Genomic DNA, 57,671 nt, shown 5'->3' with positions numbered 1-57,671 from the left:
GCGCACACCCGGGATCGTCGTGCCGTCTTCGGTCTGAAGATCGATGCGCATGCCGCGCGCCTTGATCTGCGGATCGTCGAACATTTCGGCGATCGAGTTGATCGGTCCGGCGGGTACGGCATTCTCGCCGCAGGCGGCCAGGAGATCGGCCTTCGTCCACTTGGCCGTCTCGCCGATCACCAGTGCACGAACCTCGGCGCGGCGCGCGAGGCGCGCCTTGTTGGTGGCGTAACGTTCATCTTCCGCCACGCCGTCCAAACCGAGGACCTTGCACAGACGCGCGAACTGGCCGTCATTGCCGACCGCAAGGATCAGGTGGCCGTCGGCGGTCGGGATTACCTCGTAGGGGCTGATGTTCGGATGGGCATTGCCAAGCCGCACGGGGGAGACGCCGGAGACCAGATAGTTCATGTTCTGGTTGGCCATCACGGCAGACATGACATCGAACAGCGCCATGTCGATGTGCTGGCCTTCGCCGGTCTTCATCACATGGATCAGCGCCGCCTGGATGGCGGTGACCGCATAAACGCCGGTGAAGAGATCGGCAACCGCTGTGCCCGCCTTCATCGGTTCGCCATCCATGGCGCCCGTGACGGACATGAAACCGGACATGCCCTGGACGATGTAATCGTAACCGGCGAGATCGGCATAGGGACCGTCCTGGCCGAAACCGGTGATGGAGCAGTAGACAAGCCGCGGATTGATCGCCTTCAGGCTGGCATAGTCCAGCCCGTATTTGGCAAGCCCGCCGCGCTTGAAGTTCTCGATGACGACATCGGCATCCTTCACCAGCTGGCGGATGATCTCCTGGCCTTCGGGTTTGGAGAAATCCACCGTGACCGATCGTTTGCCACGGTTGGTTGCGTGGTAATAGGCGGCAGACAGGTTTTCGCCGTTCGATCCGGTCACGAAGGGCGGGCCCCAGGTACGGGTATCATCACCGCCGTTCGGGTTTTCCACCTTGATGACGTCCGCGCCGAAATCGGCCAGCACCTGACCTGCCCAGGGGCCTGCCAGGATGCGCGCGAGTTCGATCACACGGATGCCCTGAAGGGGCGGTTTCTTGGGGCTTTCGCTCTGCATGTCTCCTCGCCGGTCTTCTTGCATCCGCTGCCGTGTCGAAATTGATCCGTCAACAGCAGACAGTTTACCTGTAGCCCCTCATCCGCCCCTTGGGCACCTTCTCCCCGAGGGAGAAGGGATCTGCCGTGCCGCTTGCGGTTCTCCTCTTCCTTGGGGGAGAGGTCCGCCGAGCGAAGCGGAGGCGGGGTGAGGGGGCTACCGGCATCAGGTGGTCATCTCCACCTTCTCATAGCCCGCGCTGATCAGTGCGGCACTTGATTTCTAGTCATGACATCATTCCGGCCGCGGCCTTGACCTTCGCCAGGCTGTCTTCGGCCCAGGTGGCAAACTCGGCCATGGCCTCCTCCCGGCCGATCTCGTTCAGCGTCTCGTGGCGCATCTCGGGATAGATACGCTTCGTCACCTGCGAAAAACCGGCAGACGCCAGGCGATGCGAGAGCCAGGCGGTGGCTTTGGCGCCTTCGGTTGCCGGATCCTTGCCGCCGCCGACGAGGTGGATCGGCAGATCCTTCTTCAGGCGGGAAAGGAGTGTGGGCTCCGTGCCGCGGAAGGTGAGGGCGAACACATCGAGCCACATCGACACGCTGATGTCGAAACCGCAGAGGGGATCTGCTTCATAGGCTTCGACTTCCGCGCGGTCGCGGCTCAGCCAGTCCGCCTGGCTTTTGTAGTTCGGCATGGACCGCCCCCAGGTGTCGAAGGTGAGCCGCGGCAGGATCGTGCTCGGCACATCCGAACCCTTCAGCGCCCGCTCCGTCTTCAGCACCACCTCAGCCACGCGTCCGAGAAAACCAACGGCGAAATTCGAGTTCCAGACGGCAAGGGCTGCATAGGTGCGGGGATGGCTGAGCGCGGTGTTGAGCGCAATCAGCCCGCCCATCGAATGGCCGAAGAGAAGCACCGGCAGCCCCGGATGGGCAGCGAGTGCGTGATCGGTGACTGCCTTCACATCGGCGATCACCTTGTCCACGCCGCCCGCCTCAGCAAACCGTCCCTGAACGGCATCGGGTGCCGTGGTCAGGCCGTGGCCGCGATGGTCATGCGCATAAACTGCAAAACCACGGGCGGCCATGAATTCGGCAAAACGCCGGTAGCGGCCGGAATGTTCGCCGAGGCCGTGGCAGATCTGCAGGATTGCTTTTGTCTCGCCATGTGCGGGTTCATGCCGCAGCGAAAGCGCGGCTCCGGTGGGGCTGGCGAGCCGTGATGGCGTTGCAAACATTGGTTTTCTCCTCAGCCCGGTCGTGTGGCTCTTCCCGATGGAGTTGTGACCGCGGACGGCGAAATATGCAACGGTCTGTTGGCCATGCCGTCTCGGGGGTTAACGCTTTTGCAGTCTCGCCGTTCTAGCGTGTCCCGGCGGGAAAAGGGAGCGGTAGGCACAACTGTGGATCGATTACAGGACAGCAGGGTCAAGATTGGTGAAGAGCGCGTGTCTCTGGTCCAGCCGACACTGGCACGCCTGCTCGCGGCGGCGCTGGCAATCTCCGTCTTTCTTGTCGGCTTCGATATCATTTACGGCCGGTTCTTCTATCGGGATATCGACGACATCCTGCGGGGCATCCAGATCCGGCAGTTTCTCGATTATGGCGGATGGTATGATCTGACCATTCGCGGAATCGACATGCCAGGTCCCTATGTGTCTCCCTGGTCGCGGCTGATCGATCTTCCCTACGTCGCCATTGCCCGTGTGCTGCAACTCGCGCTCGCCCCGGAAGATGCCATCGCATGGGCCTTCCGGCTGTGGCAGCCCGTTCTGCTCCTCGCCTTTTGTCTTCTCTGGATCGGCTCCGTCCTCAATCTGTCCCGCCCACGGGTGGAGATCGAGCCCTTGCATATCGTGGCGGCCTTCGCACTCATGCCGCTGACCCTTTGGGAGTTCACGCCGGGTCGGATCGATCATCACAATGTGCAGATCGTGATGCTGATGGTTGCCGTCTACGGCATATCGTGCTGGTCCTATTCCGGCGGACTGATCGCCGGTCTCGGCGTCGTCTTGTCCTTCCTCGTCGGCCTGGAACTCGCACCCGTTCTCGCGGTGCTGCTGCTCGGACCCTGCCTGGCCTTCGTCTTCGGCGTGAAGGGCGGACGACGGCTGCTGGCCGGGCTGGCAACCTCCGCCATTGTGGTATCGCTTCTCGCGGGCCTGATCTTTCTCGGGCCTCACCGGATGATGGCGACAGAATGCGATGCCTTCTCGGCACCCTATATCAGCGCCTTGCTCGGCTTTTCCGTCGTCATTCTTCCCGCGGCGCTTTTTCTGGGGCGGGCAGGCCGATGGGCGCGGCTCATTTATCTTGCCGTTGCGGCAATGTTGCTCATCGGCGCTCTCGCGCTCGTCTTTCCGTCATGCCTTGCCGGTCCCTATGCCTTCATCGAACCGATGGTGCGGTCGCTCTGGCTCGATCGTGTGCAGCAGGAGCGGTCAGTTCTGGATTTCTACCGTGAAGGGGAGTTCATTAAGGTTGCCTGCATTGCAGGTTTGGCCGTCGTCGCGCTGGCCGTTCTTCCCTCGATGAGGCGCCAGATGCGGGCGGCGCATGCGCCCTTCGTCATCGTGTTCGCCACCGGTGTCGCGCTTTTGCTGCTCACCCTGATCCAGACCCGCTTCATGCGGTTTCCCGCAGCTCTCGTCCTGCTGGTCCTCCCCACCGTCTGGAGCGGCGTCAAGGAGCGTTGGCCAGGCGCACGGACGGCACTTGTCGCGTCTGCTGGCGGGTGCCTGGTCTGTGTGGTTTCCCTCTGGCTCGCGGTCCCGCAGCGCAAGCCGGTTCTTGAACTGCTGGACTACATGACCGTCGATCTATGCACCAATATCGATCCGAGCCCGCTTCGGGGCCTGCCACCCGGTCGCATCGTCGCCCCGAGTTCACTCGGTCTTTTCCTGCTCGATCGACTGCCGCCGGGCATGACGATCAATTCCATTTCGTTTCACAGAGCCGCGCCCGGCATGCGCGCCATGTTCGACGTGTTTCTCTCGATGGATAGCGAGACGCGCAAGAGGGCTGCTGCCCCCTTCGATTATCTTGCCGTGTGCCGTTATGACGTCGCGCCCTACATCGAAAACGACACGTTGTTTGCCAGGCTGATGCGTGGCGGCGAATGGCCCGGCCTTACGCTGATCCATGACGGCCCGCCCGGCTCGCCGCGCTTCTTCCGGATCGACCACGCACGGTTCGAATAGCGGCGGAAAAGCCGCTGCTATCCCGGCAATGGGGATCTCGCGCATTGCTCCCGGGCGTCGATTCGCCTAGATAGCGTCCAAACCCCAAAAGAGACGCCGGAGCGATCATCCTTATGGCACGTCAATTCATCTATCACATGGCCGGGCTGAACAAGGCCTACGGCAACAAGAAGATCCTCGAAAACATCCATCTGTCCTTCTACCCCGATGCCAAGATCGGTATCCTCGGCCCGAACGGCGCCGGTAAGTCGACCGTGCTCAAGATCATGGCCGGCCTCGACAAGGAATGGACCGGCGAGGCCTGGCTCGCGGATGGCGCGACGCTTGGTTACCTGCCGCAGGAGCCGCAGCTCGATCCGTCGAAGACGGTGCTCGAAAACGTCATGGAAGGGGTGGCCGACAAGAAGGCGATCCTCGACCGTTACAACGAGCTGATGATGAACTATTCCGACGAGACGGCGGAAGAGGGCGCGAAACTCCAGGACGTCATCGACAGCCAGAACCTCTGGGATCTGGAAAGCCAGGTCGAGATGGCGATGGATGCCCTGCGCTGCCCGCCGGGTGATGCCGCCGTCGACAACCTGTCCGGTGGTGAGCGTCGCCGCGTGGCGCTCTGCCAGCTGCTGCTGCGCCAGCCCGATCTGCTTCTGCTCGACGAACCGACCAACCACCTCGACGCCGAGACGATCGCTTGGCTGGAAAAGCATCTGCGCGAATATCCGGGCGCCATCCTGATGGTCACCCACGACCGTTACTTCCTCGACAATGTCACCGGCTGGATCCTCGAACTCGACCGCGGCCGCGGCATTCCTTACGAAGGCAACTACTCGGCTTACCTCAATGCGAAGGCGAAGCGTCTCGCCCAGGAAGAGCGGGAAGAGGGCAGCCGCCAGAAGGCGCTGTCGCGCGAACAGGAATGGATCGCCTCCTCGCCGAAGGCGCGTCAGGCCAAGTCGAAGGCGCGTATCCGGGCCTATGACGAACTGGTGGCAGCAGCCGAGAACCGTCGTCCGGGTGAAGCGCAGATCATCATCCCGGTCGGCGAGCGCCTCGGTCAGGTGGTCATCGAGGCGGAAAACATCACCAAGGCCTATGAAGGCCGCGTGCTGTTCGAAAATCTTACCTTCAAGCTGCCGCCGGGCGGCATCGTTGGCGTCATCGGTCCGAACGGTGCCGGTAAATCGACCCTTTTCCGCATCATCACCGGCCAGGAGCAGCCCGACAGCGGCGAGATCCGCATCGGCGATACCGTGCATCTCGGCTATGTCGACCAGAGTCGCGACTCGCTTGATGGTTCGAAGAACGTCTGGGAGGAGATCTCCGGCGGCAACGACATCATCAAGCTCGGCAAATACGAGATGAATTCGCGCGCCTATTGCGGTGCCTTCAACTTCAAGGGCGGCGACCAGCAGCAGAAGGTCGGCAACCTGTCCGGTGGCCAGCGCAACCGTGTGCACCTTGCCAAGATGCTGAAGGCCGGCGGCAATGTGCTGCTGCTCGACGAACCGACCAACGACCTCGACACTGAAACGCTGGGAGCGCTCGAAGACGCGCTGGAAAACTTTGCCGGTTGCGCCGTCATCATCAGCCACGATCGCATGTTCCTCGACCGCCTGGCCACCCATATCCTCGCCTTCGAAGGCGACAGCCATGTGGAATGGTTCGAAGGCAACTTCGAAGACTACGAAAAGGACAAGATCCGTCGCCTCGGCCCGGACTCGGTCAATCCGAAGCGGGTCACCTACAAGCGCCTGACGCGCTGATGGCACAACGTCCCGCGCCAGGGACGATCATGCGTGAAAAAAAAAGCCCCGGCCGCCATGCCGGGGCTTTTGCATCTGCCCAGCTTGCGGTTTTGCCGCTGTGGTAGATTGAGACAGAATTTCGCAGCGCTGCGAAGAACGATTCACGATCTTTCGAATCATCCGATTTTTTTGCTGCAGCGCGATATTATGGGGCAGAATCCGGCTTTTATTGTAACTTTTCGTTTGCTTTCTCCGGTCTATCCATAGTGCATTGCAATAGGATGAGACCGCTATGGCCATTTCCCTGAAAACGATATTGATCGGAATTTTCACAGCGCTGAGCGCGCTTGTTTGCGTTCTGGTCGGTTCCGCGTTTGTCTCCTCGGTTGGAGATTACCGCCGCTATTCCGAGATTTCCGATCTCGCCGTGCTGGACAAGGCTCTTTTCAATACCTTGCTGGCTTTCCGCAACGAACGGGGCGACGGCCCGCCTGCGCTTGTTTTGCCGATCGAAAAGGCCGATGGCGCAATCGCACAGCTCCGCAAGGACCGTTCGGATACGATCACGGCAATGACCGATGTGCGTCATGCAACACCGTCCGTGTCTGACAGCGTGGTCAGCGGTTCGATGCGGCAGGTCATGGATCAATACGGCATGGTCGAAAGCTTCCGCCAGCGGCTGGACGATACACTCGCGCAGCCCCTGGCGCGTCGCGATGCAAGTTTCAGCGATCAGTGGATGTCGGAGACGCAGAAATTCCTGAATTCGCTTGGCGATGCATCCGAGCGTATCGGCGAGGGTATCCGCGCGCTGGATCCGAGTCTGGTTCCCGTCAGCCAGATCGGCTCGACTGCCTGGAGCGCGCGTGTGGCGGCGGGCGAGGTCTCGCTGGTCCTCAACCCACTGGTGGCATCGGCCAAACGGATGAACGAAGAGCAGTATGCGAAGGTCATCGTTGGCGAGGCCCGCATCAATGCGCTGTGGCAGATCGTCGGTGCCCTGGTGGCGCATCCGGCGACCGAGCCCGTCTTGCGGCAGGCCTATGCGCGCGGCCAGCAGGACTTTTTCACCAGCAGCTTTGCCCAGCGCCGGCAGGAGTTGATCACCGCCCTTCATACGGAAAAACCGCTGCCGATGAATACGGATGAGTGGCGGGCTGGCAACAAGACCGCTCTTGGCTCGGTTGCCGAAGTCGCTCTCGTGGCGAAGGCCGTTCTTGTGGAACGTGCGCAGACCGCACTCAGCGGAGCATTCCATTCCATGCTGATCTATGGCGGGATCTTTCTGGCCACGATCGGTTTTGCCGGCGCCGCGCTGATGGTGATCATCCGCCGTGTTACCCGCCCAATCGAGCGCCTGACCAGCTGCATGAACGAGTTGGCGCAGGGCAATCGGGGCATCGACGTCCCGGATCTCGACCGCGCGGATGAAATTGGCGGTATGGCACGTTCCGTCGAGGTGTTCCGGCAGGCCGCGATCCGTAATGCAGATTTGGAGCTTGAGGCAGAGGAAGCGCGCGGACGGCGTGAGGCCGAGCGCCTGGCCTTCCAGCGCCAAACGGAAGCCGAAGCGCAGGAACGTCTCGATGCGGCGACCGGCGCACTTGCCACCGGCCTGCGCCGTCTCGCATCCGGCGACCTGCTCTGCGAGATCGAGGAGCAATTTGCACCGCAATTCGAACCGTTGCGGCACGATTTCAACAGCTCGGTCGAACAGTTGCGCAAGACGCTGATTTCGGTCGGCAATACGGTGTTCATGGTCCGCGGCGGTAGCGGCGAGATTGCGGCTGCCTCTGCAGATCTTTCCCAGCGGACGGAAGGGCAGGCGGCAACGCTGGAACAGTCGGCCGCCGCTCTGGAAGAGATCACCTCAAACGTCATGTCCACCTCCTCGCGCAGCGCAGAGGCACGTGATCTCGTGCGGGCGGCCAGCGGCCAGGCGGAGCAGTCGAGCGTCATCGTCAATAATGCCGTCCTTGCCATGGGCCGCATCGAAACGGCGTCGCGTCAGATCGGTCAGATCATCGGTGTCATCGACGAAATCGCCTTCCAGACCAACCTGCTTGCGCTGAATGCCGGCGTGGAAGCCGCCCGTGCCGGTGAGGCGGGCAAGGGGTTTGCGGTGGTGGCGCAGGAAGTGCGCGAACTTGCGCAACGCTCCGCCAATGCCGCCAAGGAGATCAAGAACCTGATCGGCAATTCGGAACAGGCTGTGGCCGAAGGAGTGAAACTCGTCAGCGCCACCGGCGACGGGCTGAGTGCGATTGCCGGCATGGTGGAATCGATCAACCGGCACATGGACGCCATCGCAACCGCGGCGCAGGAACAGTCGACGGGGCTTCGCGAGGTCAACGGTTCCATCAATCACATGGACCAGGCAACACAGCAGAACGCCGCCATGGTGGAGCAGCTGAGCGCCGGCAGTTCCAGCCTTGCCCGCGAGGCCGCGCAACTCGCCGCCATGCTGGATGCATTCCGGATCGGGGTCGTCTTCGAGGAGGCTCCGGAGCGTGCCTCCACCACAAAGCCTGCGACCGCTGCGGCGCGTCGTGCGGCGTGAGAAACGCCGCTCGCTCAGCGCTTACATGATCCGTCTTCGGTCGGAAATCACGAGAGGCCGGCAGCATTGCCGGCCTCTCTGCCTTCTCAAGGCTGCCGCGTGGTCCATGCAAAGTCTGGCTTTTTGTTTGCCGCTGCCGCTCACTTTCTCCTTTTAAATATAAGCAGTTCCCGGTCGAGTATGTCCGGTGGAAATATTTTCACGTCACGCGTGTTGGTGGAGGCGTATTACTTCTCCCGTTTATTTGAAACTTATCATCAACCAATTCATGGCAATTCTTCTCAAGGGCTGCATCGGCGGCCAAATCAAACACGCCGCTGGCCTTGTGGTTGAGGCGGGCGGCAGGAGGAGATATCCGTTGTTGTCGCTTGCAATGCTTCCCTTTCGCCGGGCGCTCTCGCTTCTGACCTTTGTACCATTGACTGCTGTTGTTGGGCTCGGTGCCGTTGTCGGCTGGTCGAGCTATGAACATTATGACAGTCTTGGTCGCGCTGAACTGATGGCGAAGCTCTCGCATGCCGGCGGCGAGATGATGATGAACATGCCCATGGAGGGCGCAGTTCCGCCGGCGGACCGCGCGCGGGTGCGCGCCTTGTCCGATCAGCTCTACAAGGACATGATCGATCAGCTCGATGCGCTGGTCGGACTGGGCTATGACGATGCGCTGACGCGATCGCTGCGCGGCGATCTTGAAAAGACATATTCCAAGGTTGGCGAGTTTCGCCAGAAGGTGGACAGCGGCGACACCGATCCGTTGATGCCCTTGCGCTATGCGCAGCCGATCGCCTCGGCGGCCCTCGCCCTTGCCTCGCGCGCCGGCGGTCTGACCGACGACGTTGCGCTTGCCCGCGACATTCGCGGTTATCACGCCTGGATGAAGGTCAATGAAGGATATCTGGTGCTCAACCGCATGGGCCAGGTGTTCATTCAGAAGGGAACGCTCGGAAAGCCCGAGCAGGCTCGGTTCGACAGCGCGATCGCCCAGATCCGCAACAATGACACGGCGTTCCGCGAATTCGTGTCTCCGGCTCTCGTTGCGCGGTATGATGCCTTTTTTACAACGCCGGACGGCAAGATCATTACCGATCTGCTGAAGGCGATGGAAAGCCTCCAAGATTTTACCGGCAAACCTGACGAGCTGGGGCCCTTCTCCAAGGCCATGGGGAGCCGCCGCGATTATGTTGCCAATCTGCTGCGCGAAAACGGCGAGAAACTTCTCTCCGCAGCCGATGCGCGCCTGGATGCGGCCTGGACCTCAATGGTGACGATCGTGTCGGCTCTGATGGGTTTCGTCCTGCTCGTTGTCGTGCTGAGCACCAGCATTACCCGGACGTTGTCGGGATCGATCCGCCGGATCACCCGATCGATGACCGGGCTTGCCGACGGCGATACGTCGAGCGCTATCCCCTATACGGACCGCACCGACGAGATTGGCGATATGGCGCAGTCGGTCGAGATTTTCCGCCAGGCGGCGATCCGCAATGCGGAACTGGAGGCGGAAACCGCCGCCGGCCGCAGCCGTGCGGAAGCCGAACGGGCCGAAATGCAGGCGCGCGCCGAGGCCGAAGCAGAAGAACGACTGACCCAGGCAACCCGCACCTTCGCCACCAATCTGCGCCGCCTGGCGCAGGGCGACATGCTGTGCGAGATCGACACGCCACTCACGGCACAGTTCGAGGCGCTGCGGGCCGACTTCAACACCTCGGTGCGTCAGCTACGTGAGACGCTGCTGTCGGTCGGAGGATCTGTTTCCACCGTCACCGGTGGCTCGAAGGAAATCTCCGACGCCTCCGACAACCTTGCCAAACGCACCGAACAACAGGCGGCCTCGCTGGAGGAAACGGCAGCCGCGCTGGAAGAGATCACCGCCAATGTGGTGGCAACCTCGAAGCGGACATCGGAAGCCCGCGACGTGGTGCGCGATGCCCGCATGCGTGCCGACCAGTCCGGTGCGGTAGTCCGCAATGCCGTGACCGCCATGCACCGCATCGAAGAGGCCTCACGGCAGATCAACCAGATCATCTCGGTGATCGACGAGATCGCGTTCCAGACCAACCTGCTGGCGCTGAACGCCGGTGTGGAAGCGGCGCGTGCCGGCGAGGCGGGCAAGGGTTTTGCCGTCGTTGCGCAGGAAGTGCGTGAACTTGCCCAGCGCTCGGCCAATGCGGCCAAGGAGATCAAGGGTTTGATCAACAATTCGACGGTTGCGGTCTCGGAAGGCGTCAAGCTGGTCAGTGATACCGGCGAGGGGCTGACGGCGATCGAGCAGCTGGTGCAGGTGATCAACGCCCATATGGACGCCATTGCCACGGCGGCCCACGAACAGTCCTCGGGTCTGGCGGAGGTCAACACCGCCGTCAACCATATGGACCAGGCGACACAACAGAACGCGGCCATGGTCGAGGAGATGAATGCCGCCGGAGCGGGACTTGCGCAGGAAAGCCACAAGCTGAGCGAACTTCTGTCGCACTTCCAGCTCGGCTCGGCGGCGCAGCAACTCAGGCAGGTCGGCGACCGTATGCGGGCGCCGGCAGCCTCGCCCGTCTCGACTTCGGCATCCGGAATGTCATCGCGCGGCCTCGCCCGCCCGGTCTCCTCGTCGCGGCCTGTTGCCGCCTCGGCGGGGCGCGCACAAGGCGGTGCGGCGCTCGCGGCCAGCAACGACTGGGAAGAGTTTTAAGCTCCGTCGTGATGCAGGCTTGAATGAACATGGGACGATCCGTGTTCGGTGTCGACAATAGGTCCCGGACGATGCCTTCAGCGCATCGCCCGGCGACGGTTTCCAGCAGCCCTCATTCCTAGCAGAGGCAAAGCCATGCGATCGCTGTCGTTGAAAAGTCTTCTTTATCTCATCGCGACGGCGCCGCTGATCGCCTTTCTCTGGGCCAGTGGTCAGTCGACCTATGACACCTATCGTGCCTATGCGACGCTTGAGCACCAGCTGGTGGTGCAGCGGTTGGCCAATGCCGGTGGGGCGCTCGCCCTGACCTTGCCGGCGGAGGGGTTTGCGACCCCCGAGCAGCGTCGTGACCGCCGACAGGCGAGCGACATGGCGTTCAGTCGCGTCAAGACAGCCTATGACGCCTGGAAAGCCGACGGCAACAGTGATGCCTCGATCGAAAAGTCGATCGGCTTCATCATGGACCGGCTGCAGCAGGTTGCCGCCTACCGGGCGGCGGTGGATGCCGGCGGCGAAACCTCAAAAATGGCGCTGTCGACGTTGCAGCCAGCCTCGGCCGCCGGCCTTGATCTGGTTCGTCGTTCCGCCGCCACCATCAACGATCTGTCGCTGGCCCGTTTCATTGACGGTTATCATGCTCTGATGCAGGTCAACGACGCTGGTTTGATCGAAATCCGCGGTGGCGAATCCTATCTGAAGACCGGCAAATTCACACCCTTGGAGTACACCTTCCTGCTGCATGCGAAGGGATTGCGCGAGCGTTACACGCCGCAGCTGCGCGAATTCCTGCCCGCAGGGATCGTCCAGGAATTCGATGCCTTCGTGCAAGGTGAGGGCCGCGTGCTGGCAGACCTGCGCAAGCGTATGTATGCCAATGATGCGCAGGGACCCGATCTGGAAAACCTGCCCAAATGGACTGCCGCAAGTTTGGCGCAGGCGAAGCTGATGGGCGGTCTCGTCGCCCGTGCCGGCGCGGAACTTGACCAGTCGGCGATCCGGCAACTGGCCAGCCTGAAGTCCAATTTCCTCTGGGGCGCTGCCACATCGCTGGTCGTCTGCGTGCTGGTGCTCTGCCTCTGCTTTGCCGTCGTGCGCCAGGTTTCAAACACGATACGGGCGATCAAGCTGCGGATGACCGCGCTTGCCGAGGGAGATACCGCAAGCGCCATTCCTTATACGGACCGCACCGACGAACTCGGCGACATGGCACAATCCGTCGAGATCTTCCGCCAGGCGGCGATCCGCAATGCGGAACTGGAAGCGGAAACCGCAGCCAGCCGCAGCCGTGCGGAAGCCGAACGGGCCGAGATGCAGGCGCGCGCCGAGGCGGAAGCCGAGGAGCGGCTGACCCAGGCAACCCGCACCTTCGCATCCAATCTGCACCGTCTGGCGTCCGGCGACATGCTTTGCGAAATCGATACGCCGCTTTCCGCCCAGTTCGAGACGCTGCGGGCTGACTTCAACACCTCCGTGCGACAGCTGCGTGAGACGCTGCTGTCGGTCGGAGGATCGGTCGCGACCGTTACCGGTGGGTCGAAAGAAATCTCCGATGCCTCGGACAATCTTGCCAAACGCACCGAACAGCAGGCGGCCTCGCTGGAGGAAACGGCAGCCGCGCTGGAAGAGATCACCGCCAATGTGGTGGCAACCTCCAAACGGACATCGGAAGCCCGCGACGTCGCACGCGATGCCCGCACACGTGCCGATCAGTCCGGTGCTGTGGTGCGCAATGCCGTATCCGCCATGCAACGCATCGAAGAGGCCTCACGGCAGATCAATCAGATCATCTCGGTGATCGATGAAATCGCTTTCCAGACCAACCTGCTGGCGCTGAATGCCGGTGTGGAAGCGGCGCGTGCCGGCGAGGCGGGCAAGGGGTTTGCCGTCGTCGCGCAGGAAGTGCGTGAACTTGCCCAGCGCTCGGCCACTGCCGCCAAGGAGATCAAGGGCTTGATCAACAACTCGACGGTTGCGGTCTCGGAAGGCGTCAAGCTGGTCAGTGATACCGGCGAGGGGCTGACGGTGATCGAACAATTGGTGCAAACGATCAATACGCATATGGAAGCGATTGCGACGGCGGCCCACGAACAGTCCTCGGGTCTGGCGGAGGTGAATACCGCCGTCAACCACATGGACCAGGCGACACAACAGAATGCGGCCATGGTCGAGGAGATGAATGCCGCCGGTGCGGGACTTGCGCAGGAAAGCTACAAGCTGAGCGAGCTTCTGTCGCACTTCCAGCTCGGTTCGACGGCGCAGCAGTCACGCCAGCCGGCAGAGCGCATGGCGGCGACTGTTCCATCGCGCGCCCAGCCTGTGGTTGCATCGCGTGCGGCAGCGTCCGCGCCACTGCGCACACAGGGCAATGCCGCTCTTGCCGCCCGGAACGACTGGGAAGAATTCTAAACACCCTCTGCCTGGGGCAGGCATGGTGGACGATTGGACGCGATCAGTCTGCGTCTGTGATGTTGAAAATCCGGGGTCGCCTCAGGCGGTCCCGGATTTTTGTTTGAGTAATATGTGTTGGAATAAAATATAGTCTCTTAATATAATGAATTAGAGACGGTTTATACTAATCTATGCTGGGTGTTGCATGCCTATAATTAGCACGCTCTGGTAGTTTTTTGGTAAATATTGGGTTTTAATCAATTGCCCATGTCTTCGACATTCCTGCTGGGCTCATGATCTGAGTTTGTGCTGTTCATGATTACATGATGAAGGGCAGATGTATCCGGGTTGCCTTCGCGCATCTCGATCCCCTCATCTGGCCTCACCGCAGCAGTGTTTGCCGTATTGGCAGGTTTCATCTTGGAAACTCGCTTTTGGAAGCCAGTTATCCCGTTGCGTGGGGGAATGAATGCATCTCTTTTTCAGGGTCTTTCGGTTTCGGACTTTATTGACGCTGCTGGCGGCGGTTCCGCTGTCCGCAACACTTATTCTTGGCGCCGTCATGGCCATGCATGCCTATGAACGGTTTGTTATGATGCGGGAGGCCGTCGTCCTGGTGCGGCTTGCCGGGGCAGGTGGTGCGCTTCTGCGTTCCATGCCGGCCGAAGCCGCGGCCAAGCCTGAGCAAAGGGCGATTTCCCGCAGCGCGACCGACCGGGATATCGATGCTGTTGTCGCCGCCTTTGACGCTGCCTTCCCGACAGGACAGGCGGAGGACCCTTACCTGAAGGATCTGGTCGCCAAGCTCGTCGCAGGAAAAGCGCAAGTGGCGGAATATCGCCAAAAGGTCGATGCGGGTGTCGAAGATAACACTCTGGCGCTTCGCTACTTCGCACCAATCTCTGCCTTGGGTCTCGACATTGCCGGTCGAGCCGGTGCCTTGATCGATGACAGTGCATTGTCGCGTGCCGTCATGGGGTATTATGCCTTCCTCGAGGTGGATCATGGTTATCTCATGATGCTCTCGGCGGGGCGAAAATATGCGCAAAAGGGCAGTCTGGACTTCGCCGATATGCGCAACTTCCTGGTGGCCCGCAATCTGATCGCGACCAATTTCAAGACAATGCAGCAATTCGTGCCGGCACCCATCCTGAACGAATACAGGGTGTACTGGCAGTCGCCCGTCGGCCAATATGCGCAAAAGATGATCAATCAGATGGGTGACAATGTTTCCTTCACGCCGGCTGCGGACGAGTTGGCGACATGGAGCAGCGCCATGGATGTGCGCAAGGCTGCGTCCTTGCCGCTTCTCATCAAAACGGCGGAAAACCTTGAGCGTGTCGCGGATGGGGAGATCGAGGCTGCCGAGCAGCAGATGATCCTCATTGCCGCTTCGCTCGGTGTGCTGATCGTCCTGGCACTCGTCCTGTGCTTCTGCATCTTGACGATGCTTTCCTCGGCCATCCGTTCGGTCTCGCGTCGCATGGCAACACTTGCCGACGGCGATACGTCGAGCGCTATCCCCTATACGGACCGCACCGACGAGATTGGCGATATGGCGCAGTCGGTCGAGATCTTCCGCCAGGCGGCGATCCGCAATGCGGAACTGGAGGCGGAAACCGCCGCCGGCCGCAGCCGTGCGGAAGCCGAACGGGCCGAAATGCAGGCGCGCGCCGAGGCCGAAGCAGAAGAACGACTGACCCAGGCAACCCGCACCTTCGCCACCAATCTGCGCCGCCTGGCGCAGGGCGACATGCTGTGCGAGATCGACACGCCACTCACGGCACAGTTCGAGGCGCTGCGGGCCGACTTCAACACCTCGGTGCGTCAGCTACGTGAGACGCTGCTGTCGGTCGGAGGATCTGTTTCCACCGTCACCGGTGGCTCGAAGGAAATCTCCGACGCCTCCGACAACCTTGCCAAACGCACCGAACAACAGGCGGCCTCGCTGGAGGAAACGGCAGCCGCGCTGGAAGAGATCACCGCCAATGTGGTGGCAACCTCGAAGCGGACATCGGAAGCCCGCGACGTGGTGCGCGATGCCCGCATGCGTGCCGACCAGTCCGGTGCGGTAGTCCGCAATGCCGTGACCGCCATGCACCGCATCGAGGAGGCCTCACGGCAGATCAACCAGATCATCTCGGTGATCGACGAGATCGCGTTCCAGACCAACCTGCTCGCGTTGAACGCCGGTGTGGAAGCAGCGCGTGCCGGTGAGGCGGGCAAGGGTTTTGCGGTCGTTGCGCAGGAAGTGCGTGAACTTGCCCAGCGCTCGGCCAATGCGGCCAAGGAGATCAAAGGTTTGATCAACAATTCCACGGTTGCGGTCTCGGAAGGCGTCAAGCTGGTCAGTGATACCGGCGAGGGGCTGACGGCGATCGAGCAGCTTGTCCAGGTGATCAACGCGCATATGGACGCCATTGCCACGGCGGCCCACGAACAGTCCTCGGGTCTGGCGGAGGTCAACACCGCCGTCAACCACATGGACCAGGCGACACAACAGAACGCCGCAATGGTCGAGGAGATGACCGCAGCCGGTGCAGCACTTGCACGGGAAAGCAGCCAGCTGAGCGAGCTTCTGTCGCACTTCCAGCTCGGGACCCCGATACAACAGTTGCGTCCGGCGGGGACCCGGACGCCGACGCCCGCGCCCGCCGCGGCTCCGGTGCGGACGCCCGCGCTGTCGCGTGCCGCAGCCACACCGTCGCGTGCCGCAGCCGCGCCGCTGCGCACGCAGGGCAATGCTGCGCTCGCTCCCAGTGAGTGGGAAGAGTTTTAACACGCGGCAACATCTCTCCTGCTAAAGACAAGGCGGTCGAAAGGCCGCCTTGTCCGTTTCGGCGGCAAAAGGGCTTGCAGTGGCTGACGCCATCATATAAAGATATCTTTATATCTTGATTGTGATGGAATGTAGGATGGCCCTGGGTCTCGATAAACTGGTGGACGTGCTGAAGACAGCGGGCGAGCCGACCCGTTTTCGTCTGCTGGCATTGCTGTCGGCCGGCGACCTGACCGTCAGTGATCTGACAGAAATCCTGGGTCAGTCGCAACCTCGTATCTCGCGCCACCTGAAGCTTCTCTCCGAAGAGGGGCTGGTCGAGCGCTACCAGGAGGGCGCCTGGGCCTATTTCCGTCTGAAACAGGACGGTGCGGTCTCGCCTCTGGCGCGGCTTCTCCTGGAGGCTGCGGGGTCGCAGGATCCGGTCCTGCTCAGGGACGGCGAACGGCTGGCCGAGGTGAAGCGCGTGCGTGCCGAACGGGCCCAGGCCTATTTCAGTCGCAATGCCGCCGAATGGGACGAATTGCGCCGCCTGCATGTCAGCGATACGGCCGTCGAGGAAGCGCTGCTGCGGCTGGTCGGTCCCGAGCCGATCGATGCGCTGCTCGATCTTGGCACCGGCACCGGGCTGATCCTGCAGCTTTTCGAAAACCTCTACCGCCGTGCGGTCGGCATCGATGCGAGCCGTGACATGCTGGCGGTCGCCCGCGCCAACCTGGACCGCACCGGCATCATGAAGGCCTCCGTACGCCAGGGCGACATCTTCAATCTGCCGGTGGAAGCCGGTGACTTCGACCTCGTCACCATCCATCAGGTTCTGCATTTCCTTGATCAGCCGGAACGGGCGATCGCCGAAGCGGCCAAGGTCGTGCGGCCGAATGGACGCCTGATCATCGTCGACCTGGCGCCGCATGCGCTCGACTACCTCCGGGAAGAACATGCCCATCTGCGTCTCGGCTTCTCGCACCAGACCGTGACCGAATGGCTGGAAAAGCTTGGCCTGACGGTAGAGCAGGTGATCGACCTTCAACCGGGCGCCAAGGCGGAAGCGCCGGCGCTGACCGTCACGATCTGGCTTGCCCGCGCGGCAGCCGTACCGGCTGGAGCGGAGATGTCTGCTCCGCGGAAATCCCTTGTATCGGAAGTAGCCCCATGACCTCATCTGCCCCCACCCAGGACCGCTTTCGCATTTCCTTCGAATTCTTTCCGCCGAAATCGGCGGAAATGGAGGGTCAGCTTTGGGAGGCCGCACGCGATCTGAAGCGCTACAATCCGGATTTCGTTTCGGTGACCTACGGCGCCGGCGGCACCACCAAGGCACCCACCTTTGCCGCCGTCGACAAGATGATTTCAGAGGTCGGCCTGTCGACTGCCTCCCACCTGACGTGTGTTGATGCCGATCGGCAGGAAACCCATCAGGTGATCGAGGACCTGCGCGCGCTTGGCGTGCGCCACATCGTGGCACTGCGCGGTGATCCGTCGAGTGGCATCGGTACGGCCTATGTGCCGCATCCGGATGGTTACGCCAATGCGGCCGAACTGGTGTCCGTGCTGAAGGCCGACGGCGGCTTCGAAATCTCGGTCTCCGCCTATCCGGAAAAACACCCCGAAAGCGCGGATGTGGCGGCTGATGTCGCAATGCTGAAGCTGAAGGCGGACAACGGTGCCGACCGGGCGCTCACCCAGTTCTTTTTCGACAATGACGTGTTCGAACGTTACCTGAACGCGGTGCACAGGGCGGGCATCAAGATCCCGGTCATTCCCGGCATCATGCCGATCCAGAACCTGACGCAGTTGAAGCGTTTTGCCGGCCGCTGCGGTTCGAGCGTTCCGTCCTTCCTCGATGCGCGGTTTGCTGGGTATGACGATAAGCCGGAAGAGCGGGCCAAGGTGGCAGCCGATGTCGCTGCCGAGCAGGTCGAGGATCTGATCCGCCGCGGCATTCACGAATTCCACTTCTACACGATGAACCGTGCACCGCTGACCGCTGCCGTGCTCGAAAATCTCGGCCGGCTGCCCAACGAAAAGGCCCAGGCCGGGGCGGCGGCCTGAGCCTGTTGTTGCGGGGGAGGGCGGTTCAATCCGCCCGACCTCGTTCATGAAACTGCTGGCTTGTTCATCGGGCCAATCGGTTGGCTAGGCCTATGGCGTCCCTTGCGGCTCAGACAAAGAGCATTGACGCGACGAAAACGAACGCTGCACCGAAGATGAGGAGATTGAAGGAATAGGTACGTCCCATGTCTGTCTCCCTTGCGTTAACAGTTGAAATCTAAGGGCAAGCGACAGGCTTTGCAAAGTGAATAATGTGCTGCACTGCCGCAGAGGATGCGTCCGAGTGCTGCTCATATTTTGTGTATCTATTTGAATTTTATCACGAATATTCGTTTATGAAACTGGCTAACAAACTGTGAAAAAACTTCTGCAGGCTGTTAAGAAGCGTTACATTTCGTGATGTTTTGCTGCGCTGCAGCCAGAATTCGGGTCGCCGTGTCGCCATCGGCGGGGCCGTCCCGGCGTCTTCCGGCAACCGGGGCTGGGTGACGGAGGGTCAAAGCGTGTGCCGGGGGTGAGCCGGGGTCCAGTTGTCACAGAACCCCGGTCCCTGATCAAAGCGCGTTGAGAAGCGCCAGTGTCGGCCAACCATCGGCCGGCATGCCGAGCCGTTGCTGCTCGCGCTGTACGGCCCGGCGGGTACCGGATCCCAGAATGCCGTCGATCTCGCCGACGTCGTGGCTCTTGGCATCAAGCTTTGCCTGCAGCGCCTTCATCTGGTCAACGTCGAGGCCCGGCTCCGGATTGCCCTTCAGATAGGTCGGTGCGCCGGAGAGGCGGGTGGCGAAATAGGCGGCCGAGGTCGTGTAGATGAAGGACTTGTTCCATTCGAGATAGATGGCGAAGTTCGGATAGGTCAGGAAGGCGGGGCCTTTGCGACCCTGCGGCAGCACGAGTGCCGCCGGCAGCGAACCGAACTCGGTCTTGCCGTCACGCGGTTTTACGCCGAGCTTGAACCATTCGGACGCCGGGATCTCGTTGCCGAGGCCGGATTTTTCCCAGGGCAGGTTTTCCGGCAGCTCGACTTCCTGGATCCACGGTTCGCCGGCGCGGAAACCAAGGCTCTTGATGAAGGAGGCGGCAGTGAGGATTGCGTCCGGGGCGCTGGTCTTCACGTTCACATGGCCGTCGCCGTCACCGTCGATGCCGTGGGCAATGATATCCTTCGGCAGCATCTGCACCTGGCCGATTTCGCCCGCCCAGGCACCCGTATTGGTCTGCGGGTCGAGATCGCCGTGCTGGACCATTTGGGTCAACGCCAGCAGCTGCGGGCGGAAAAGCTCCGGCCGGCGGCAGTCATGTGCCAATGTCACCAGTGCGTTGCGTGTATTGAAATCGCCCTGGACGGCGCCGAAATCGGTCTCCATCGCCCAGAAGGCGGCAATCACGCCCGGAGCGACGCCGAATTCCTTCTCCGCGCGGGAAAAGACGCCCGACAGATCCTGCAGTTTCTTGCGACCGATGTCGAGGCGTGCCTGGCTGACGGTTCGCTGTGAAAATTCGAGGAAGGTCTGGCGGAAGACGCCTTGTGCGCGGTCACGCGACAGAACCTTCTGGTCGATCTGGGCACCGGCGAGCGCCTTGTCGGCGGCTTCGGCCGGGACCCCCAGGGAGATGGCCTCAGACTTCACGCCCTGCAGGAAGCTCGCAACATCGCCGCCGCAGGGTGCGGCAGGCGTTTGGGCGAGCGCCGGAGACAGCGCGCAGGTGGACACGAGAAGAGCCAGAGACAGGCGGCGGCAGAAGACGGCATACGATATCCTCGGTGGGACGGTGGCTTCATTTCGGCAAGATTTGTGACAGAAGAGAGGCATCAGCCTGAAGAAACGCAAACCTTTGCGGGAAAGGCAAGCAAAACACTGGATGGTCAAGTCTTGCCCGCATAAGCCAGCCAACGTTGCCAGTGCTCGCGCGTTCCACTGAAGACATTGATATCTGCTTCCCCCTCGATACCCGGCACAATGCCGGTGGAGGTGTATTGCCAGAATGCCCAGGCCCTGTCGCCATAGATGTCTCGCGGATGGGCCGCGACCGAGCGAACCCAGAAGTGATAGTTGCGGAAATGCCCGACGAGATTGTCGCGGTGGAAATCGACCGACGTGTAGATGATCGGTCGTTTGCCGTAATGGGCTTCGATCCGATCGAGGAAACGGCTCATCGCGGCGCGCACCGTCGCAGGATCGGGTCTTGTGCGGCAGGTGGGCGAGGCTGGGTTCCACTCGACATCGAGTACCGGCGGCAGGCTGACGGCACTCTTCGGTACGTTTTGAATGAACCAGTCCGCCTGCGCATCCGGCTCGCCGCAGAAATAATAGAAATGGTAGGGGGCATACGGAATTCCCGCCCGTGCGGCACCGCGCCAGTTGGCCTCGAAACTCGGATCGATACGGTCTGCGCCTTCGGTTGCCTTGACGAAGACGAAGTCGATGCCGGACGCCTTGACCTTCGGCCAGTCGACCGCGCCGTTCCACTTGGAGACGTCCGTGCCGTGGATATCGTGCCGATGCGGATGGCGCGCACCGAAATCCTGTGGATCATTGTCCTTGAACTTCGGCTGGGGTGTCAGGCCGAACGTCAGCGCATCCGGGCCTGCGGCCGTACATCCGGCGAGCGCCAGTCCCGCGAAAAGGACCAGGAAGGGAATGCGCACGATCTGGCTCCGCGATTGAAGTGTCGGGGCGGGCAGCCGGAGGTTGCCACCGGATGATTCGCCCATCATCGCCTCATATCGCTGCAGCATGCGCCATCAGGCAAGGCAAAACATCACTGCAAGACCGGCCCCGACGGTTCGATCTCCGTGCTGAAGCGCGGGGTCAGCCGCGGCGGCGCACCACCGCCTGCCAGGCGTAACCGCGAAACAGCGGCTGGAAGATCATGTCGGCATCAGCGCCGTCGAGAGAGCGTTCGAGCGCTTCGGCAAGATCGGCGCGCGGCGTCACGTGGAAGCGGGTGAGCCAGTTCTGCAGGCCACGCCGGAACCATGGCGGCAGCTGCTCCTGCTGGCCGAAATCGACGATGTGCAGGGAACCGCCGGGCTTAACCGCCTGCAGCGCGGTGCGGATGGCGGCCTCCCAGTCCGGGATCATCGACAGCGCATAGGAGATCATCACCCGGTCGAAGCCGGCAACTCCGAAATCGGCGGGCGAAAACGTCGTGGCGTCGGCGACCTGCAACACCGGCTGAACCGCCTTGCCGCGGAAATTCGCCCGCGTCGTCGAGAGCATCTCGGCGGAAATGTCGAGCCCGTAGAGTTTTGCCGTCGGATAGAGCTTGTGGGCAAGCATCAGGTTGCGGCCTGTGCCGCAGCCGACTTCCAGAAGCGTACCCTTCTGCGGCACCTGCAGTTCGCGGATCGTACGGTCCCGCCCGAGCAGGTAATATTTGCGCGTGATATCGTAGATGTGCCGCTGGTAACGATACATCCGGTCCATGCGGTCGGCGTGTTCGGCGTCCATCACGGGAGAAGTCGTGTTCACCGCGCTCAGGCCTTCTTCACGTAGATGTGGAAACCGCCATAGATTGCGGAGCGGTCCTGCAGGTTGAGTTCCTGCGAGCGGGCGTCGAGGTAGGTCCACTGGTCGCGGATCGTCGGCGACAGGCGTCCCTCGATGATGCTCCGCTCGGCGGCGGTGCGGAAGATCACCCGTGCGCCGGCGCTGGCGGTGCGGGAAATCTCGGCCCAGAGCTCGTTCAGCTGCCGGTCGTTCATCCAGTCCTGCGCGTCGAGCAGCACATAGCGGTCGACGGTGCCGGCATCCTTGCCGGAAAGAAGCTCTGTGAAGGTAGCGTGGTGCACGGCGACACGCCCAGCATTGTCGCGGATGGCGCGATAAAGCTCCGGCTTCAGGTAGGTCGGCAAGGTGCCTTCGTGCGGCTGCGGATACCGGCGGGCAAAAGCCTGCCAGGCGAAATAGTTGTCGCGCAGCGGGAAATGGCAGGCGAGCTTTTCGAGACGCTGGCGCAGGACCGGGGCGATCGAACCTTCATCGGCCAGGCTTGCCAGTTCGTCATACTGCTGCGGCGGGATGCCAAGGCCGAAGAGCGAGCTCTTGCGGTTGGTGAGCCAGCGGATGAACGGCTTGTCGAACAGCGGCGCGATGCGGTCCTCGAAGAACTGGCGCTGTTCGCGCAACGAGCGGGTCTTCGCCATCTCGGTCAGATCCACACCATGCAGACGGGCGATCAGATGGCCGACGGCGATGAAACGACCGAGCAGGCCGGTGCGGTAGATGTTGCGGTCGAAGACGCTGATGCGGCGGCGGCAGTTCAGCGTGCGCTTCTGCCAGTAGCCGCGGGTGCCTGCGTCGAGCGCCGGCGCGACGAAGGTGTCAAAGGCCTGCGAATTGCTGTTGCGCCCTTCGGCCGCCAGAAGACGGACGACGTCCGCATGGGCAGGCAGGCTCTGGAAGGCGGCAAGCTTCAGTTTGTTGAGTGCGATGTGATGCGGATTGAGGTCCACCACATCGATCGAGGCCGGATTACGCGACAGGTATGCCAGCATGTTGCAGCCGCCGGAGCCGATGGTGACAATGCGATGGCCCTCTGAAAGTTCCATGCCCGCCATGTCGACATCCGGGTCTTCCCAGATCTGCGGGTAAACCAGGCCCGAGAACAGCAGACCGAACAGCCGCTCGGAGAAGCCGCTTCTGGACAGCGCCTTGTGTTGCAGGAGTGCAGTCTTCAGTTTTCCGTTCTTCAGAAAACTGGCTTCCGGTGCAATGTCGGCCATTCCCGATTCCCCGCCTCGTCATGAGCTTTTCAAAAGCCTCTAGTCGCGGCGTGTTTCAGTTTCATGACGCAGAACCTGTGCCAGAGCCCGCAATTCGTGACTTTTCATTGTCACGGAAACCTGTTTGCATGCCGGCCCGAGCGAAGCGGAGAAGTGTATGCGCCCCGTCAAAAGACTGTTGAAACGTCTCGCCAAGATCCTCCTTGCCTTGTTTCTACTGGCCGTGTGCGCCGGCCTTGTCTGGCTCTACACCATGCCGCCGGATCTGCTGCGGGTCGGCAGCGGTTATGCCGCCAAGATCGTCTGCTCCAACGTGTTTCTCGCCGGGCGGGACGAGAACGAGGTGCTGGCCGATGACGTGCAGGCGCCGGGCCATCCGCTGCTGCGGCTGATGCGGGTGTCCGTCGATCGGCAGGCTCAACGGGTCTCGGCTGCCCTCCTTGGTCAGATTGCACCAAGCTCTGCCGTCTACCGGGCTGGTCTCGGCTGTGCTGTCGTTCCGCAGGGGGCGGAGGCGGCAGAACTTGGCACGATCGCGATGGCACCGCCATCCGGCGCGCAGGCGAATGCCGCTTGGCCGTTTGGTAACGAGGTTCAGCCGCAGGCTGCCGCCGCGGCCCTTCTGGAACGTGATGATCTGGTCGGACCCGGGTTTCGCGCTGTTGTCGTCGTCAAGAACGGCGCGATCGTCGCAGAACGCTATCGACCGGGCTTTACTGCAAATACGCCACTGCTTGGCTGGTCGATGACAAAGACGGTGAATGCCGCGCTGATCGGCCGGTTGCTGGCTGAGGGTCGGATGAAGCTCGACGACCGCAATCTGATGCGGCAATGGGCGGGTGATGCGAGACGCGAGATCACGCTTGCCCAACTTCTCGCCATGGAAAGCGGCCTGGCATTCAACGAGGACTATGGCACCGTGGCGGATGTCACGCGCATGCTTTACCTCGAGCCGGACATGGCGGCCTTTACCGCCTCTCTGCCCCTCGATGGCAAGCCGGGCGAGCGCTTCAACTATTCCTCCGGAACGGCGGTGCTCTTGTCGCGCATCTGGATGGACCGCCTCGGGGATCGTTCAACGGCGCTTGCCTTCCCGAAGGATGCGCTGTTCGGACCGCTCGGCATGAGAAGTGCGGTGATGGAGGCGGATGCGTCCGGCACCTTCGTCGGAAGTTCCTATCTTTACGCCAATGCGCGCGACTGGGCCCGATTCGGCCTGCTTCTGGCGCAGGATGGCGTGTGGAATGGGGAGCGGCTGTTGCCGGAGGGGTTCGTTGCGGCGATGTCGCAGCCGACGACGGCATCGGGCGGACGGTATTCGAGGATGCAGACCTGGCTGCCGCGCCCGTCGGACAGGGCAGAGCTGCCGGCCGATACGTTCAACCTGCAAGGCCATGACGGCCAGTCGGTGACCGTCATTCCGTCCGAAGGGATTGTGATCGTTCGCCTTGGACTGTCGCCATGGTGGACGGGTTATTCCCCGTCTGCTCTGTCAAAGGAAGTCGTCAAAACGCTGCGGTGAGGCAAAGGGCGTCAGGCTCGCCCTTTGCCTTCGGCTTCACTCGAGGACGTGCAGCATGTCCTTGCGTTTGGCGTCGTAATAATAACCGCGCGCATAGAGCTTGATCGCGTCATCCGGATCATTGTCGGCCACCAGCCAGGCGCCGCGCAGGTATTTGATGGCGTATTTCAGGTTCGTTTCGGCATCGAGCAGACCGTCCGGCGTTCCCTGGTAACCCATGGATTTTGCCGTGGCGTATTTGATCTGCATGAGGCCCCAGAAGCCGCGTTTGTTGTACGCCTTGGGATCATACTTGCTTTCGCGGTGCACGACCCGGTGTACCAGCGATTCCGGCACGCCATACATGCCGGCGTAACGGTGGATCAGCTTGCTCAGCGTCTCGTTGCTGGCATCTGCCGTCGGCGGCAGCGGGTCGCCCGGTGCGGGCGGGAAAAAGTCCGTCGACATGGCCGAAAGCGGCTGGCGCGTGCCGGCATAGGCAACCATCGAAGAGGGTGACGCACGTTCGATTCGCGGACGCGGGGTCGGGATTGCGACAAACTGGCCGGTGACGTCCGCGGGAAGGGCCGCAGCCATGACAGGCGCGGCAAGCGGTGCCGAGGGTGTGCCGGGTTTGGCCGGAACGCTCAGCGCGGTCGGTGCCGTCAGCGGCTTGGTGATCGCCTGCCCGGCGGTCGCCATGTCGATCGCCTGAAGGCCACCCGTCTGGCTGACCGCGGTGGAAGCGACGGCAAGCGCCGGCACCGGCACGGGCTGCGTGTTCTGGGCGATGGAATTGGCGGCCGTCTCGGCAGCGCGCTGCATCGGATCGGTGGACTGGGAAATGAGCGTGACGCGTCCCACCTTCTGTGCGGCGCGATTGGTGGCGGATGCCATATCAAGCGGCACTGCGCCGGCAACGGCTGCGGGCGTGGTCGTGGCGGCGGTCGTTGTTTCACCCGGAAGACGGTCGGTCTTCGCAGCGGCATGCGAAACATCTGCGGTCGTTGCCTGGGCGACGGCCGTTCCTGCATCTGGAACCGTTGCCGCTGCGACATCGGTCTTGGCTGCCTGGCTGTTCGAAGCCGACTGCACGCTGGAGCAGCCGGATACGGCCCCACAAATCGCCACTGCCACAATCGTGTTGCAGCCGATAATTCGGGTTATCGCCATCGTCTCACTTTCATGAAGATGAATCTTCTCGTCCCGCCGGTATCAGACCGTTAATACATTCCATTAACGCATGACAGGCCTGTCATCAAGACAGGGCAGGTCATGCAGCAATCCGGCGGTAGCCAGCGCTGACCGCACGGCTGGCGATAAATCGCGTGCGGGGCTTGCGCGAGGCTGGATTAAGCTGTCGCGCGCGGGTGATCTTGCGGGCAGACGGTTCCGCGATCAGCAACTGGATGAAGGGGGCAAGAAGGGCTGCAATGCCATAGGCGGCAAATCCCCGTGCCGCGGATTCGCCGGAACTGCCGAGCGAATCGGACATCTGGAAAAAGAGGCTGGCGACAACGATGATCAGCCCCGGCCGCACGCAAGTCGCGAGCATGGCCAGAAGCGCGAGACCCGGCTTGCGGGCAGGGATGTTGTCGTTGTCAGCGAGCCGCTGGACCAGCCGTCTCTGTTGCGAGCGCAGCAGGTAAAGCCCAAGAACGGCAACGCCGAGCCAGGCAAACGGGCGCTCCATGGCCGGCGCCAGCGAATGGATGGAAAGATAAAGCGCGCCGGCAAGGGCGCCGGCGGTCAGGTAACCGAGCCAGAGCGCCGGGATCAGCAGGCAGGCCCGTGCGCGACCCTGAGCCAGGCCATAATCGCGCAGAAGCTTGCCTTGGGCGGATGGAAGCAGAAGGACGAGCAGGGAGGTGGCGGCAAATGCCAGCAGTGTCTCGATGCTCATTCACTCCTCCCTGGTGGATGGAAGGTTGTCTCCCATCCATCCCTGTCCGTCAATTCCGATCGTTTATGCCGCCCGCCAAGGCTGGCCGATGAAGTCCATGACCTCACCGAACCACGGCGTCGACAGATCGAAATGCTTGCCCCCCTTGATACGCGGGAATTCGATCGTGCGCAATTTCCCATTCTGGTCCTCGTCATGACCGGTGACGCCGGAAACGCCGTTCAGCGCGCTTTCGACAGCCAGGTCCACCATGCTCTGGATCAGGCGAAGGTCGTCGCCATTGGCTGGCGCCGACCGGGCATAGTAACCCGACTTCTGAACCATCGAACGTTCGGCATCCAGAAGGGTTGCAAAGTGTTTTTGGAACCAGGAGCCGACGTTGATGGTGTCGAGCTTCACATGGCCGAAGGCGTCACGTTTGATCGCCTCGCCCGCTGCCTCGCGTTCGGCAACGATCGTGTCGAGACCGGCGCCTTCCGAGACGAAAAGCGTCACAAAGCCGCAGGTGTCCATGATCTTGCGCAGGCGGTCCGCTTCGCCTTCCAGATCGAAGTGCATCTCGGGCAAATAGAGCCCGTCGATGTTCTTCATCTGGGTGTTCATCATCAGGCCCTCGACATATTCATTGTGCCGGGTGTCCTGGATGTAGGCGCGGGCGGTGGCGGCGGTCAGCCAGCCGCAATTGCGGCCCATCACCTCGTGGATGACGAGGGTGCGCGGCGCCGCGCTCTGCTCGTTGCTGACATGGTCGAAGAAATGCGCACCGACTTCGGCCGCCGTCCAGGCGCCAAGCGTCTGGCGAATCGGGAAAACGTCGTTATCGACGGTCTTCGGCAGGCCGACGACGGTCAGGTCATAACCGTTGGCGCCGAGATAGGCGGCAAGATCCGCCGCGGTCGTATTGGTGTCGTCGCCGCCGATCGTGTGGAGGATCCTGATGCCGTCGGCGGCCAGACGGTCGGCCGCGACCTTCAGCGGGTTCTCGCCTTCCTTTACCAGGCCGCGCTTCACGCAGTCGGCGACATTGGTCAGCTTGACGCGGCTGTTGCCGATCGGCGAGCCGCCATAACGGTGCAGGAGATGTGCACGCTCACGCATGTTCGGCGTGATCTCGATTCGGTCGCCAAGCAGCAGGCCCTGGTAACCGGAGCGATAGGCCACCAGTTCCAGTTCGGGCGCGATGTCGGTGTAGCGCTCGATCAGTCCGCCGACCGCCGATGACAGACAGGGCGCAAGCCCGCCCGCGGTCAGCAATCCCACTTTCTTCTTGGCCATCGAACCTCCTTCGCGCATACCCTGCGCCTTGCCAACAAAACCGGCAAATGGATGCGACAGCCCGTCGCGGCTGTAAAGTGAATTTCTCAAGAAAATCCGGTATTTCGCGGAAATTCTGGAACGCCTGACGTTTCAATCGGTTCAAATTCGAAGGACGCTCGAAAGCGATGGCAAAGCCGGGTCGCCGGCCTGTGGACAGTGACCATCCCGGCGGAAGGCCGGCTGCGTCAGAATGACCGGCTGCCAATCCGCGGTTACCAATCGTGCGTAACATGACGAAAGATTAATCGTCCTCCGGTTCCCTGGTTCTTGCCATCGGTCCGAGAATTTGGTCAGGTGCAGCATGATTTTAGATTTCGCCTGTCTTCACCTGAGTTCGTTCTGGGAGCGGCTGCTCGGCAGCGTCGGCGACGCGGCCAACAATGCCCTGTCGCGGGTGATCGAAGCGATCCGCACGTTGTTCGAAGGTGATCCGGAAACCCGCCGCCAGGTATCGTTTTCGGTTGCGATCATCGCGCTCTCGGCGAAGATGGCCAAGGCGGATGGTGCCGTCGTCGCCTCCGAGGTCGATGCCTTCCGGCAGATCTTCGATTTTCCCGAGGAAGAAGCGAAAAACGTCGCGCGGCTCTACAATCTCGCCCGCCAGGATGTCGCGGGTTACGAGGCCTATGCGGAAAAGCTCGCCAATCTGTGCGGCTCCGGCGAACACAATTGCCCGATGCTCGAAAGCGTGATCGACGGCCTGTTCCATATCGCGAAAGCCGATGGAATGGTGCATGAGAAGGAACTCGCCTTCCTGCTGCGCATCGCCGAGATCTTCCGCATCGATGAAGCGCATTTCCGCCGCATCATGGCGCGTCACGTGCACATCGAAGGCATCGACCCCTATCTGGTGCTCGGCGTTTCGCCGTCCGATGATTTTGCCGAGATCCGCAAACGGTATCGCCGGCTGGTCGCGGAACATCATCCGGACAAACTGATTGCGCGCGGTGTTCCGGCAGCGTTGCATGCCGCCGCCAACGAGCGTATGGCCGCGCTCAACGCCGCCTATGCGGCGATTGCCAAGGAACGCAAGGCCGCATGAAACTCATTCCCGATTATGCCGGTGCGAGAGTCGATCCCTCGCCGAATCACGGCGAACGCGTGGGCGTCGATGCCCCGGACATGATCATTCTCCATTACACCGGCATGCCGGACCATGGGCAGGCGCTCTCCTGGCTGAAGAACATCGAAAGCCAGGTCTCGTCGCATTATTTCGTCTGGCCGGACGGACGTATCGTGCAGATGGTGCCGGAGGTGCGTCGCGCCTGGCATGCGGGCAAGAGCGTCTGGGCCGGCGAGACCGACATAAACTCCCGCTCGATCGGCATCGAGATCGCCAATGCCGGGCATCCGGGTGGGCTGCCGGCTTTTCCCGAAGAGCAGATCGCAGCCGTGATCGGCCTTTGCCGCGACCTCATCGAACGCTGGCGGATTGCGCCGGAACGGGTGCTCGGTCATTCGGACGTGGCACCGCGCCGCAAGGTCGATCCGGGCGAGAACTTTCCCTGGGAGCGGCTTCACCGCGAAGGCATCGGCCACTGGGTGGAGCCGGGCCCGATCCGCAGCGGCCGTTATTTCCAGCGCGGTGAGGCGGGGCAGCCGATCGAGGCGCTGCAGGGCATGCTGGCGCTCTACGGTTACGGCGTCGAGATCACCGGAGACTTCTGCGATCGCACGGAAGGCGTCGTGGAGGCCTTCCAGCGGCATTTCCGCCCTGAACGAGTGGACGGTATTGCGGACATGTCGACCATCGATACGCTGCATCGCCTGCTCGCCGCCCTGCCAAGGTTCCAGGGCTCAGACGAAGGCTGAGGTTTTCGTCACGTTTGCAGTGGACCCATGCTCTTCGTGCGGCTAGCCACTGACCCAACGGAAAGACTCTAGGGGAAGCGAGTTGGCCATGGCTGCACATTTCAAATTTATCGTCATCGGTTGCGGCATGATGGGCGCGGCGGCGGCGCGGCATCTGTCGAAGGTGACGGATGGCATCGCGCTGATCGGTCCAGGCGAGCCTGCCGATCCGAAGACACATCAGGGCGTCTTTGCCAGCCATTATGACGAGGCCCGCATCACCCGGACCATCGATCCCGATCCGGTCTGGGCGCTGCTCGCCAATCGTTCCATTGCCCGCTACGGTGAGATCGAAGACCAGAGCGGCATTTCCTTTTACCACAGGACGGGTTGTCTGATGGTGGCGCCGGAACGGGCGAGCGGGCATGCCTATATCCGCAGGATCTGCGCGGCGGCCGAAACGCTGGGCACTAAAGCCGAACTGGTTTCCGCTGCCGATCTTTCCCGACGTTTCCCCTATTTCGGTTTCGAGCCCGGATGCGAGGGCGTGCTGGAGGCGAGCGAGGCGGGGTACATCAATCCCCGCGCACTGGTCGCGGCCCAGAGCCGGATTGCCGAGCGTCAGGGCGTACGGCGTATTGCTGAAACGGTCGTCTCGGTGCGGGACGAGGGTGGTCTTGTCGTGGTGCGGACCGCGGAAGGGGCCACTATTTGGCGGAAAAGGCACTGGTGGCCGCCGGCGGTTTCTCTATTGCGGAAGGTCTCTTGGGCGAATCGCTTCAGATGTCGGTTTATGCGCGCACCGTCACCTTCTTCGAGATCCGCGAGGACGAACTCGGGCGTTATGCCGGCATGCCGTCGCTGATCTACGAGCCACGCGATCCGTCCAAACACATCTACATGCTGCCGCCGGTGCGTTATCCCGACGGCAAGGTCTATCTGAAAATCGGCGGCGACTGTGACGACCTGATGCTGACAAGTGACGCCGAGATGCGGGCCTGGTTCCGCTCCGGCGGTCGTGACAGCGCGCGTGCCCATCATCTTGCCGTTATGGAGCATCTGGTGCCGGACATCGACCGCACCCGCGTCTCGACCGCTGCCTGTGTCGTCTCGATGACGCCGACCGGCTATCCAGTGATTGCCTATACGCAATCGCCAAGGATCGCTCTTCTGACCGGCGGCTGCGGCGCCGCCGCCAAGAGCTCCGACGAGATCGGCCGGCTCGGCGCGGAGCTTCTGCAAGCCGGTCACATGGAGGGCCAGGGTTATCCGGTGCCGTTTTCGGCGCGCTTTGCGTAAAACCGATCGCCGCGCCACTTTCCATCGCCGGGCAAACCGTCTAAGGAGCCCCTGCCAGTTGGCCGGGCAGCCGCGCTTTACCAATGCCGAAAGGCGGTAGGGTGAGGAAAGTCCGGGCTCCACGGAAATACGGTGCCGGATAACGTCCGGCGGGGGTGACCCCAGGGAAAGTGCCACAGAAAGGAAACCGCCCCGCCTGCTGTCCTGCTCGTTCATCTGGAGCAGGAGAGGTGGCGGGGTAAGGGTGAAAGGGTGGGGTAAGAGCCCACCGCGGGCCTGGCAACAGGGACGGCAAGGTAAACCCCACCGGGAGCAAGACCGAATAGGGATGACGCGGGTGCCGCTTGCGGCGCTACAGCCTGTCTCCGGGCCAGTCATCCGGGTGGGTTGCGTGAGGCAGCGTGCAAACGCTGTCCCAGATGAATGGCTGCCACGTTCCGGTGCTTTGGCGCCGGTGCCATACAGAACCCGGCTTACAGGCCAACTGGCAATTTCATTTTCTTCGCGCAGACAACCGAAAGACGGTTTCGTCTGGCGCGTCGAACGGGTGTCCGGCGCGGGATCTGCGTCATGACGCTCGATCCCAAATTCGCGCTCTGCGTGTTCTTCGGGTTGTCATTGCGGCAGATGATCACGCTAATGTGTATCTGTTCCCAAGGGGTTAGGTCAAAAATTTTGACGGTTGCAGCGCACACATACCGCGTGCGTCGATCTTGTGCCGCTAACCCTTTGTTAAACTTAACGGCTTATAAATATTTCAGGCTGCCGCGCCTCCGTGTGGCGCCATCCCATTGACGCCCATATGGTCCCATGGTATCCCAAATTCATACTGCAAGCGGGCAATCAGATGCCCTTTCATCGGACAGTATCGGGCCGGTTCCTTCACGGGACATTGGGCGGAGATCTCTTCGCCTGAGCGGTCGGGTTGTGCCCTTTGGCTTGCGTGGTGCGGGGCGCGGAAGTGCCCTGTCGGTTTCGAGGGCGGATGTTTGGCGTCATGAACCGCTTCTTGTCCAATGCGACGAACAGGATCGATGCGAAGGGCCGGGTCTCCGTGCCTGCTCCCTTCCGTGCGGTCCTCGCGCAGCGGAATATCCAGGAGCTGTATTGTCTCCAGGATCTTGTGTTTCCGGCGATCAGCGTCGGCGGTCCGGATCTGCTCGAGCGCTACGAGCGGCAGATCGCCTCTGCCGATCCGTTCTCGCCGGAGGCAAATGCGATGTCGCTTCTGGTTCACGGTGGCGGCGTTTTTCTGCGGCTCGATGCGGAGGGCCGTCTCATGGTCACGGATTTTATCCGGGACTTTACCGGCATCACGACAGAGGTCTCCTTTGTCGGGCGGTCGGATCATTTTCAGCTTTGGCAGCCGCAGGCGTTTCACGAGGCGCAGGCGGCGGCGCGAGAGGGTCGGGCCCGGTTCGGGGTGCGGTCCGCTTGAAACAGGGGACCGGAATGGCGGCGAATCTTGGCGACGGAGTTTCCGAGGCTGATGGCGGACCGGTCCGCCACATTCCGGTGATGCTGGAGGAGGTGCTGTCCGGCCTTTCTCCCGCGCCTGGCAAGGTGATCCTGGATGGTACCTTTGGCGCGGGTGGCTATACCCGCGCCATTCTTGTCCACGGTGCCAGCGTGATCGCGCTTGATCGCGATCCGAATGCGATTGCCGGCGGTCAGGCGCTTGTTGCAGAATCCGAGGGGCGCCTGACGCTCGTCCCGACACGTTTCTCCGCGCTTGCCGAGCATGCGCCGGCCGGTGGCCTGGATGGCATCGTGCTTGATATCGGCGTTTCCTCCATGCAGATCGACGAGGCCGAACGCGGCTTCTCCTTCCAGAAGAACGGGCCGCTGGACATGCGCATGTCGGCCTCCGGTGTGTCCGCCGCCGATGTCGTCAACCGCGCCAAGTCGGGAGATCTTGCCCGCATCTTCGGTTTTCTCGGTGAGGAAAAACAGGCGGGCCGTATTGCGCGCGCCATCGAGAAGCGCCGCGCGACGGAGCCGTTTTCCACCACGCGCGATCTCGCCAACCTCATCGAGAGCGTCAATCCGCGCAAGGCCAAGGACAAGATCCATCCGGCAACGCGCGTCTTCCAGGCGCTGCGCATCTTCGTCAACGACGAACTCGGCGAGCTGGCGCGTGCGCTGTTTGCCGCCGAGCGGGCGCTGAAACCCGGCGGGCGGCTGGTCATCGTCAGCTTCCATTCGCTGGAAGACCGCATTGTCAAACGTTACCTCGCCGATCGTTCCGGCAAGGCCTCCGGTTCGCGGCACCTGCCGATGGTGGAGGAAAAACCCGCCGTGTTCGAGCCGGTCGGCAAAGGCATGATGTCGGCGTCTAAGGAAGAGGCGGAGGTCAATCCGCGGGCGCGCTCCGCCAAGCTGCGGGCCGCCTTCCGCACCGCGGCCCCGGCCCGGCCGGCGGATTTTTCGATCTTCGACCTGCCTGAACTTGCCAGCCTCGACAAGTTGGGGGGCTGATCATGCTGAGAAGCTTCGACCTCGTCCTTATCGGCGTCATGACCGCAACGGCGGTGGTGACCTATACGATCAAACACAAGGCTGAACTCAAGCTCGAGGAGGTGCACCGCCTCGAGAGCGAGATCAGGCTCGAGCGGGATACCATCGATCTTCTGAAAGCGGACTGGGCGCTCCTGACGCAGCCGAACCGCCTGCATCGTCTGATCAACGTCTATCAGTCCGAACTCAACCTCGTTCCGACGGCGCCAACGCAGCTTGCGATGCCGAAGGAGCTCCCGATGCCGAAATCGCAGCTGCCGCAGCCGGAAACGACGATCGAGGAACTGATCGCCGGGGCGGACCCGGAAGTGCGCGCCGCCATCCGCGGTGTCGACAAGGTCAAGGCCACGAAGGCGGCCTCGACCGTCCCCGTTCCGCTGCCGCGCGGCGCCTCGGCAATCGATATCATTTCTACAGGATCGGTGGAGGACTAATGGCTTTCCTTTCCCGGGTCATGGTGCTGAAGAGCAGGGCGCATTTTTCCGCCGGTGCCAATGGTATGCGTGCCGGTTCGACCGGCGCGAAATTCGAAGGCTCGCGCAAGCGCAAGGCCACCCAGGCCCGCACGCGCATCGGCCTGATCATGGTCGCCTTCATTGCCTTTTATGGCGTGATCGGCGCGCGTCTCACCTATTACGGTCTTCGCGAACCGGAAACGACGTCGAGCATCATGCCCGCCGACCGGCTGATGGCTTCGCGTCCGGACATTCTCGACCGCAACGGCGAGGTGCTGGCGACCGACATCCGGACGGTCTCGCTGTTTGCCGAGCCGCACAAGATCGTCGATGCGGACGAGGTGATCGAGAAGCTGCGCACCGTTCTCCCGGATCTCGATAGCAAGCAGATCTATGGCAAGCTGCGGTCCAATTCGCGCTTCCAGTGGCTGCGGCGCCAGCTGACGCCGAAGCAGCAGAGCGAAATCCTGGCGCTTGGCATTCCGGGCATCGGTTTTCGTCCGGAAAAGCGGCGCTTTTATCCGGGCGGAGCAACGGCGGCCCATATCGTCGGTTACGTCAATATCGACAACCGTGGCGTGGCCGGCATGGAACGCTACATCGACACGCAGGGTCTTGCGGATCTCGCCGCCGTCGGCATGACGAGCAGCCAGCCGCTGGAGCCGGTCAAGCTGTCGATCGATGTGCGGGTGCAGGCGATCCTGCGCGACGTGCTGGTCTCTTCCATCACCAAGTTCAAGGCGAAGGGCGCCGGCGGCGTCGTGCTCGATGCCCATACCGGCGAAATCCTCGCCATGTCCTCGGTTCCGGATTTCGACCCGAACGATCCGGCGGCTGGCGGCGAGGAAGGCTGGCTGAACCGCATGTCGAACGGTACCTTCGAGATGGGCTCCACCTTCAAGTCGTTCACGCTCGCCATGGCGCTGGACAGCGGCAAGGTGAAGATGACCGACAGTTTCGACGCGCGCTACCCGCTGCGCATTGGCGGTTTCACGATCAAGGATTTCCACGGCAAGGGTCGTTTCCTGACCGTGCCGGAAGTCTTCCAGTATTCGTCCAACATCGGCACCGCCAAGATGGCCGATGTCGTCGGCATCGACGGGCACAAGGCCTTCCTGACCAAGCTCGGACTGCTGACCAAGATGCAGACGGAACTGCCGGAAGTGGCGATGCCGAGCCAGCCGCGCGAATGGAAAAAGATCAACTCGGTGACGATTTCCTTCGGTCACGGCGTTTCCACCACGCCGCTGCAGACGGCGGTTGCCGGGGCGGCTCTCGTTAACGGCGGCAAGCTTGTCGAACCGACCTTCCTGCCGCGCAGCGAAGTGCAGGCGGAAGCGGCGTCGACGCAGGTGATCAAATCGACCACCAGCGACAACATGCGCTGGCTGTTCGAGTGGAACGGCGTGAACGGCTCCGGCAAAAACGCGCTCGTTCCCGGCTTCGACGTGGGCGGCAAGACGGGGACGGCCGACAAGGTCATCAACGGCCGCTACAACCACGACCACAACTTCAACGCCTTCCTGGCGGCCTTCCCGATCTACCATCCGAAATATGTTGTGCTGACCTTTATCGACGATCCGCGCAGTGAAACGGACCGCGCAGTGCTCGCCGGAAACAGCGCGGCACCGATGGTAAAGGAAATCATTTCCCGTTCGGCGGCGATTCTCGGTGTAAAACCGCGTTTCGGCGAGAACGGCTCCGCCATGCTTGTGTCCTATTAGGACATAATGAATGGACCCGACGATTCGCGGCCCTAGATCAGGCCGCAACGCGAGAGAGGGTGCCTATGAATTTGAGAGAACTCTCCGGAGGGGACTTTCCGGAGATCGAAACCGTGCTTGCCGGACCTGCTGGCAGCCTGACCGTTACCGGGATTTCTGCCGACAGCCGGCAGATCACGCCGGGCATGTTGTTCGTTGCGATTTCCGGCACGAAGGGTGACGGCGCAAGTTATGCTGCCGATGCGATCGGTCGCGGCGCGGTCGCCGTCGTTGGCAGCCATGCGCTCGATGTCGCGGTTCCGGTGCTGAGCGTCGGCAATCCGCGCCGTTTCCTGGCGCTCGCCGCAAGTCGCTTTTATGGCGCCCAGCCGGCCACCATGGTGGCGGTGACAGGGACGGCCGGCAAAACATCGGTCGCCTCCTTCACCCGGCAGATCTGGGCGCAAGCCGGCCTTGCCGCCGCACAGATCGGCACCACCGGCGTGATTTCCCCCAGCCGCAACGAATACGGCTCGCTGACGACGCCCGATCCGGTGGCGCTGCACAGGCTTCTGTCGGAACTGGCGGCGGAGGGCGTGACGCATGCGGCGATGGAAGCCTCCAGCCACGGTCTCGACCAGAGCCGGCTCGACGGCGTGACGCTTGCTGCCGCGGCCTTCACAAATCTCGGCCGCGACCACATGGACTACCATCCGACGATGGACGACTACATGTCCGCCAAGATGCGGCTGTTCGGCACGCTGCTGCCCAAGGGGCGTCCGGCTGTGATTTTTGCCGACGATGCCTGGTCGGCGAAGGCGATCGAGGCAGCACGCGCCGCAGGCCACGACGTGCGCACCGTCGGTCGCGCCGGCAATTTCCTGTCGCTGAAGCGGGTCGAGCATTTCCGCCACAAGCAGATGATCGAGGTCCATCACGAGGGCCAGATCTTCGAGGTGGACATTCCGCTGGCCGGTGATTTCCAGGTGGCCAATGCGCTGGTTGCGGCCGGCCTTGCGATCTCGACAGGCGTTTCACCGAAGGTCGCGATGGCGGCGCTCGAAAAACTCATCGGCGCATCCGGTCGCCTGGAACTGGTCGGCCAGACCGGGCAGGGCGCGCTGGTTTATGTCGATTATGCCCACAAACCGGATGCGCTCGACAATGTGCTGACCTCGGTCAGGCCGTTTACCACCGGCCGCGTGATGGTGGTCTTCGGTTGCGGCGGCGATCGCGACAAGGGTAAACGCCCGATCATGGGCGAGGTGGCAACGCGGCTTGCGGATGTTGTCATCGTGACGGACGACAATCCGCGCTCGGAAGATCCGGCGACGATCCGCTCCGAAATCATGGCCGCGGCGCCCCATGCCCGCGAGATCGGCGACCGTGCGGAGGCCATCCGGTTCGCCGTCTCGCAACTGAGAGCCGGCGACACGCTGATCGTTGCCGGCAAGGGACATGAGGAAGGGCAGACGATCGGCACGACGGTGCTGCCGTTTTCCGATCATGCCGAGGTACGACGAGCATTGGAGGAGTGCAAAGCGTGAGCTGGTTATGGACGAGTGCGGACATGGTGACCGTCATGGGAGGGCGGCCGTTCGGCAACCTTCCCGAGGGCGTGACGGGTATTTCCATCGACAGCCGCTCCATCGGTTCGGGCGAGGCCTTCTTTGCGATCAAGGGCGACCGCACCGACGGGCATGATTTCGCGACCATGGCGGTGGCCAATGGCGCGGCATTGCTCGTGGTGGCCGAGGCGAAACTGCCGGCGATGGGCCGCGTCACGGTTCCGATGATCGTCGTCGAGGATGTGCTGGTGGCGCTGGGGCGGCTCGCCGTTGCCGCGCGCCAGCGCTCGCGCGCTCAGATCGTCGCTGTCACCGGCTCGGTCGGCAAGACGACCACCAAGGAGATGCTGCGCAACCTGCTTGCGCCCTCCGGCAAGGTGCATTGCGCGGTTGCCTCCTTCAACAATCACTGGGGTGTGCCGCTGACACTTGCCCGCATGCCGGCCGACACCCAGTTCGGCGTCTTCGAGATCGGCATGAACCATCCGGGCGAAATCCGCCCACTGGTCAAGATGGTGCGCCCGCATGTGGCCATCATCACCACGATCGCACCGGCGCATCTCGGCAATTTCAAGAACCTCGAAGAGATCGCTGCTGCCAAGGCGGAGATCTTCGAGGGTGTCGAGACGGGTGGCGCGGTCATCCTCAACCGTGACAACAAACAGTTTTCCTTCCTCGAAAACCGTGCCCAGGACGTGGGCATCCCGCACATCCTGACCTTTGGCCAGCACGCCAAGGCGGATTTCCGGCTGGCCGATTTCGAAGGGGGCGCCGATGGTTCCACCATCTGGGCGGTGGTGAACGGCGAGACGATGGAGGTGCATATCGGTGCACCCGGCCGCCACATCGCTGAAAACGCCATGGCGGCGCTCGGTGTCGTTGCGCTGTTCGGGGCCGATCTCGATGCGGCGAAACAGGCGCTGGCCGGCCTGCGGGCAGTCAAGGGACGCGGCGAACGCCACCGGCTGGGGATCGGCGAGGGACATCTGACCCTGATCGACGAGAGTTACAACGCCAATCCCGCCTCCATGCGCGCGGCGATCGCACTTTTGGCCGCAACCCCGCCGGAAGCCACGGGCCGTCGCATCGCGGTGCTCGGCGACATGCTGGAAATGGGTGCCTTTTCCGCCAAGGTGCATGAAGAACTGGCCGGGCCGCTGCTTGCCGCCGGGATCGAACATGTCTGGCTTGCCGGGGCCGAGATGGCGGCATTGCGCGATGCGCTTCCCGACAGTGTCTCCGTCGAATATCGCCCCACGACCGCCGAGCTCGTTGATCATGTCGTCAAGAACGTCAGGCCGGGTGATGTGCTGATGGTGAAATCCTCGCTCGGCATCGGCTTCGGCAAGATCGTCGCGGCCCTTATTGACAACTATCCGGCCTTGCCCGAGAGGGAGCGCCACCTTTGACCCGTCTGAAGAAAGACCAATCATGCTGATCTGGCTTGTCGAGCTGGCAAATAGCTTTCAGATTTTCAACCTGTTTCGCTACATCACCTTTCGGACGGGGGCTGCCCTCTTTACGTCTGCGCTGATCGTTTTCCTGTTCGGGCCGCGCATGATTGCCTCGCTGCGCATTCGCCAGGGCAAGGGCCAGCCGATTCGTGCAGACGGGCCGCAGACCCATTTCAAGAAGGCCGGCACGCCCACCATGGGCGGCCTGATGATCCTCACCGGCATTGTCGGCGGATCGCTGCTCTGGGCGGACCTGTCCAACGTCTACGTCGTGGCGACCCTGCTCGTGACGCTCGGGTTCGGCGCGATCGGCTTTTATGACGACTATCTCAAGGTGACGAAGCAGACGGAAAAGGGTTTTTCCGGCAAGGCGCGCCTGGCGATCGAATTCGTCATTGCCGGCATCGCAGTCTATTTCATGATGCGGGTGTCGATTGCCAATAGCCCGGTCGGTTCGACGCTCGGCACCTCGGTTGCCTTCCCGTTCTTCAAGGACCTGCTGCTCAATCTCGGCATTTTCTTCATCCTGTTCGGCGGTTTCGTCATCGTGGCGGCCGGCAATGCGGTCAATCTGACCGACGGTCTCGACGGGCTTGCCATCGTGCCGGTGATGATTGCTGCCGCATCCTTTGGCGTGATTGCCTATCTTGCCGGTAACGCGGTGTTTGCCGGTTACCTGCAGATCAATTTCGTGCCCGGAACGGGGGAACTCGCCGTCATTCTCGGTGCGGTCATAGGGGCGGGCCTCGGCTTTCTCTGGTTCAACGCGCCGCCGGCGGCGATCTTCATGGGCGATACCGGTTCTCTGGCGCTCGGTGGACTGATCGGTTCGGTTGCCGTTGCCACCAAACACGAGATCGTCATGGCGATCATCGGCGGTCTCTTCGTCATGGAAACGCTTTCGGTGATCATCCAGGTTGGTTTCTTCAAGATGACCGGCCGGCGCGTTTTCCTGATGGCGCCGATCCATCACCATTTCGAAAAGCTCGGCTGGACGGAAAGCCAGGTGGTCATCCGTTTCTGGATCATTGCCGTTGGCCTTGCCATGCTCGGCTTGTCGACCCTGAAACTTCGGTGAGACCATGATCCCGGTTTCGACGTTTGCGGGAAAGAAGGTGGCACTGTTCGGTCTCGGGGGCTCCGGCCTTGCGACCGCAAGCGCGCTGGTGGCCGGTGGTGCCGAGGTCATCGCCTGGGACGACAACCCGGACAGCGTGGCGAAGGCTGCGGCGGCCGGTATCGTCACGGCCGACCTGCACGGCATAGATTGGCCGGCCCAGGCCGCTTTCGTTCTGTCGCCGGGCGTGCCGCTCACGCATCCCAAACCGCACTGGACGGTGGATCTTGCTCGCGCGAGCGGCGTCGAGATCATCGGCGATGTCGAGCTTTTCGTGCGTGAGCGTCGTGCCCATGCCCCCGATTGCCCGTTCATCGCGATCACCGGCACCAATGGCAAATCCACCACGACGGCGCTGATTGCGCATATCCTGCGCTCCAGCGGTCGCGACACACAGCTCGGCGGCAATATCGGCACCGCCGTGTTGACGCTGGAGCCGCCGAAGCCGGGCCGCTTTTACGTCATCGAGTGCTCTTCCTACCAGATCGACCTCGCTCCGACGATCAATCCGACGGCTGGCATCCTGCTCAACCTGACGCCGGATCATCTCGACCGGCACGGCACCATGCAGCATTACGCCGACGTCAAGGAACGTCTGGTCGCCGGAAGCCAGGTGGCGATCATTGGCGTGGACGAAACCCATTCGACGCTGATTGCCGACCGAATCGAGCGTGCCGGTGTCGCGGTGAAGCGGATTTCGCGGCGCAACGTGCTGGCCGACGGGTTTTATGCCGAGGGGACCGGCATCGTGTTGGCCGAGACCGGCGCGGCACGTCAGGTCGCCGATCTGTCCGGCGTCGACACGCTGAAGGGCAGCCACAACGCGCAGAACGCGGCGGCGGCCATTGCAGCCTGCCTGTCGGTCGGCGTGTCGGAAGACGAGATCCGCAAGGGGCTCGCGAGTTTCCCCGGCCTGAAACACCGCATGCAGCCGGTCGGGCGCATCGGCGCTGTCGCCTTCATCAACGATTCCAAGGCGACCAATGCGGATGCGGCGGCGCCTGCGCTCTCCAGCTACGAACAGATCTTCTGGATTGCCGGCGGCCTGCCGAAGGCTGGCGGCATCACAAGCCTCGCGCCACTCTTCCCGCGTATTAGGAAAGCCTATCTGATCGGAGAAGCGGCGCCGGAATTTGCCGCGACGCTTGGCGAGGCCGTACCTTACGAGATTTCCGGCACGCTGGACAGGGCCGTCGCCCATGCGGCTGCCGATGCGCGTGCGGCAGGCGAGGCTGGGGTTGTCATGTTGTCGCCGGCCTGTGCCAGCTTCGACCAGTTCAGGAACTTCGAGGTCAGGGGCGATGCCTTCGTCTCGCTCGTTGCAGAACTCGAGGGCGTGACCATGCTCGTCGAGCCGGAAAAGGGGAAATGAACATGGTAAGCCGTGCGGATCGTGGAGCGCTTGCAGACTGGTTCTGGACGATCGATCGCTTTTTCCTTGCGACCTTCATCCTGCTGATGGGCCTCGGTTTCATGCTGTCGTTTGCGGCATCTCCGCCGGTTGCGGAACGTATTGGCCTGCCGAGTTTCTATTTCGTCGAAAAACACGCGATGTTCCTCCTGCCGTCGATTGCGGTGATGATCGGGCTGTCTTTCCTCAGCCCCCGGCAGGTCCGTCGGGCCGCCGTCATCATCCTGGTTGCCTCGATCCTGATGATGGTGCTGGCGCTGTTCTTCGGTGTCGAGATCAAGGGATCGCGCCGCTGGTTCAATATCGGCAGCTTTGGCCTGCAGCCGTCGGAATTCATGAAACCGGCCTTCGTCGTGGTCTGCGCCTGGCTGTTTGCCGAGCATGCCCGCCAGCCGGAAATCCCGGGCAATCTCTTTGCCATCATCCTGTTCGGCATTGTCGGTGCGCTTCTCGTCGCCCAGCCGGACCTTGGTCAGACGATCCTGACGAGTGCGGTCTGGGGCGCGATGTTCTTCATGGCCGGCATGCCCTGGCTGTGGATCATCCTGCTCGGCAGCCTTGGCGTCGGCGGGCTCGTGTCGGCCTATTATGTCTTTCCGCACGTGGCGGGCCGCATCGACCGCTTCATGACCGGTGAGGGTGACACGTTCCAGGTCGATACGGCGCGCGAGGCGATCATCCGTGGCGACTGGTTCGGCCAGGGCCCAGGCGAAGGGATCGTCAAGCGCATCCTGCCGGATAGCCATACCGACTTCATTTTCTCCGTGGCGGCCGAAGAGTTCGGCATCGTTTTCTGCATGGTGCTGGTGGCGATCTTCGCCTTCATCGTCATCCGTGGCCTCAGCCTCGCCTATCGTGAGCGCAACGACTTCAACCGCTTTGCGGTCGCCGGTCTCGTTCTGCAGATCGGCATCCAGTCGATGATCAATGTGGGCGTGAACCTGGAACTGATGCCCGCCAAGGGCATGACGCTGCCGCTGATCTCCTATGGCGGCTCCTCGATGATCGCCATCTGCATCACGGCGGGCTTCATCCTGGCGTTGACGCGTCACCGTCCGGAAAAGCGTGCGCAGGAGCGCAGCCTCTTCCGCATCGCCCATGGTATTCCCGCAGAATAGGTCACATCATGAACAAGGGCCTGATCATGCTTGCCGCCGGCGGGACCGGCGGCCATCTTTTTCCGGCGGAAGCGCTGGGGCACGAACTGACGAAGCGCGGTTTTACCGTGCATCTCGTGACCGACAAACGCGCCGAACGGTTTGCCGGGCACTTTCCGGCCGAGGAAATCCATGTGGTGCCGTCCGCCACCTTCGGATCGAAAAATCCGGTGGCGGTGGCACGCGCGCTCTGGACGCTCTGGACGGGGCTTCGCAGCGCGCGGCGGCTGATGAGCCGGCTGAAGCCGCAGGCGGTCGTCGGTTTCGGTGGGTATCCGACCGTGCCGCCACTGCTGGCGGCTACCGGCCTCGGCATTCCGAGCGTGATCCATGAGCAGAATGCGGTGATGGGGCGCGCCAACAAGGCGCTCGCCTCTCGCGTCCAGGCAATTGCCGGCGGTTTTCTGCCGGTCGCGGGCCCTTTCGCCGCAAAGATCGTCGAGACCGGCAATCCGGTGCGTCCGGCTGTGCTTGTTGCTGCGGAGACGCCTTATCCGGCCGCAGATGCCACCGGTGAACTGCGCCTTGTCGTGTTCGGCGGCAGCCAGGGCGCCCGCTTCTTTTCCGAGATGGTGCCGCAGGCGCTTGCGTTGCTGGATGAAGGCCTGCGCCAAAGGTTGGTCCTGACGCAACAGGCGCGGCCCGAGGACGAGCAGTCGTTGAAGGCGGATTATGCCCGGTTGGGCATCCGCGCGGATGTCGCGCCGTTCTTTTCCGACCTTCCGGCGCGCATGGCTGATGCGCACCTTGTTGTGTCCCGCTCCGGTGCATCGACCGTTCTGGAACTTGCGGTGATCGGCCGTCCGTCGCTCCTCGTTCCGCTGCCGCATGCTCTGGATGACGATCAGGGCCATAATGCACAGGTTCTCGTGTCCGCCGGTGCGGCGCTGATGCGGCGCCAGCCGACCATCACGCCTGTAAGCCTGGCCGAAGATCTGACCTCGCTTCTGAATGAACCGTCGCGGCTGCAGGACATGGCGAAGTCTGCGCGGGGACGTGCGCGAACCGATGCGACCGAGTTGCTCGGCAACCTGGTTGAGGCTATGGCAAGCGGCAAGACGATTGCAGACTATAAAGGAGTTGCACCATGAAAATGCCGAAGGCCATCGGCCTCGTCCATTTCATCGGGATCGGTGGTATCGGCATGAGCGGCATTGCCGAAGTGCTGCACAATCTCGGCCACCGGGTGCAGGGATCGGACCAGGCGGACGGCGCCAATGTGCAGCGCCTGCGCGACAAGGGCATTCCGGTCTTCGTCGGCCATCAGGCGGACAATCTTGGCGATGCCGAAGTGGTGGTCGTGTCGACCGCCATCAAGAAGAACAATCCGGAACTCATGGCGGCGCGCGAAAAATCGCTGCCGATCGTGCGCCGCGCCGAAATGCTCGCCGAACTGATGCGTTTCCGCAATGCGATCGCCATCGGCGGCACGCATGGCAAGACGACGACCACCTCGATGATCGCAACACTGTTGGAAGCCGGCGGGCTCGATCCGACCGTGATCAATGGCGGCATCATCAACGCCTACGGCACGAATGCGCGCATGGGCGAGGGCGAGTGGATGGTGGTGGAGGCCGACGAATCGGACGGCACCTTCCTGAAACTGCCCGCCGATGTCGCGGTCGTCACCAATATCGATCCGGAACATCTCGATCATTACGGCAATTTCGACGCGGTGCGGGCAGCCTTCCGCCAGTTCGTCGAAAACGTGCCTTTCTATGGCTTTGGAGTGCTCTGCATCGACCATCCGGAGGTCCAGTCGCTGGTCGGCAAGATCGAGGACCGCAAGATCGTCACCTATGGCGAAAACCCGCAGGCCGATGCGCGTTTTTCGAATGTGCGCATGGAAGGCACGCGGTCGATCTTCGACGTGGAAATCCGCCGCCGCCGCACGGGCCGCATTTTCACCTTTAAGGACCTGAGCCTGCCGATGCCCGGCCGCCATAACATCTCGAATGCGACGGCGGCGATTGCGGTCGCCAACCGGCTCGGCATTTCGGAGGACGGCATCCGTAAGGGGCTTGCCTCTTTCGGTGGTGTCAAACGTCGTTTCACGCTGACGGGCACCTGGAATGGCGTATCGGTGTTCGACGACTACGGCCATCATCCGGTGGAAATCCGGGCGGTGTTGAAGGCCGCGCGCGAAAGCTGCCAGGGACGCGTGATCGCTGTGCATCAGCCGCACCGATATTCGCGCCTGTCGAGCCTGTTTGAGGATTTCGTAACCTGCTTCAACGATGCCGACAGCATTATTCTAGCGCCGGTTTATGCTGCTGGCGAGGAGCCGATCGAGGGAGTGACGTCGGACGTGCTGGTGTCACGGATCAAGGCCGGCGGACATCGGGATGCCCGTTACATGGAAACGCCCGCGGAACTCGCCGGCATCATCGCCGGCATTGCAAAGCCGGGTGATTTCGTGGTTCTCCTAGGTGCTGGCAATATCACGCAATGGGCAGCGTCTTTGCCCAAGGATTTGGAAAGCGTATCGGGACGGAATTCATGAAGCAGGTGAATGGGGAAAAGCTGCTGGCCTCGCTTGGGCCGCAGGTCAGCGAATTGCGGGGCCGCTTGACGCCGGATGCCCCCATGGATCGAGTCACCTGGTTCCAGGCCGGTGGCCTTGCTGAACTGATGTTCCAGCCGCACGATATCGACGATCTGGTGACTTTCCTGAAAATTCTTCCGGAAGAAGTGCCGTTGACCGTCGTTGGCGTCGGCTCCAACCTTCTGGTGCGCGATGGCGGCATTCCGGGCGTCGTTTTGCGCCTGTCCGCCAAGGGATTCGGCCAGCTGGAACTGGCGGGTGAAAACCGCATCCTGGCCGGCGCAATCTGCCCGGACAAGTATATTGCCGCGATGGCCATGGACAATGGCATCGGCGGTTTCGCCTTCTATTACGGCATTCCCGGCTCGATCGGCGGTGCTTTGCGCATGAATGCCGGCGCCAATGGTGGGGAGACCTCGGCACGCGTCGTGGAAGTGCATGCGGTTGACCGCAAGGGGAACAAGCATGTGCTGACCAATGAGCAGATGGGCTACAGCTATCGCCATTCGCAGGCACCTGCGGGGCTCATCTTTACCCATGCGGTCTTCGAAGGTTATGCCGACGACCGCGCCAAGATCCGTACGGAGATGGACGCCGTGCGCCATCACCGCGAGACGGTTCAGCCGGTCAAGGAAAAGACCGGCGGCTCCACCTTCAAGAACCCGCCCGGCCATTCCGCCTGGGAACTGATCGATGAAGCAGGCTGCCGCGGCCTGATGAATGGTGGCGCGCAGATGTCGTCGCTGCATTGCAACTTCATGATCAATATCGGCCATGCCACCGGTTATGATCTTGAATATCTCGGCGAACTCGTTCGCCAGCGGGTATTCGAAACCTCCGGCATCAAGCTCGAATGGGAAATCAAGCGGCTTGGCATTTTCATGCCGGGTCGTGAGGTGCGGCCGTTCCAGGGGATAACGACGGAATAACGGGAAGGGCAGGCGATGGAGTGTCGGCTTGTTGGGATCACGATCCATGTCCTTGATCCACAATGAGCGGACGAAACTGCTGGCCAATGCGCTTGATCGTCTTTCGACGGCGAGCGTTGCGGCCGGTTTCATTGCCCCCGTGAGTTCCTTTGCAGGCAATTCTGCTTTTCAGATGTCGCTGGCGGCAATTCTCTCCACCGCCGCTTGGCTTGTCGGTGCGTTGATATTACATTTGGCTGCACGGCGAGCGCTCGGAGGGCTAATCGGATGAATTCTGCCGCCTTCTTTTTTCTCTATCTGCTTCCCTTCGTTTTGGCGGGGGCGGGATGGATTGCCGTCTTGCTGAATGAGCGGCACCAGCGCCACAAGTCGAACCTGCACCCCGGCGAGTGAGCTTTGCGCCGAATGCCGGATAAGCCCGCAGTCTCAAGGACTTGGCGGGCTTTTTTATTGCTCAGAATCCGATTCAGGGTCTTTGCGTGACGGTTGAGGCAATGCCGCCATCATCCTCCCCCTGCGCCATCTCTGGTGCCCCTGGTTAACGAAAGTAAACGATTCATTAACCATGTTCGGTTTCTAATGAACCTGCGCAAGAATCAGTTTCGCGCAAGCGCGGTTCCGTATCGCGCAGGTTTTCAAGGAGCGTTTGATGAGTGGCAAGCATGTGGCCGTTTTGATGGGTGGGATCTCGTCCGAGCGCCCCGTCAGCCTGTCTTCAGGCAATGCCTGCGCCGATGCCCTTGAAGCCGAAGGATTTCGTGTCACCCGTATCGATGTCGAACGCACCGTTGCGGCCGTTCTGGCGGAACTGCGCCCGGATGTGGCCTTTAATGCGCTGCATGGCCCGTACGGTGAAGATGGCGCCATCCAGGGCATTCTCGAATATCTGCAGATTCCCTATACGCATTCCGGCGTTCTTGCCTCGGCGCTTGCCATGGATAAAGGGCGTGCCAAGTCGGTTGCAGCCGCGGCCGGCATTCCGGTTGCGGACGGTATGGTGATGGATCGCCATGCGATCGGTACTCACCATCCGATGGACCCGCCTTATGTTGTGAAGCCGGTGAGCGAAGGTTCCTCCTTCGGTGTTGTGATCGTCCGCGAAGGGCAGTCGCATCCGCCGCAGGTGCTGGGGTCGTCGGACTGGCGGTATGGCGACCGGGTGATGGTCGAGCGTTACGTGGCCGGGCGTGAACTGACCTGCGGCGTGATGGATGGCGAGGCGCTCGGCGTGACCGAAATCGTGCCGCTGTCGGGCGCGTTTTACGACTACGATGCGAAGTATGCGGCCGGTGGCTCGAAGCATGTCATCCCGGCAGAAATTTCACCAAATATTTACCAAAAGATTCAAAGACTGGCGGTTAAGGCGCACCAGGCGATGGGGTGTCGTGGTGTGAGTCGCTCTGATTTCCGCTTCGATGACACCGCATCGGGCGAGGGCGAGCTTGTCTGGCTGGAAATCAACACGCAGCCCGGCATGACCCCGACCTCCCTGGTGCCTGAAATGGCCGCATATGCCGGTCGTTCCTTTGGTGAACTCGTCCGCTGGATGGTGGAGGATGCCTCGTGTTCTCGCTGATTGGTAAAAGAGGCGGTCCGCATCGCGGACAGGGCGCCGTGTCCTCCGCGATGACGGAAGACCGTGTCGTGCTGCCGCGGCCGATGCGGCGTGTCGTCCGTTTCTGCGTGAGCCTTGCCACGGGGCGCATCCATGTGCCTGCCCACACGGGCACGGCGTCCGTCTTTGCGCTGTTTGGTATCGTCGGGCTTTACGGCATGTCACTTGGCGGTCATTCGCAGGTGGTGGCGCAGGCGACGACCTCGGCGGCTGGTTTTGCCATCGAGAAGGTTCAGGTCTCGGGTAATGCCCAGACGTCCGAAATCGAGATCCTGCAATTGTTGGGTCTGGATGGCACGACGTCGCTGGTCTCCCTCGACGTCGATGCTGCGCGCCGCAAGCTGATCGAACTGCCCTGGGTCGAGAGCGCCGAAGTGCGCAAGATCTATCCCGAGACGATCGAAGTGACGCTCCAGGAGCGCAAGGCATTCGCCATCTGGCAGCACGGTTCTGAACTGTCGCTGATCGAGCGGAACGGCAGCGTCATTGCGCCGTTGCGCGACAACAAATTTGCCTCGCTGCCGCTGTTTGTCGGTCGCGACGCGGAGAAAGCTGCTGCGGAGTTCTTGCAGGAAATGGCCAAATGGCCGGATATTGAAGGCCGGGTGCAGGCCTATGTGCGGGTGGCAAGCCGCCGTTGGGATCTGCATCTCGGTAATGGTGTCGTGGTTTCCCTGCCGGAAGACAATGTTGAGCAGGCGCTGAAGACACTGTCTGCTTACGAAGCGAAGGAAGGTGTGCTGGAGCGCGACATCGCGTCCGTCGATCTGCGCCTTCCCGACCGCACGACGATCCGGCTCACCGAAGGGGCGGCCGAGCGGCGTGCGCAGGCCCTGGCGGCGCGTGAAAAGGCCCTCAAGAAGCAGGGAGGTCAGACGTGAGCCTCTTTGGTTCTTCCCATTTCGGATTGCCGCGCCTGAAGCCTTTGTCATCGAAGCGGGCGCATGTCGTTTCGGTGCTGGATATCGGATCGAGCAAGATCGTCTGCATGATCGGCCGGCTGACGCCGCGCAAGGAAAGCCAGATCCTGCCAAACCGCACCCATAATGTCGAAGTCATCGGCATCGGGCACCAGCGTTCGCGCGGCGTGAAGTCCGGCGTGATCGCCGATCTGGATGCCGTCGAAAGTGTGGTGCGTCTGGCTGTCGATGCAGCCGAACGCATGGCCGGTCTGACCGTCGACAGCCTGATCGTCAACGTCTCTGCCGGACGTCTCACCAGCGACGTCTATACGGCGAGCATCGATCTTGGCGGCCAGGAGGTCGTGGCGTCCGATCTGCGCAAAGTGCTGATGGCGGCAAGCCACCAGTCGTTGCGCCAGGACCGCGCCGTGCTGCATTCGCTGCCGACGGGTTTTTCGCTTGATGGCGAACGGGGCATTCGTGATCCGCTTGCGATGTACGGTGATCTGTTGGGCGTCGACATGCATGTGGTCACAGCCGAGCGCGCGTCGCTGAAGAACATCGAGCTTTGCGTCAACCGGGCGCATCTCTCCGTCGAAGGCATGGTGGCAACGCCTTATGCCAGCGGGCTTGCAGCCCTCGTCGATGATGAGGTCGAGCTTGGCTGTGCTGCAATCGACATGGGTGGCGGCACGACCACGATCTCGGTTTTTGCCGAAGGCAAGCTCGTCCATACCGATGCGATCGGCATTGGCGGTCATCACGTGACGACCGATCTGGCACGTGGGCTGTCGACCCGCATCGAGGATGCCGAGCGCATGAAGGTGGTGCATGGCTCAGCCATTGCGACCGCCGCCGACGAGCGCGACCTGATTTCCGTGCCGCCGATCGGCGAGGATGACCGGGATCTTCCGACGCAGGTGCCGCGCGCTCTCGTGACCCGCATCGTCAGGGCCCGGTTGGAAGAGACGCTGGAACTGATCCGCGACCGGATCCAGAAATCCGGGTTCAGCCCGATCGTTGGCAAGCGCGTCGTCCTCACCGGCGGTGCCAGCCAGCTGACGGGCCTGCCGGAAACGGCGCGCCGCATTCTTGCCCGCAACGTGCGCATCGGACGGCCCATGGGCGTTTCCGGTCTGCCGACCGCGGCGAAGGGACCTGCATTTTCCACGGCGGTTGGTCTGATGATCTATCCGCAGGTGGCCGAGATGGAAACGCATGCCGGGCAGGGGGGGCTTCTGGCCGGGCTCGGTGGCGGAAATAGCCGGATTGCCCGGGTTGGGCAGTGGCTGAAGGAGAGTTTCTGACGCTCTAGTTTCGGGCAAGGGTGTCAGCTTAGGTTTGAGAATTGGCTCGCTTGGCGAGGCGGCCAGGAAAAGAAGGAACGGTAACCATGACCATCAATCTGCGAAAGCCGGACATTACCGAGCTGAAGCCTCGGATCACCGTCTTCGGCGTGGGCGGCGGCGGCGGCAATGCCGTCAACAACATGATCACCGCCGGCCTCGAAGGCGTCGATTTCGTCGTCGCCAATACCGATGCCCAGGCGCTCACGATGTCGAAGGCCGAACGGATCATCCAGATGGGTGTTCAGGTCACCGAAGGTCTCGGCGCCGGTTCGCAGCCGGAAGTCGGTCGCGCGGCTGCCGAAGAATGCCTCGATGAGATCATGGACCACCTGTCCAGCACGCATATGTGCTTCGTCACCGCCGGCATGGGCGGCGGCACGGGCACGGGTGCGGCACCGGTTGTCGCCCAGGCCGCCCGCAGCAAGGGCATCCTGACCGTCGGCGTCGTCACCAAGCCGTTCCACTTCGAAGGCGGTCGCCGCATGCGGCTTGCCGAACAGGGCATCCAGGAACTGCAGAAGACGGTCGACACGCTGATCGTCATCCCGAACCAGAACCTGTTCCGTATCGCCAACGACAAGACGACCTTCGCCGACGCCTTCGCAATGGCCGACCAGGTTCTCTATTCCGGCGTCGCCTGCATCACCGACCTGATGGTGAAGGAAGGTCTCATCAACCTCGACTTCGCCGACGTGCGCTCGGTCATGCGTGAAATGGGCCGCGCCATGATGGGAACCGGGGAAGCCTCGGGCCAGGGCCGTGCGATGCAGGCCGCGGAAGCGGCGATCGCCAACCCGCTGCTCGACGAAACCTCGATGAAGGGCGCGCAGGGCCTGTTGATCTCCATCACCGGCGGTCGCGACCTGACGCTGTTCGAAGTCGACGAAGCGGCAACCCGCATCCGCGAGGAAGTCGATCCGGACGCCAACATCATTCTGGGCGCCACCTTCGACGAAGCGCTGGAAGGCGTCATCCGTGTTTCGGTCGTTGCCACCGGCATCGACCGCGCCATGGCGGAAAACGACCTGCGCGCCGCGGAAATGCGGGCCGCGCAGAAGCCGATTATCCGTCCCTCGGCGGCCGTTGCCTCGGCACCGGCCGCAGCTCAGCCTGCCATGACGCAGGCGCCCCGCACGGCACCGGTTGATCCGATTGCCGAAACCATCCGTCAGGCGGAAGCCGCGATGGAACGTGAACTGTCGATCCCAGCACCGCAGGCTGCCGCTCCGGTCATCCAGCCGGCTGTTGCCCAGCCGGTTCCGGCACCGCAGCCGATGATGGCCCGTCCGGCGGCCCCGGCGGAAGAGGAGTTCCGTCCGCAGAGCCGTCTCTTCCAGGCGACAACGCCTGCTCCGGTCGAGCCGGTCATCACGCGTGCGCCGATCGCTCCGGTCGCAGCGCCTGCACCGGCACCGTCGATGGCACCGTCGGCTCCGAGCTTCATGACGCAGGCGCCGCAGCCCGTCGCTGCCGCAGCCCCGCAGCCGGCACCGCGCGTCGCGCCCGCTCCGATCGAGCCGTCCGCTCCCGTGATCCGTCACCAGGCGGAGCAGGTTCGCATGCCGCGTGTGGAAGATTTCCCGCCGGTGGTGAAGGCCGAGATGGAAAGCCGCACCCAGCCGGCACAGGCTGCCGCCGAGGAGCGTGGGCCGATGGGTCTCCTGAAGCGAATCACCAATTCGCTCGGACGCCGTGATGAAGAAGAGAATGTCGCATCCGACATGACGGCGGCTCCTGCGGCTGCCTCGCAGCAGCGTCGGGCCCTGTCGCCGGAGGCAAGCCTCTATGCTCCGCGTCGCGGAAACCTGGACGATCATGGTCGTTCCGTTCCGCAGGCCTCGCATCACGACGATGATCAATTGGAAATTCCGGCCTTCCTGCGCCGGCAGTCCACGTGATCGTTACACAAAAAGTAACTGTGAAAGCCCGGGTTCAGCGCCCGGGCTTTTGATTTTTATCAACCTGTTATCGCAAAGTGTTGGAGTAGGTTAAATCGTCACATTCGTAACAATCCGAAAGAAACAGTGATTTGGATTGGAACGGGCCTCGCCGTATGTACGAACTAGGAAAGCGGCTGGAATCGACATCAGGTTCGCCGCCACAAGAATACCGGATCGGTCGAAGGCGGCCGGCCGGCAAGACAAAGGCAAAAAGAATGACGATCGGACTTCTGGGCTTTCAAACGACCATCGCTGCACCGGTGACCCTTTCCGGCATCGGCGTTCATTCCGGCAGCCCGGTTTCGATCACCTTCCAGCCGGCCGAAGCCGGCACCGGCATCATCTTCAGCCGTTCTTTCGCCGATGGTTCGGTCGCCGAATATCGTGCCGTTTCCTCCAATGTCGGCAACACTGATCTTTGCACCGTTCTCGGCACCTCGCTTGCTCGCTCTGTCGCCACCATCGAACACGTCATGGCAGCGCTTTATGCCCTCGGCATCGACAACCTGATGGTCGAGGTCGACGGTGCCGAAATGCCGATCATGGACGGTTCGTCCTTCCCCTTCATCGAGGCGATCGAGCAGGTGGGTGTGGTGAACCTTGGTGCGAAGCGCCGTTACATCCGTGTGGTCAAGCCGGTCCGGATTGATTCGGGATCGTCCTGGGCGGAGTTCCGTCCCTATGACGGCACACGGTTCGAAGTGGAGATCGATTTCGAATCGCCGCTCATCGGCCGCCAGTCGTGGAAGGGTGACCTGACCGCACAGGTGTTCCGTGACGAGCTGTCGCGCGCCCGCACCTTCGGTTTCATGCGTGATGTCGAGCGCCTGTGGGCGGCCGGTTTCGCGCTTGGCTCGTCGCTCGAAAACTCCGTCGTGATTTCCGATGACGATACCGTCGTCAACGTGGAAGGCCTGCGTTACGCCGACGAGTTCGTGCGCCACAAGACGCTGGATGCCGTGGGCGATCTGGCGATTGCCGGCGCCCAGTTCATCGGCTGCTATCGCTCCTATCGCGGTGGCCATAAGCTGAATGCCAATGCGCTGAAGGCGCTTCTTTCGGATCGCACCGCTTATGAGGTTGTCGAGGCCCCGGTGCGCAGCCAGCGGGTTCGTGCGCGTGAGTTCGTGGCGGTGAATGCGCCGGAATTCGCAACCTGGGTTGGTTGAGGTTTTTACAGTCCAGTCCAACTTGGCCGTCTCATTGAGGCGGCCTTTTCTTTTTGTAAATCAGGTCTTGCCTCGCCATAAATTTGCGTCAAACCGCCATCATTGCGTTGCTCTGTCGCTTCCTTTATGGCTACAACGCCAACTCGGGCGGACGATGTAACATCGCGTGACAATCGGGAACTGTCGAATGACTGAGACGAAGTCTGTTGCAATAAGGAATGCGGCGCGGATTGCAGCCGTCTCCTTACTTTTGGTCGGTACCAGCGTTCTGGTCTCGTCCTGCCAGTCGGATCCGGACATCGACATCACGAAACTCGGCCTTGCGACCGATCCGCCGGAAACGCTCTACAATCAGGGCCTCGCCAACATGAAGGCCGGCAATCTTTCGGAAGCCAGCCGCAAGTTTGACGCTATCGACAAACAGAACCCGTTCACGGAATGGGGCCGCAAGGCGCTCGTCATGAGCACCTTCACGAAGTATCGCCTCGGTCGTAATGACGAAGCGGTGGCGACCGGCAACCGGTATCTGAAGCAGTACCCGAACTCCGACGACAGCGCCTATGTGCAGTATCTCGTCGGTCTTGCCTATTCCAAGCAGATCGCCGACGTGACGCAGGACCAGAAGGCGGCCCGCAGCACGATCGATGCGATGCAGAAGGTCGTCGACAACTATCCGAAGTCGGAATATGTCGAGGACGCGCAGGTGAAGATCCGTTTCGCGCGCGACCAGCTGGCCGGCAAGGAAATGCAGATCGGTCGCTATTACCTCGAACGCAAGGAATATCTGGCGGCGATCTCGCGCTTCCGCGCGGTCGTCGAACAGTACGGCACGACGAACCAGGTCGAAGAGGCGCTCGCCCGTCTGACGGAATCCTATTACGCCATGGGCGTGATGGAGGAGGCGCAGACGGCGGCTGCGGTGCTCGGCCACAATTATCCTGACAGCCAGTGGTATGCCGATTCCTATAAGCTCCTGAAGAGCGGGGGCCTGGAGCCGCGCGAAAATCGCGGGTCGTGGATTTCGCGTGCCGGGGCCAAGCTGATCGGCGCCTGATAGGAAGACCATGCTTATCCAGTTGTCGATCCGCGATATCGTTCTGATCGAGCGGCTGGACCTCAGCTTCGAAAGTGGTCTGTCGGTTCTGACGGGCGAGACCGGGGCGGGGAAATCCATCCTGCTCGACAGCCTGTCGCTTGCGCTTGGCGGACGCGGCGATGGCGGGCTCGTACGTCACGGTCTCGACAAAGGGCAGGTGACGGCAGTGTTCGATGTCGGCGGTGCTCATCCTGCCCGGATTTTTCTGCGTGAGAATGGTCTGGATGACGATGGCGACCTGATTTTCCGCCGCACGCAATCGGCCGACGGGCGCACCAAGGCCTCCATCAACGATCAGCCGGTCAGCGTGCAGCTTATGCGCCAGGTTGGCCAGTTGCTGGTCGAGATCCACGGCCAGCATGACGACCGGGCGCTGGTGGATATCGATGCCCACCGCACGCTTCTCGATGCCTTTACGGGGCTTACCGACGAGGTCGGCCAGGTCTCTATCCTGTACCGCAGCTGGCGTGATGCCGAACGGGCGCTGAAGACGCACAAGGCCAAGGTGGAGGCGGCGGCCCGCGAGGCCGATTACCTGCGCGCCTCCGTCGAGGAACTGGAAACGTTGAGCCCGCGTGACGGGGAAGAAGACGAGCTTGCCGAACAGCGGGCGCGCATGCAGAAATCCGAACGGATTGCCGGCGACATTGCCGAGGCCTGCGAGTTCCTCAACGGCAATGCCTCTCCCGTGCCGCTGATCGCCTCGCTGGTGCGCAGGCTGGAGCGCAAGAGCGCGGAAGCTCCCGGCCTGCTGGAAGACACCGTGCAGCTGCTGGATGCCGCGCTCGACAATCTCTCCAACGCCCAGATGGAGGCGGAAGCCGCCCTTCGCCGCACGGAGTTCGATCCGCGCGAGCTGGAGCGGGTCGAGGAGCGCCTGTTTGCACTTCGCGCCGCCAGCCGCAAATATGCGGTCGCCGTTGCCGATCTTCCGGCGCTTGCCGAAAAGATGGTGGCGGATCTTGCCGATCTCGATGCCGGTGAAGAACGTCTTGGCCAGCTGGAAAAGGCGGCTGGTGTTGCAAAACTTGCCTATGACCATGCCGCGCGGGCGCTCTCGGAGAAACGGCAACACGGCGCATCCGCGCTCGCCGATGCGGTGATGGCCGAACTGCCGGCGCTGAAGCTGGAACGGGCGCGTTTCATGGTCAACGTCACGCCCGATCCGGAGAATGCCGCCGCCGAAGGCATCGACACGGTGGAATTCCACGTGCAGACCAATCCGGGCACACGGCCCGGTCCGATCATGAAGGTGGCCTCCGGGGGCGAGCTGTCGCGTTTCCTGCTGGCGCTGAAGGTGGCGCTCGCCGATCGCGGGTCTGCCCCGACGCTCGTCTTCGACGAAATCGACACCGGGGTCGGCGGTGCGGTGGCGGATGCCATTGGTCAGCGGCTGAAGCGGCTTTCCGACAAGGTGCAGGTGCTTTCCGTCACCCATGCGCCGCAGGTCGCGGCACGGGCCGCGACGCATCTTTTGATCTCCAAGGGGCCGGCGGGCGACGGTTCCGACAAGATCGCGACGCGGGTGGCGACCATGTCGCCCGAGCATCGTGCCGAAGAAATCGCCCGCATGCTCTCCGGCGCCTCGGTGACCGACGAGGCGCGGGCAGCGGCGGCAAGCCTGTTGGCCGGCAACGGCTGATCCCGCCTCCAGCGATCCGGTTATTCCGCCGCGACGGCCGCCATGCGGTGTCCTGGCACACGCCGACCGGCCATGCGGTGCAACACGTCATTCTTCCAGACATGCCGGTGGATGATCACCATGGCGACATGGCCCGCCACGAGGCCCAGAAGACACCAGGCCAACAGGCCGTGGGCGGCGTTTCCGGCCGTCACCATCCAGTCGACCTTTTCCGATGCGCCGGGCACGATCGGCAGGCCGAACACGGTGAGACCACGACCGGAGCCATGGGCGCGCAGAAGCGCCAGCAGCGGCACGACCAGCATCAAGCCGTAAAGGGCCAGATGGCCGAGGCGTGCGGCAAGGCCAAGGAGGCCGTGTTCGTGCGGTGGGCGGTGCTTCAGATTGTAGAGACCCCAAAGGGCTCGCAGCACGGCGAGTGCCATCAGAAGTGCGCCGATCGCGCCATGGGTGCCGACGAAGAAGGCGACAAGCGGCTGGCGCCCCAGCGCCATTCTGAGCGCCATGCCGGTGAACTGCCAGGCAAACAGCAGCGCCATCGTCCAGTGCAGGAGGCGTGTCACGAGGCCATAACGCAATCCGTCGTCACGAAGGCCAAGCCGGGGGGCGGTGGAGGCGTCTTGTGCCGACTGGGCATGGGTGCGGGCCATGAAAATCTCCGTGAGGCAGGGCTTATATAAAAGGTGATTATAAGGCACTACTATCGAGACGCGTGCGGATCTGTCCAGACACGGTTGCCACACATTGATGTCATTGCCCGTCGGTGTGGATGAGTGGCGCGCGAGACGCTTTGCCATTTTGCACCGGATCGGTTTCGTCTAAAACGCGGTGATGCCTGCGGATGGAGAGACGAAGACCATGGCCGATGATCGCAAAGCCGTCGACACGCTGAGTGCCGAGGAGGCGCAGGCGGAGCTTGCCTGGTTGTCCGCCGAGATCGCCCGCCATGACCTTCTCTATCACCAGGGCGACCAGCCGGAGATTTCCGATGCCGATTACGACGCGCTGAAGCGCCGCAACGATGCCATCGAGGCGCGTTTCCCGCAGCTTGTGCGCGAGGACAGCCCCTCGCAGCGCGTCGGCGCGGCGCCGGCATCCGCCTTTCAGCAGATCACCCATTCCCGGCCGATGCTGTCGCTCGACAACACGTTTTCCGACGAGGACGTGGCTGACTTCGTCGGCTCCGTCTATCGTTTCCTCGGGCGCCTGCCGGATGGGTCGATCGCCTTTACCGCCGAACCGAAGATCGACGGGCTGTCGATGTCGATCCGTTACGAGAACGGTCGCATGGTGAGTGCCGCGACGCGCGGCGACGGGACGACGGGGGAAAACGTCACCGCCAATATTCGCACCATTCGCGAGATCCCGCAGCAGCTGCCGGCAGGCGTGCCCGCCGTCGTCGAGGTGCGCGGCGAGGTCTATATGGCGAAAAGCGATTTCCTGGCGCTCAACGCCCAGATGGAGGCCGAGGGCAAACAGACCTATGTCAATCCGCGCAACACGGCTTCCGGCTCGCTCCGCCAGCTCGATCCGAAGGTGACTGCCAGCCGTAAGCTGCGATTCTTCGCGTATGCCTGGGGCGAAATGTCCGAGATGCCGGCCGAGACCCAGATGGGCATGGTCGAAACCTTCCAGCGCTGGGGTTTTCCGGTCAATCCGCTGATGAAGCGGCTGTCCTCGGTGGAGGAGATCCTCGCGCATTACCACGAGATCGGCCTGCAGCGCCCGGACCTCGACTACGATATCGACGGCGTCGTCTACAAGGTGGATGAACTGGCGCTGCAGGAGCGGCTCGGTTTCCGCTCGCGCTCGCCGCGCTGGGCGACCGCCCACAAGTTCCCGGCCGAACAGGCCTTTACCACGGTGGAGGCGATCGACATCCAGGTGGGGCGCACCGGCGCACTCACGCCCGTGGCCCGTCTGACGCCGATCACCGTCGGCGGTGTGGTGGTGACAAATGCCACGCTGCACAACGAGGATTACATCAAGGGCATCGGCAATTCCGGTGATCGCATCCGTCCCGACGACCACGACATCCGGGTCGGCGACACGGTGATCGTGCAGCGTGCCGGCGATGTCATCCCGCAGGTG

At 62.3% G+C, this 57,671-nt stretch carries 43 protein-coding genes, 1 other RNA gene and 1 pseudogene (2 of these 45 running past the window's edge); 35 read left to right on the top strand and 10 right to left on the bottom strand.

Annotation, left to right across the window (positions count from 1 at the left end; all coding sequences use genetic code 11):
• Both OU993_RS27975 and OU993_RS27970 read right to left on the bottom strand, forming a co-directional pair.
• A protein-coding gene (locus tag OU993_RS27975) for a CaiB/BaiF CoA transferase family protein (protein WP_268162430.1) crosses the window boundary here: on the bottom strand, window positions 1–1,083 show its 5' portion. 150 nt of this gene lie to the left of the window's left edge; only the first 1,083 of its 1,233 coding nucleotides appear in the window; its start codon is at window positions 1,081–1,083; its stop codon lies beyond the left edge, outside the window.
• A gap of 265 nt (window positions 1,084–1,348) precedes the next feature.
• Window positions 1,349–2,305 carry an alpha/beta hydrolase gene (locus OU993_RS27970; RefSeq protein ID WP_268162428.1) on the bottom strand — a complete coding sequence of 319 codons (957 nt, stop codon included), beginning with the start codon at window positions 2,303–2,305 and terminating at the stop codon, window positions 1,349–1,351.
• 210 nt (window positions 2,306–2,515) lie between these two features.
• Between OU993_RS27970 and OU993_RS27965 the strand changes: the two genes are divergently transcribed.
• The 8 genes from OU993_RS27965 to metF all read left to right on the top strand — a co-directional run bounded on the left by OU993_RS27965 (window position 2,516) and on the right by metF (window position 18,471).
• Window positions 2,516–4,267: a hypothetical protein gene (locus OU993_RS27965; protein WP_268162426.1), complete on the top strand. Its 1,752-nt coding sequence runs from the start codon at window positions 2,516–2,518 to the stop codon at window positions 4,265–4,267.
• A gap of 113 nt (window positions 4,268–4,380) precedes the next feature.
• The gene (ettA, locus tag OU993_RS27960; protein ID WP_268162424.1) at window positions 4,381–6,030 is read left to right on the top strand and encodes an energy-dependent translational throttle protein EttA; all 1,650 of its coding nucleotides are present in this window, start codon (window positions 4,381–4,383) and stop codon (window positions 6,028–6,030) included.
• A gap of 274 nt (window positions 6,031–6,304) precedes the next feature.
• Window positions 6,305–8,572 (top strand): methyl-accepting chemotaxis protein, encoded by a 2,268-nt coding sequence (locus OU993_RS27955; protein ID WP_268162422.1) that lies wholly within the window; start codon window positions 6,305–6,307, stop codon window positions 8,570–8,572.
• A 373-nt stretch (window positions 8,573–8,945) separates the two neighbouring features.
• Window positions 8,946–11,252, top strand: coding sequence for a methyl-accepting chemotaxis protein (locus OU993_RS27950; RefSeq protein WP_268162579.1), 2,307 nt, complete (start codon window positions 8,946–8,948; stop codon window positions 11,250–11,252).
• 135 nt (window positions 11,253–11,387) lie between these two features.
• Window positions 11,388–13,658, top strand: coding sequence for a methyl-accepting chemotaxis protein (locus OU993_RS27945; RefSeq protein WP_268162420.1), 2,271 nt, complete (start codon window positions 11,388–11,390; stop codon window positions 13,656–13,658).
• Window positions 13,659–14,109: 451 nt separating this feature from the next.
• Window positions 14,110–16,419 (top strand): methyl-accepting chemotaxis protein, encoded by a 2,310-nt coding sequence (locus OU993_RS27940; RefSeq protein WP_268162418.1) that lies wholly within the window; start codon window positions 14,110–14,112, stop codon window positions 16,417–16,419.
• 136 nt (window positions 16,420–16,555) lie between these two features.
• Window positions 16,556–17,575: an ArsR/SmtB family transcription factor gene (locus OU993_RS27935; protein ID WP_268162416.1), complete on the top strand. Its 1,020-nt coding sequence runs from the start codon at window positions 16,556–16,558 to the stop codon at window positions 17,573–17,575.
• Complete coding sequence (gene metF / locus OU993_RS27930; protein WP_268162414.1) at window positions 17,572–18,471, top strand: methylenetetrahydrofolate reductase [NAD(P)H]; 900 nt, start codon at window positions 17,572–17,574, stop codon at window positions 18,469–18,471. Before OU993_RS27935 ends, metF begins: the two co-directional genes overlap by 4 nt.
• A gap of 554 nt (window positions 18,472–19,025) precedes the next feature.
• On the opposite strand, the gene OU993_RS27925 is transcribed toward metF, so the two are convergent.
• The 4 genes from OU993_RS27925 to OU993_RS27910 form a co-directional block, all read right to left on the bottom strand.
• Window positions 19,026–20,285, bottom strand: coding sequence for a lytic murein transglycosylase (locus OU993_RS27925; protein ID WP_442793052.1), 1,260 nt, complete (start codon window positions 20,283–20,285; stop codon window positions 19,026–19,028).
• 53 nt (window positions 20,286–20,338) lie between these two features.
• Window positions 20,339–21,124, bottom strand: coding sequence for a glycoside hydrolase family 25 protein (locus OU993_RS27920; RefSeq protein ID WP_326493872.1), 786 nt, complete (start codon window positions 21,122–21,124; stop codon window positions 20,339–20,341).
• Between the two features lie 160 nt (window positions 21,125–21,284).
• A complete protein-coding gene (locus OU993_RS27915; protein ID WP_442793063.1) occupies window positions 21,285–21,956 on the bottom strand; it encodes a class I SAM-dependent methyltransferase in 672 nt (223 codons plus the stop codon).
• Complete coding sequence (locus OU993_RS27910; RefSeq protein WP_268162410.1) at window positions 21,953–23,200, bottom strand: DUF3419 family protein; 1,248 nt, start codon at window positions 23,198–23,200, stop codon at window positions 21,953–21,955. The genes OU993_RS27915 and OU993_RS27910 overlap by 4 nt, the downstream gene beginning before the upstream one ends.
• A 157-nt stretch (window positions 23,201–23,357) precedes the next feature.
• Here OU993_RS27910 and OU993_RS27905 point away from each other — a divergent pair, with 157 nt between their 5' ends.
• Window positions 23,358–24,722: a serine hydrolase domain-containing protein gene (locus OU993_RS27905; RefSeq protein WP_268162408.1), complete on the top strand. Its 1,365-nt coding sequence runs from the start codon at window positions 23,358–23,360 to the stop codon at window positions 24,720–24,722.
• A 36-nt stretch (window positions 24,723–24,758) separates the two neighbouring features.
• On the opposite strand, the gene OU993_RS27900 is transcribed toward OU993_RS27905, so the two are convergent.
• The 3 genes from OU993_RS27900 to OU993_RS27890 form a co-directional block, all read right to left on the bottom strand.
• On the bottom strand, window positions 24,759–25,874 hold the full coding sequence (locus OU993_RS27900; protein WP_268162406.1) for a lytic transglycosylase domain-containing protein: 1,116 nt from the start codon (window positions 25,872–25,874) through the stop codon (window positions 24,759–24,761).
• A gap of 100 nt (window positions 25,875–25,974) precedes the next feature.
• On the bottom strand, window positions 25,975–26,604 hold the full coding sequence (locus OU993_RS27895) for a hypothetical protein (RefSeq protein WP_268162404.1): 630 nt from the start codon (window positions 26,602–26,604) through the stop codon (window positions 25,975–25,977).
• A gap of 63 nt (window positions 26,605–26,667) precedes the next feature.
• The gene (locus OU993_RS27890; RefSeq protein WP_268162402.1) at window positions 26,668–27,879 is read right to left on the bottom strand and encodes a pyrophosphate--fructose-6-phosphate 1-phosphotransferase; all 1,212 of its coding nucleotides are present in this window, start codon (window positions 27,877–27,879) and stop codon (window positions 26,668–26,670) included.
• Window positions 27,880–28,222: 343 nt separating this feature from the next.
• On the opposite strand from OU993_RS27890, the gene OU993_RS27885 reads away from it, so the two are divergent.
• The 25 genes and pseudogenes from OU993_RS27885 to recN all read left to right on the top strand — a co-directional run bounded on the left by OU993_RS27885 (window position 28,223) and on the right by recN (window position 55,580).
• Window positions 28,223–28,963: a J domain-containing protein gene (locus tag OU993_RS27885; protein WP_268162400.1), complete on the top strand. Its 741-nt coding sequence runs from the start codon at window positions 28,223–28,225 to the stop codon at window positions 28,961–28,963.
• Entirely contained in the window at window positions 28,960–29,733 is a 774-nt protein-coding gene (locus tag OU993_RS27880) for an N-acetylmuramoyl-L-alanine amidase (RefSeq protein ID WP_268162398.1), read from the top strand. Before OU993_RS27885 ends, OU993_RS27880 begins: the two co-directional genes overlap by 4 nt.
• 88 nt (window positions 29,734–29,821) lie before the next feature.
• Window positions 29,822–31,011, top strand: a pseudogene (locus OU993_RS27875) (NAD(P)/FAD-dependent oxidoreductase).
• Window positions 31,012–31,065: 54 nt separating this feature from the next.
• An RNA gene (rnpB, locus tag OU993_RS27870) (RNase P RNA component class A) lies at window positions 31,066–31,503 on the top strand.
• Between the two features lie 505 nt (window positions 31,504–32,008).
• The gene (gene mraZ / locus OU993_RS27865; RefSeq protein WP_268162396.1) at window positions 32,009–32,449 is read left to right on the top strand and encodes a division/cell wall cluster transcriptional repressor MraZ; all 441 of its coding nucleotides are present in this window, start codon (window positions 32,009–32,011) and stop codon (window positions 32,447–32,449) included.
• A 14-nt stretch (window positions 32,450–32,463) separates the two neighbouring features.
• Window positions 32,464–33,489, top strand: a complete 1,026-nt coding sequence (rsmH, locus tag OU993_RS27860) for a 16S rRNA (cytosine(1402)-N(4))-methyltransferase RsmH (protein WP_268162394.1) — start codon at window positions 32,464–32,466, stop codon at window positions 33,487–33,489.
• A 2-nt stretch (window positions 33,490–33,491) separates the two neighbouring features.
• Window positions 33,492–33,962, top strand: coding sequence for a cell division protein FtsL (gene ftsL, locus OU993_RS27855; protein WP_268162392.1), 471 nt, complete (start codon window positions 33,492–33,494; stop codon window positions 33,960–33,962).
• On the top strand, window positions 33,962–35,707 hold the full coding sequence (locus OU993_RS27850; RefSeq protein WP_268162390.1) for a peptidoglycan D,D-transpeptidase FtsI family protein: 1,746 nt from the start codon (window positions 33,962–33,964) through the stop codon (window positions 35,705–35,707). Before ftsL ends, OU993_RS27850 begins: the two co-directional genes overlap by 1 nt.
• A 65-nt stretch (window positions 35,708–35,772) precedes the next feature.
• Window positions 35,773–37,233: a UDP-N-acetylmuramoyl-L-alanyl-D-glutamate--2,6-diaminopimelate ligase gene (locus OU993_RS27845; protein ID WP_268162388.1), complete on the top strand. Its 1,461-nt coding sequence runs from the start codon at window positions 35,773–35,775 to the stop codon at window positions 37,231–37,233.
• A complete protein-coding gene (locus OU993_RS27840) occupies window positions 37,230–38,663 on the top strand; it encodes a UDP-N-acetylmuramoylalanyl-D-glutamyl-2,6-diaminopimelate--D-alanyl-D-alanine ligase (RefSeq protein WP_268162386.1) in 1,434 nt (477 codons plus the stop codon). Before OU993_RS27845 ends, OU993_RS27840 begins: the two co-directional genes overlap by 4 nt.
• Before the next feature lie 22 nt (window positions 38,664–38,685).
• Window positions 38,686–39,786 (top strand): phospho-N-acetylmuramoyl-pentapeptide-transferase, encoded by a 1,101-nt coding sequence (gene mraY, locus OU993_RS27835; protein WP_268162384.1) that lies wholly within the window; start codon window positions 38,686–38,688, stop codon window positions 39,784–39,786.
• A 4-nt stretch (window positions 39,787–39,790) separates the two neighbouring features.
• Entirely contained in the window at window positions 39,791–41,197 is a 1,407-nt protein-coding gene (gene murD / locus OU993_RS27830; protein WP_268162383.1) for a UDP-N-acetylmuramoyl-L-alanine--D-glutamate ligase, read from the top strand.
• A 2-nt stretch (window positions 41,198–41,199) separates the two neighbouring features.
• Window positions 41,200–42,354 carry a putative lipid II flippase FtsW gene (gene ftsW / locus OU993_RS27825; RefSeq protein ID WP_268162382.1) on the top strand — a complete coding sequence of 385 codons (1,155 nt, stop codon included), beginning with the start codon at window positions 41,200–41,202 and terminating at the stop codon, window positions 42,352–42,354.
• Between the two features lie 8 nt (window positions 42,355–42,362).
• Window positions 42,363–43,484 carry an undecaprenyldiphospho-muramoylpentapeptide beta-N-acetylglucosaminyltransferase gene (gene murG, locus OU993_RS27820; RefSeq protein ID WP_268162380.1) on the top strand — a complete coding sequence of 374 codons (1,122 nt, stop codon included), beginning with the start codon at window positions 42,363–42,365 and terminating at the stop codon, window positions 43,482–43,484.
• Window positions 43,481–44,896 (top strand): UDP-N-acetylmuramate--L-alanine ligase, encoded by a 1,416-nt coding sequence (gene murC / locus OU993_RS27815; RefSeq protein WP_268162378.1) that lies wholly within the window; start codon window positions 43,481–43,483, stop codon window positions 44,894–44,896. Before murG ends, murC begins: the two co-directional genes overlap by 4 nt.
• The gene (gene murB / locus OU993_RS27810; RefSeq protein WP_268162376.1) at window positions 44,893–45,867 is read left to right on the top strand and encodes a UDP-N-acetylmuramate dehydrogenase; all 975 of its coding nucleotides are present in this window, start codon (window positions 44,893–44,895) and stop codon (window positions 45,865–45,867) included. The genes murC and murB overlap by 4 nt, the downstream gene beginning before the upstream one ends.
• Before the next feature lie 46 nt (window positions 45,868–45,913).
• Window positions 45,914–46,138 carry a hypothetical protein gene (locus tag OU993_RS27805; protein ID WP_268162374.1) on the top strand — a complete coding sequence of 75 codons (225 nt, stop codon included), beginning with the start codon at window positions 45,914–45,916 and terminating at the stop codon, window positions 46,136–46,138.
• Window positions 46,135–46,260, top strand: coding sequence for a hypothetical protein (locus tag OU993_RS27800; protein ID WP_268162372.1), 126 nt, complete (start codon window positions 46,135–46,137; stop codon window positions 46,258–46,260). Before OU993_RS27805 ends, OU993_RS27800 begins: the two co-directional genes overlap by 4 nt.
• 256 nt (window positions 46,261–46,516) lie before the next feature.
• A complete protein-coding gene (locus OU993_RS27795; RefSeq protein WP_268162370.1) occupies window positions 46,517–47,443 on the top strand; it encodes a D-alanine--D-alanine ligase in 927 nt (308 codons plus the stop codon).
• Window positions 47,431–48,363 carry a cell division protein FtsQ/DivIB gene (locus tag OU993_RS27790; RefSeq protein WP_442793051.1) on the top strand — a complete coding sequence of 311 codons (933 nt, stop codon included), beginning with the start codon at window positions 47,431–47,433 and terminating at the stop codon, window positions 48,361–48,363. The genes OU993_RS27795 and OU993_RS27790 overlap by 13 nt, the downstream gene beginning before the upstream one ends.
• A complete protein-coding gene (ftsA, locus tag OU993_RS27785) occupies window positions 48,360–49,691 on the top strand; it encodes a cell division protein FtsA (protein ID WP_268162368.1) in 1,332 nt (443 codons plus the stop codon). The genes OU993_RS27790 and ftsA overlap by 4 nt, the downstream gene beginning before the upstream one ends.
• Window positions 49,692–49,777: 86 nt before the next feature.
• Complete coding sequence (gene ftsZ / locus OU993_RS27780) at window positions 49,778–51,631, top strand: cell division protein FtsZ (RefSeq protein ID WP_268162366.1); 1,854 nt, start codon at window positions 49,778–49,780, stop codon at window positions 51,629–51,631.
• A gap of 257 nt (window positions 51,632–51,888) precedes the next feature.
• Window positions 51,889–52,842 (top strand): UDP-3-O-acyl-N-acetylglucosamine deacetylase, encoded by a 954-nt coding sequence (gene lpxC, locus OU993_RS27775; protein ID WP_268162364.1) that lies wholly within the window; start codon window positions 51,889–51,891, stop codon window positions 52,840–52,842.
• Between the two features lie 187 nt (window positions 52,843–53,029).
• Window positions 53,030–53,896, top strand: coding sequence for an outer membrane protein assembly factor BamD (locus tag OU993_RS27770; RefSeq protein WP_268162362.1), 867 nt, complete (start codon window positions 53,030–53,032; stop codon window positions 53,894–53,896).
• A gap of 10 nt (window positions 53,897–53,906) precedes the next feature.
• Window positions 53,907–55,580, top strand: a complete 1,674-nt coding sequence (gene recN, locus OU993_RS27765; RefSeq protein ID WP_268162360.1) for a DNA repair protein RecN — start codon at window positions 53,907–53,909, stop codon at window positions 55,578–55,580.
• Between the two features lie 20 nt (window positions 55,581–55,600).
• On the opposite strand, the gene OU993_RS27760 is transcribed toward recN, so the two are convergent.
• The gene (locus OU993_RS27760; protein WP_268162358.1) at window positions 55,601–56,230 is read right to left on the bottom strand and encodes a cytochrome b; all 630 of its coding nucleotides are present in this window, start codon (window positions 56,228–56,230) and stop codon (window positions 55,601–55,603) included.
• A 208-nt stretch (window positions 56,231–56,438) separates the two neighbouring features.
• On the opposite strand from OU993_RS27760, the gene ligA reads away from it, so the two are divergent.
• Window positions 56,439–57,671, top strand: the 5' portion of a protein-coding gene (gene ligA / locus OU993_RS27755; protein WP_268162356.1) for an NAD-dependent DNA ligase LigA. Its footprint extends 927 nt past the window's final position; only the first 1,233 of its 2,160 coding nucleotides appear in the window; the start codon lies at window positions 56,439–56,441; its stop codon lies off the right edge, out of view.

The organism is Rhizobium sp. SL86 (assembly GCF_026672545.1).
In the GTDB taxonomy this organism is placed as follows: domain Bacteria; phylum Pseudomonadota; class Alphaproteobacteria; order Rhizobiales; family Rhizobiaceae; genus Neorhizobium.
Note: the sequence above shows the minus strand (reverse complement) of the source record. Positions and strands in the feature narration are given on the sequence as shown.

What these genes read in the sequence shown, in the direction of transcription:
- OU993_RS27970 (WP_268162428.1), bottom strand. Translation starts at nt 2,305, where the DNA reads ATGTTTGCAACGCCATCACGGCTCGCCAGCCCCACCGGAGCCGCGCTT.
- ettA (WP_268162424.1), top strand. Translation starts at nt 4,381, where the DNA reads ATGGCACGTCAATTCATCTATCACATGGCCGGGCTGAACAAGGCCTAC.
- OU993_RS27955 (WP_268162422.1), top strand. Translation starts at nt 6,305, where the DNA reads ATGGCCATTTCCCTGAAAACGATATTGATCGGAATTTTCACAGCGCTG.
- OU993_RS27950 (WP_268162579.1), top strand. Translation starts at nt 8,946, where the DNA reads ATGCTTCCCTTTCGCCGGGCGCTCTCGCTTCTGACCTTTGTACCATTG.
- OU993_RS27945 (WP_268162420.1), top strand. Translation starts at nt 11,388, where the DNA reads ATGCGATCGCTGTCGTTGAAAAGTCTTCTTTATCTCATCGCGACGGCG.
- OU993_RS27940 (WP_268162418.1), top strand. Translation starts at nt 14,110, where the DNA reads ATGCATCTCTTTTTCAGGGTCTTTCGGTTTCGGACTTTATTGACGCTG.
- OU993_RS27935 (WP_268162416.1), top strand. Translation starts at nt 16,556, where the DNA reads ATGGCCCTGGGTCTCGATAAACTGGTGGACGTGCTGAAGACAGCGGGC.
- metF (WP_268162414.1), top strand. Translation starts at nt 17,572, where the DNA reads ATGACCTCATCTGCCCCCACCCAGGACCGCTTTCGCATTTCCTTCGAA.
- OU993_RS27925 (WP_442793052.1), bottom strand. Translation starts at nt 20,285, where the DNA reads ATGCCTCTCTTCTGTCACAAATCTTGCCGAAATGAAGCCACCGTCCCA.
- OU993_RS27910 (WP_268162410.1), bottom strand. Translation starts at nt 23,200, where the DNA reads ATGGCCGACATTGCACCGGAAGCCAGTTTTCTGAAGAACGGAAAACTG.
- OU993_RS27905 (WP_268162408.1), top strand. Translation starts at nt 23,358, where the DNA reads ATGCGCCCCGTCAAAAGACTGTTGAAACGTCTCGCCAAGATCCTCCTT.
- OU993_RS27900 (WP_268162406.1), bottom strand. Translation starts at nt 25,874, where the DNA reads ATGGCGATAACCCGAATTATCGGCTGCAACACGATTGTGGCAGTGGCG.
- OU993_RS27895 (WP_268162404.1), bottom strand. Translation starts at nt 26,604, where the DNA reads ATGAGCATCGAGACACTGCTGGCATTTGCCGCCACCTCCCTGCTCGTC.
- OU993_RS27890 (WP_268162402.1), bottom strand. Translation starts at nt 27,879, where the DNA reads ATGGCCAAGAAGAAAGTGGGATTGCTGACCGCGGGCGGGCTTGCGCCC.
- OU993_RS27885 (WP_268162400.1), top strand. Translation starts at nt 28,223, where the DNA reads ATGATTTTAGATTTCGCCTGTCTTCACCTGAGTTCGTTCTGGGAGCGG.
- OU993_RS27880 (WP_268162398.1), top strand. Translation starts at nt 28,960, where the DNA reads ATGAAACTCATTCCCGATTATGCCGGTGCGAGAGTCGATCCCTCGCCG.
- mraZ (WP_268162396.1), top strand. Translation starts at nt 32,009, where the DNA reads ATGAACCGCTTCTTGTCCAATGCGACGAACAGGATCGATGCGAAGGGC.
- rsmH (WP_268162394.1), top strand. Translation starts at nt 32,464, where the DNA reads ATGGCGGCGAATCTTGGCGACGGAGTTTCCGAGGCTGATGGCGGACCG.
- ftsL (WP_268162392.1), top strand. Translation starts at nt 33,492, where the DNA reads ATGCTGAGAAGCTTCGACCTCGTCCTTATCGGCGTCATGACCGCAACG.
- OU993_RS27850 (WP_268162390.1), top strand. Translation starts at nt 33,962, where the DNA reads ATGGCTTTCCTTTCCCGGGTCATGGTGCTGAAGAGCAGGGCGCATTTT.
- OU993_RS27845 (WP_268162388.1), top strand. Translation starts at nt 35,773, where the DNA reads ATGAATTTGAGAGAACTCTCCGGAGGGGACTTTCCGGAGATCGAAACC.
- mraY (WP_268162384.1), top strand. Translation starts at nt 38,686, where the DNA reads ATGCTGATCTGGCTTGTCGAGCTGGCAAATAGCTTTCAGATTTTCAAC.
- murD (WP_268162383.1), top strand. Translation starts at nt 39,791, where the DNA reads ATGATCCCGGTTTCGACGTTTGCGGGAAAGAAGGTGGCACTGTTCGGT.
- ftsW (WP_268162382.1), top strand. Translation starts at nt 41,200, where the DNA reads ATGGTAAGCCGTGCGGATCGTGGAGCGCTTGCAGACTGGTTCTGGACG.
- murG (WP_268162380.1), top strand. Translation starts at nt 42,363, where the DNA reads ATGAACAAGGGCCTGATCATGCTTGCCGCCGGCGGGACCGGCGGCCAT.
- murC (WP_268162378.1), top strand. Translation starts at nt 43,481, where the DNA reads ATGAAAATGCCGAAGGCCATCGGCCTCGTCCATTTCATCGGGATCGGT.
- murB (WP_268162376.1), top strand. Translation starts at nt 44,893, where the DNA reads ATGAAGCAGGTGAATGGGGAAAAGCTGCTGGCCTCGCTTGGGCCGCAG.
- OU993_RS27805 (WP_268162374.1), top strand. Translation starts at nt 45,914, where the DNA reads ATGTCCTTGATCCACAATGAGCGGACGAAACTGCTGGCCAATGCGCTT.
- OU993_RS27800 (WP_268162372.1), top strand. Translation starts at nt 46,135, where the DNA reads ATGAATTCTGCCGCCTTCTTTTTTCTCTATCTGCTTCCCTTCGTTTTG.
- OU993_RS27795 (WP_268162370.1), top strand. Translation starts at nt 46,517, where the DNA reads ATGAGTGGCAAGCATGTGGCCGTTTTGATGGGTGGGATCTCGTCCGAG.
- ftsZ (WP_268162366.1), top strand. Translation starts at nt 49,778, where the DNA reads ATGACCATCAATCTGCGAAAGCCGGACATTACCGAGCTGAAGCCTCGG.
- lpxC (WP_268162364.1), top strand. Translation starts at nt 51,889, where the DNA reads ATGACGATCGGACTTCTGGGCTTTCAAACGACCATCGCTGCACCGGTG.
- OU993_RS27770 (WP_268162362.1), top strand. Translation starts at nt 53,030, where the DNA reads ATGACTGAGACGAAGTCTGTTGCAATAAGGAATGCGGCGCGGATTGCA.
- recN (WP_268162360.1), top strand. Translation starts at nt 53,907, where the DNA reads ATGCTTATCCAGTTGTCGATCCGCGATATCGTTCTGATCGAGCGGCTG.
- OU993_RS27760 (WP_268162358.1), bottom strand. Translation starts at nt 56,230, where the DNA reads ATGGCCCGCACCCATGCCCAGTCGGCACAAGACGCCTCCACCGCCCCC.